At 67.1% G+C, this 57,671-nt stretch carries 40 protein-coding genes and 1 pseudogene (2 of these 41 cut by a window edge); 20 read left to right on the top strand and 21 right to left on the bottom strand.

The features are described 5' to 3' along the window. On the bottom strand, nt 1–598 hold the 5' portion of the coding sequence (locus ABE571_RS00430; protein WP_346493114.1) for an alpha/beta hydrolase fold domain-containing protein. 455 nt of this gene lie to the left of the window's left edge; only the first 598 of its 1,053 coding nucleotides appear in the window; it begins with the start codon at nt 596–598; its stop codon lies off the left edge, out of view. A gap of 234 nt (nt 599–832) precedes the next feature. On the opposite strand from ABE571_RS00430, the gene ABE571_RS00425 reads away from it, so the two are divergent. From ABE571_RS00425 to ABE571_RS00400, 6 genes are all read left to right on the top strand, one after another. Beyond that, on the top strand, nt 833–1,825 hold the full coding sequence (locus ABE571_RS00425; protein ID WP_313212150.1) for an aldo/keto reductase: 993 nt from the start codon (nt 833–835) through the stop codon (nt 1,823–1,825). A gap of 75 nt (nt 1,826–1,900) precedes the next feature. Further along, nucleotides 1,901–3,085: a hypothetical protein gene (locus ABE571_RS00420; RefSeq protein ID WP_346492978.1), complete on the top strand. Its 1,185-nt coding sequence runs from the start codon at nt 1,901–1,903 to the stop codon at nt 3,083–3,085. A gap of 78 nt (nt 3,086–3,163) precedes the next feature. Then, entirely contained in the window at nt 3,164–3,841 is a 678-nt protein-coding gene (locus tag ABE571_RS00415) for a DUF3348 domain-containing protein (protein ID WP_346492977.1), read from the top strand. 10 nt (nt 3,842–3,851) lie between these two features. Continuing rightward, nucleotides 3,852–6,257 (top strand): DUF802 domain-containing protein, encoded by a 2,406-nt coding sequence (locus tag ABE571_RS00410; RefSeq protein ID WP_346492976.1) that lies wholly within the window; start codon nt 3,852–3,854, stop codon nt 6,255–6,257. Then, nucleotides 6,254–6,901, top strand: a complete 648-nt coding sequence (locus ABE571_RS00405) for an OmpA family protein (protein WP_346492975.1) — start codon at nt 6,254–6,256, stop codon at nt 6,899–6,901. The genes ABE571_RS00410 and ABE571_RS00405 overlap by 4 nt, the downstream gene beginning before the upstream one ends. Continuing rightward, nucleotides 6,822–7,496, top strand: a complete 675-nt coding sequence (locus tag ABE571_RS00400) for a DUF2894 domain-containing protein (protein ID WP_346492974.1) — start codon at nt 6,822–6,824, stop codon at nt 7,494–7,496. The genes ABE571_RS00405 and ABE571_RS00400 overlap by 80 nt, the downstream gene beginning before the upstream one ends. Before the next feature lie 75 nt (nt 7,497–7,571). Here ABE571_RS00400 and ABE571_RS00395 read toward each other — a convergent pair whose 3' ends face one another. From ABE571_RS00395 to ABE571_RS00385, 3 genes are all read right to left on the bottom strand, one after another. Next, the gene (locus tag ABE571_RS00395; protein WP_313212158.1) at nt 7,572–7,931 is read right to left on the bottom strand and encodes a hypothetical protein; all 360 of its coding nucleotides are present in this window, start codon (nt 7,929–7,931) and stop codon (nt 7,572–7,574) included. A gap of 128 nt (nt 7,932–8,059) precedes the next feature. Continuing rightward, complete coding sequence (locus ABE571_RS00390; RefSeq protein ID WP_313212159.1) at nt 8,060–8,446, bottom strand: hypothetical protein; 387 nt, start codon at nt 8,444–8,446, stop codon at nt 8,060–8,062. A 160-nt stretch (nt 8,447–8,606) separates the two neighbouring features. Further along, nucleotides 8,607–8,909: an addiction module antidote protein gene (locus ABE571_RS00385; protein WP_313212182.1), complete on the bottom strand. Its 303-nt coding sequence runs from the start codon at nt 8,907–8,909 to the stop codon at nt 8,607–8,609. 384 nt (nt 8,910–9,293) lie between these two features. Here ABE571_RS00385 and mdcA point away from each other — a divergent pair, with 384 nt between their 5' ends. The 9 genes from mdcA (at nt 9,294) to ABE571_RS00340 (ending at nt 17,501) form a co-directional block, all read left to right on the top strand. Then, nucleotides 9,294–10,937: a malonate decarboxylase subunit alpha gene (mdcA, locus tag ABE571_RS00380; protein WP_346492973.1), complete on the top strand. Its 1,644-nt coding sequence runs from the start codon at nt 9,294–9,296 to the stop codon at nt 10,935–10,937. A 10-nt stretch (nt 10,938–10,947) separates the two neighbouring features. Continuing rightward, nucleotides 10,948–11,268, top strand: coding sequence for a malonate decarboxylase acyl carrier protein (gene mdcC, locus ABE571_RS00375; RefSeq protein ID WP_121036901.1), 321 nt, complete (start codon nt 10,948–10,950; stop codon nt 11,266–11,268). Next, entirely contained in the window at nt 11,265–12,161 is an 897-nt protein-coding gene (locus ABE571_RS00370) for a biotin-independent malonate decarboxylase subunit beta (protein ID WP_346492972.1), read from the top strand. The genes mdcC and ABE571_RS00370 overlap by 4 nt, the downstream gene beginning before the upstream one ends. Continuing rightward, nucleotides 12,152–12,856 (top strand): biotin-independent malonate decarboxylase subunit gamma, encoded by a 705-nt coding sequence (gene mdcE / locus ABE571_RS00365; protein ID WP_346492971.1) that lies wholly within the window; start codon nt 12,152–12,154, stop codon nt 12,854–12,856. Before ABE571_RS00370 ends, mdcE begins: the two co-directional genes overlap by 10 nt. Before the next feature lie 3 nt (nt 12,857–12,859). Then, nucleotides 12,860–13,498, top strand: a complete 639-nt coding sequence (gene mdcG, locus ABE571_RS00360) for a malonate decarboxylase holo-[acyl-carrier-protein] synthase (protein WP_346492970.1) — start codon at nt 12,860–12,862, stop codon at nt 13,496–13,498. Then, nucleotides 13,495–14,361: a triphosphoribosyl-dephospho-CoA synthase MdcB gene (gene mdcB / locus ABE571_RS00355; protein ID WP_313212165.1), complete on the top strand. Its 867-nt coding sequence runs from the start codon at nt 13,495–13,497 to the stop codon at nt 14,359–14,361. Before mdcG ends, mdcB begins: the two co-directional genes overlap by 4 nt. After that, nucleotides 14,358–15,275: a malonate decarboxylase subunit epsilon gene (mdcH, locus tag ABE571_RS00350; RefSeq protein ID WP_346492969.1), complete on the top strand. Its 918-nt coding sequence runs from the start codon at nt 14,358–14,360 to the stop codon at nt 15,273–15,275. The genes mdcB and mdcH overlap by 4 nt, the downstream gene beginning before the upstream one ends. Nucleotides 15,276–15,362: 87 nt before the next feature. Continuing rightward, nucleotides 15,363–16,706: an SLC13 family permease gene (locus tag ABE571_RS00345; protein ID WP_123729373.1), complete on the top strand. Its 1,344-nt coding sequence runs from the start codon at nt 15,363–15,365 to the stop codon at nt 16,704–16,706. A gap of 75 nt (nt 16,707–16,781) precedes the next feature. Then, nucleotides 16,782–17,501, top strand: a complete 720-nt coding sequence (locus ABE571_RS00340) for a GntR family transcriptional regulator (RefSeq protein WP_346480935.1) — start codon at nt 16,782–16,784, stop codon at nt 17,499–17,501. Nucleotides 17,502–17,530: 29 nt separating this feature from the next. Here the strand turns inward: ABE571_RS00340 and ABE571_RS00335 are convergent, their stop codons facing one another. Continuing rightward, nucleotides 17,531–17,776, bottom strand: a complete 246-nt coding sequence (locus ABE571_RS00335) for a hypothetical protein (protein ID WP_346492968.1) — start codon at nt 17,774–17,776, stop codon at nt 17,531–17,533. Between the two features lie 430 nt (nt 17,777–18,206). On the opposite strand from ABE571_RS00335, the gene ABE571_RS00330 reads away from it, so the two are divergent. Further along, entirely contained in the window at nt 18,207–20,561 is a 2,355-nt protein-coding gene (locus ABE571_RS00330) for an ATP-binding protein (RefSeq protein WP_346492967.1), read from the top strand. A gap of 241 nt (nt 20,562–20,802) precedes the next feature. Here the strand turns inward: ABE571_RS00330 and ABE571_RS00325 are convergent, their stop codons facing one another. The 13 genes from ABE571_RS00325 to ABE571_RS00265 all read right to left on the bottom strand — a co-directional run bounded on the left by ABE571_RS00325 (nt 20,803) and on the right by ABE571_RS00265 (nt 42,082). Further along, a complete protein-coding gene (locus ABE571_RS00325) occupies nt 20,803–25,956 on the bottom strand; it encodes an ESPR-type extended signal peptide-containing protein (RefSeq protein WP_346492966.1) in 5,154 nt (1,717 codons plus the stop codon). 68 nt (nt 25,957–26,024) lie between these two features. Then, nucleotides 26,025–26,720 (bottom strand): pilus assembly protein, encoded by a 696-nt coding sequence (locus ABE571_RS00320; RefSeq protein WP_346492965.1) that lies wholly within the window; start codon nt 26,718–26,720, stop codon nt 26,025–26,027. 16 nt (nt 26,721–26,736) lie between these two features. Next, complete coding sequence (locus ABE571_RS00315) at nt 26,737–27,870, bottom strand: CfaE/CblD family pilus tip adhesin (protein WP_346480930.1); 1,134 nt, start codon at nt 27,868–27,870, stop codon at nt 26,737–26,739. Continuing rightward, complete coding sequence (locus tag ABE571_RS00310) at nt 27,867–30,590, bottom strand: TcfC E-set like domain-containing protein (protein WP_346492964.1); 2,724 nt, start codon at nt 30,588–30,590, stop codon at nt 27,867–27,869. The genes ABE571_RS00315 and ABE571_RS00310 overlap by 4 nt, the downstream gene beginning before the upstream one ends. Before the next feature lie 51 nt (nt 30,591–30,641). Then, nucleotides 30,642–31,145 carry a CS1 type fimbrial major subunit gene (locus ABE571_RS00305; protein ID WP_346480928.1) on the bottom strand — a complete coding sequence of 168 codons (504 nt, stop codon included), beginning with the start codon at nt 31,143–31,145 and terminating at the stop codon, nt 30,642–30,644. A gap of 226 nt (nt 31,146–31,371) precedes the next feature. Continuing rightward, the gene (locus ABE571_RS00300; RefSeq protein WP_346480927.1) at nt 31,372–32,004 is read right to left on the bottom strand and encodes a response regulator transcription factor; all 633 of its coding nucleotides are present in this window, start codon (nt 32,002–32,004) and stop codon (nt 31,372–31,374) included. 476 nt (nt 32,005–32,480) lie between these two features. Beyond that, nucleotides 32,481–33,251 carry a 2,3-dihydro-2,3-dihydroxybenzoate dehydrogenase gene (locus tag ABE571_RS00295; protein ID WP_346492963.1) on the bottom strand — a complete coding sequence of 257 codons (771 nt, stop codon included), beginning with the start codon at nt 33,249–33,251 and terminating at the stop codon, nt 32,481–32,483. Then, nucleotides 33,248–37,159 (bottom strand): amino acid adenylation domain-containing protein, encoded by a 3,912-nt coding sequence (locus ABE571_RS00290; protein ID WP_346492962.1) that lies wholly within the window; start codon nt 37,157–37,159, stop codon nt 33,248–33,250. The genes ABE571_RS00295 and ABE571_RS00290 overlap by 4 nt, the downstream gene beginning before the upstream one ends. Then, nucleotides 37,156–37,407 carry a phosphopantetheine-binding protein gene (locus ABE571_RS00285; protein WP_346470985.1) on the bottom strand — a complete coding sequence of 84 codons (252 nt, stop codon included), beginning with the start codon at nt 37,405–37,407 and terminating at the stop codon, nt 37,156–37,158. The genes ABE571_RS00290 and ABE571_RS00285 overlap by 4 nt, the downstream gene beginning before the upstream one ends. Then, complete coding sequence (locus ABE571_RS00280) at nt 37,404–38,039, bottom strand: isochorismatase family protein (RefSeq protein WP_313212179.1); 636 nt, start codon at nt 38,037–38,039, stop codon at nt 37,404–37,406. Before ABE571_RS00280 ends, ABE571_RS00285 begins: the two co-directional genes overlap by 4 nt. After that, nucleotides 38,039–39,691 (bottom strand): AMP-binding protein, encoded by a 1,653-nt coding sequence (locus tag ABE571_RS00275; protein WP_346492961.1) that lies wholly within the window; start codon nt 39,689–39,691, stop codon nt 38,039–38,041. The genes ABE571_RS00280 and ABE571_RS00275 overlap by 1 nt, the downstream gene beginning before the upstream one ends. A gap of 16 nt (nt 39,692–39,707) precedes the next feature. Further along, complete coding sequence (locus ABE571_RS00270; protein ID WP_346492960.1) at nt 39,708–40,886, bottom strand: isochorismate synthase; 1,179 nt, start codon at nt 40,884–40,886, stop codon at nt 39,708–39,710. Continuing rightward, nucleotides 40,883–42,082: an MFS transporter gene (locus ABE571_RS00265; protein WP_346492959.1), complete on the bottom strand. Its 1,200-nt coding sequence runs from the start codon at nt 42,080–42,082 to the stop codon at nt 40,883–40,885. Before ABE571_RS00265 ends, ABE571_RS00270 begins: the two co-directional genes overlap by 4 nt. 548 nt (nt 42,083–42,630) lie before the next feature. Here ABE571_RS00265 and ABE571_RS00260 point away from each other — a divergent pair. From ABE571_RS00260 to ABE571_RS00245, 4 genes and pseudogenes are all read left to right on the top strand, one after another. After that, nucleotides 42,631–44,934, top strand: a pseudogene (locus tag ABE571_RS00260) (ribonucleoside-diphosphate reductase subunit alpha); the annotation flags it as partial. A gap of 81 nt (nt 44,935–45,015) precedes the next feature. Next, a complete protein-coding gene (locus ABE571_RS00255; RefSeq protein ID WP_346492958.1) occupies nt 45,016–46,056 on the top strand; it encodes a ribonucleotide-diphosphate reductase subunit beta in 1,041 nt (346 codons plus the stop codon). A gap of 12 nt (nt 46,057–46,068) precedes the next feature. Beyond that, nucleotides 46,069–46,533 (top strand): flavodoxin, encoded by a 465-nt coding sequence (locus tag ABE571_RS00250; protein WP_346480920.1) that lies wholly within the window; start codon nt 46,069–46,071, stop codon nt 46,531–46,533. Next, entirely contained in the window at nt 46,527–46,850 is a 324-nt protein-coding gene (locus tag ABE571_RS00245) for a thioredoxin family protein (protein WP_346492957.1), read from the top strand. The genes ABE571_RS00250 and ABE571_RS00245 overlap by 7 nt, the downstream gene beginning before the upstream one ends. Before the next feature lie 52 nt (nt 46,851–46,902). On the opposite strand, the gene ABE571_RS00240 is transcribed toward ABE571_RS00245, so the two are convergent. From ABE571_RS00240 to ABE571_RS00230, 3 genes are all read right to left on the bottom strand, one after another. Next, nucleotides 46,903–47,214, bottom strand: coding sequence for a DUF3817 domain-containing protein (locus ABE571_RS00240; protein ID WP_346493113.1), 312 nt, complete (start codon nt 47,212–47,214; stop codon nt 46,903–46,905). Nucleotides 47,215–47,327: 113 nt separating this feature from the next. Continuing rightward, nucleotides 47,328–48,938, bottom strand: coding sequence for a ShlB/FhaC/HecB family hemolysin secretion/activation protein (locus ABE571_RS00235; protein WP_346492956.1), 1,611 nt, complete (start codon nt 48,936–48,938; stop codon nt 47,328–47,330). A 20-nt stretch (nt 48,939–48,958) separates the two neighbouring features. After that, nucleotides 48,959–57,671 carry the 3' portion of a leukotoxin LktA family filamentous adhesin gene (locus ABE571_RS00230; RefSeq protein WP_346492955.1) on the bottom strand. The gene runs 8,684 nt beyond the window's last position, so 8,713 of the gene's 17,397 nt are visible here — the last part of the coding sequence; its start codon lies beyond the right edge, outside the window — the gene reads right to left on this strand; it ends in the stop codon at nt 48,959–48,961.

Genomic DNA, 57,671 nt, shown 5'->3' with positions numbered 1-57,671 from the left:
TGTCGAACCACGCCAGCGATTCACCGGTCAGCACGCCGCCGGCCGAGCAGCCGAACAGGCCGATGTGCTGTGCGGGCATTTTCTCCAACGCGGCGCGATATACCGCCGCAACATCCTCGCTGGCGGCCGGGAAGTGGTGCTCGGGCCCCTGCCGATATTCCACCGCCACCACCGTGGCACCGGTCATTGCCGCCACCGGGATCGCCTCGAGCAGGCCGAGACTGTCGGCACGCCCGAAGACGAAGGCGCCGCCATGCAGCTCGATCAGCAGCCGCCGCTGCGCCGGGTCGGCGGGTGCACTGTGCGGCTCGACCCGCACCACCGGCACGCCGTTCCAGCGTTCATGGTGCAGCTCAACCGGATAGCGCTCGCGCAGCGCCTGGATTTCTCCGTAGGCCCACGCGTCCGCGCCCTTGCGGATCGCTGCCAATTCCTTGAGCACGGTGGCGTTGTCCATCTTTGCGACGGGATCACCGTTGACCACCGCGCTGCGCATCGCCGCCTGTGCTTCAGGGCTCAGATAGGGCGAGAGCGGTAAGGCAAAACCGGGGACGTTCCGCACGCCCTCCGCGGCTGAAGGTGCGGGCGTGGCCGCCATGACGGTCCCGCTGGCGGCCAACCACAGCGCCATCGGCGCGATCTTCCCGGTCCAACCCATCTTCCGCACTCCCCTGTGAGATCGGGTCACAGAGTAATCGTTGCCTCACCGCAGACGCTACGCAGCCGGGCCGGGATCCTTGCGCCCAGGGCAACTGTCTTTCGCCGCTGGACGGGTGTTTGCGGACCAACGCCGCGCGCAGACTGCCTGGCCTGCAACCTCGGACCCCACCGCATGCGCATTGATCTCCCCGGCCGCGTCGGCTTCGGCACCGCCCCTCTGGGCAACATGTACCGCGCCATCCCCGAACAGGAGGCACTGGACACCGTGCACGCCGCCTGGGACCACGGCATCCGCTACTTCGACGCCGCCCCTATGTACGGCGCCGGCCTGGCCGAACTGCGCCTAGGCGAAGCGCTGCAACACTATCCGCGCGATGCCTATGTGCTCAGCACCAAGGTCGGCCGTCGCCTGCTGGATGAAACCGAAGACACCGCCCAGCGTGATCTGGGTGAGAAAGGAGGCCTGTTCGAGCACGGACTGCCCAACAGAATCGTCTACGACTACAGCGCCGACGGCACGCTGCGCGCGATCGAAGAGAGCCTGAAGCGCCTGAAGACCGACCGCCTCGACATCGTCTGGATCCATGACCCGGCCAAGGATTTCCATGGCGATGACTGGCGCGCCGTGTTCCACCAGGCCATGTCCGGTGCCGCGACCGCGCTGACCCGGCTGCGCGAGGAAGGTGTCATCAAGGGTTGGGGCCTGGGCGTCAACCGCGTCGAGCCCTGCGTGATGGCGCTGCAGCAGGCCGACCCGGATGGCTTCGTGCTCGCCGGGCGCTACACCCTGCTGGATCACCACGAAGCGCTGGCCAATCTGATGCCGGCGGCCGAAGCGCGTGGTGCCAGCGTCGTGGTCGGCGGTCCCTACAACTCCGGCATTCTCGCCGGCGGCGCGCACTATGAGTACCAGAAAGCCGGCGCCGAGGTGCTGCATCGCGTGGGGCGCCTGCAGCAGGTGTGCGCGCAGTTCGGCGTGGATATCCGTGCCGCAGCGCTGCAGTTCTCGCTCGCCCATCCGGCGGTCGCGGCGGTGATCCCGGGCGCCAGCCAGCCCAGCCGTATCGCGGAGAATCTGGCGTTGGCCGAGGTCGCGATTCCGCCGGCATTCTGGAGCGCGCTGCGCGAGCAGGGCTTGGTCTCCCCGCACGCGCCGTTGCCGTGACTACAACTTCTGGCACCCGCATTCGGTCCTGCAGCCTGCCACCCTGCGCTACACACCGTGTGCGCAGGAGCCGTAATGAACAGGATGTTGGTCGTGGGTGTGGTAGTGGCAATGCTGTCGTTGCCTGCAAAGAGCGCGCCGCCTGAAACAGCAACACAGGTGATCGTGCTGGGCGTGGACCATGCCGCGCAGCTCGTGGCGCGTGAGGATCGGCCCGCGGTGCTGGCGGCGTTCCTCGATCGCGCTGCGCCCGATGCCATCTGCATAGAGCGATCGCCGGAGGCATTTGCACGTAACGATTTCTATGAGTTCACCTACGAAGTGCAGGACGTGGTGGTGCCGTTCGCCCGGGAGCGCAACATTGACGTGTGCCCCTTCGACTGGCATCCCTCGACGGAAGACGCCCAACTGGGCTTCGGCATGGATCTGGAGGCGATTCCTGAAATCCGGCCGATCCGGGGCTTCCAACAGTTCCTGACCTTCCCCGAGCCGGCGCAACTGCACCGAACGCTTTTCCATGCCGACGATCCCCACAATGTGACGCGCTCCACGCAATGGAGCCTCACCCCAGCGGCACGTACCGCACAGGACCTGCCACGTCGCCTGTTCCTGTATCGCACCTTCCTGCAGGCCAAGCGCATCGCGGCCGCCGCGCGGGCGCATCCAGGCGGCACCGTGGTCGTGGTGGTCGGTGAGTTCCACAAGCGCGACATCGATGCTGTGCTGGCCGATGAGCCCGGCATCGTGGTGGTGCAACCGTCGAGCCTGGGTGCCCCGAACGATGCGGATGTCCACCAACGGGAACTGCCGGCGTACCGCTTCGCGGTCGCCAGCTTCAACCTGCTCGGCAGACAGGCAGAAACAGGCAACCGCGACGACGCATTCCTGCGCGAAACGGTGGACGCCCTGTCCGGGAGTGGTGCTGCCGCTGAGGTGCAGTTGCTGGCGACACGACTGGACCTGCTGCAGGGCCGCATCAGTCGCGCCGAGGCGATCGGGCGTTACAGACAGATTGCGGCCATCGCCGGCGAGGCACGATTCACCTGGACCGGGGTGAAGGATATCCGCCGTCTGGATTCCTGGTTCGACCCCTTCGGTAACCTCAGCGTGCGCCAACGCGCCCACCTGGAGCTGGCGCGTGAATCGATTCGGGCCGACCGCCGCGCTGAAGCAGACCGGCTCAGGACGGCGCTGGGCGGTGAACTCACCGCCCGCCAGCGCAGGCAACTGGACGGTTACTGGCCCCTGCTGGCGAAGTGAGGGCCGGCCGAGCCTGAACCCCGGCGCCGGGCGGCTACCGGTCATTACGGTGTAAAATTCATCGTTTTAACCGGAACAATGGCCAAAACCGCGCAACGGACGCCTGTCCCGGGCCCGGCCTTCATCCGGCTGCTGGCCCGCCTCGCTGAGAGCAACCTGTCCTCGACGGGCCCTGCCCTGTCAGACCGGCTCAGCGAGTGGGTGGACTGGACGCGGGCGGTAACGTTGTCCAAGGCACTCGATGGCCGGCTGCCGGCCGCGGTCGAGGGGCCGGACTTCGATGCCGACGAGGACGCCGAGTGCCAACGCCTTCGCGCGGCGCTGGAGGCGAGTATTGTTCAGGAACCTGAGACCACCAAGTCGCCTCGCCGGGTGGTTGACGCCGACGGTGCCGCCGCCGCTGTCGAATACACCGTGTACGGCGAGCGTTATCTCACCCTCCAGCGCGCCATGCTCAGCGCCACCAGCCGTCTGCGCGGGCGCCTGCGCGACATGTTGACCCGCCGCTCGCCCGAGATGGCGCGGCTGGCCGAGGTGGACGCGCTGATGGAGCAGACCCTGAGCGCGCGGGAGTACAGCCTGCTGGCCAAGGTGCCGGTGCTGCTGAGGGTCCATTTCGAGCGCCTGCGCGATGCCGGCACCGACGATGCCTGGCGCGAGGTGTTCCGCCGCGACATGCAGAGCCTGCTGTTGGCCGAGCTGGATATCCGTTTTCAACCGATCGAAGGCCTGCTTGCAGCGCTTCGCACCCACTAACCGGGACGTCATGTTCAGAACCAGTCTTCACTACGTTGTTTTCCTGCTTGGCCTTGTGGCGGTGTGCTGGATCGGGGCGGGCTATGCCAGCACCAATCCGGTCGGTTTCGCTGTCGCCGCGCTGATCGCCGTCTGCTACCTCGCCGGTGGCCTCGAGCTGTATCGCTACCGGCAGGCGACCGCCTCGCTGGCGGCGGCCAGCGCCAGTGCGGGCGCCGCCAGCGCCGGGCTCGCCACCTGGTTGGGCCAGCTGCATCCCAGCCTGCGCAATGCCGTGCGCCTGCGCGTGGAAGGCGAGCGCGTCGCCCTGCCCGGCCCGGTACTGACTCCGTACCTGGTCGGCCTGCTGGTGCTGCTGGGCATGCTCGGCACGCTGCTCGGCATGATGGCGACGCTGCGCGGCACCGGGCTGGCGCTGGAAAGCGCGACCGACCTGCAGGCGATCCGCGGCTCGCTGGGTGCGCCGGTGGAAGGCCTTGCGGTCGCCTTCGGCACCTCGATTGCCGGTGTCGCCACCTCCGCCATGCTCGGCCTGCTCTCGGCCCTGTGCCGGCGTGAGCGCCTGGAGGCGGTGCAGCGGCTGGACGTGGAGATCGCGACCACCCTGCACACGCACTCTCAGTCCTGGCAGCGCAATGAAGCCTTCCGGCTGCTGCAGCAGCAGGCCGAGCTCATGCCCGCGCTGGTGGATCGGCTGCAGGCCATGACCACGGCGATCGAGCAGCAGAGCAGCGCCTCGGGCGAGCGGCTGCTGACCAACCAGCAGAACTTCCATGCCAAGGCCGACGAAGAATACGCGCGCCTGACCGCCGCGATCGAGCAGTCACTCAAGGACAGCGTCGCCGAAAGCGCACGCGCGGTTGGCGCGGCCTTGCAGCCGGTGATGGACACCACCCTGGCCGGCATCGCCCGCGCCAACGCCGCCATGCACGAGACGGTGACCGAGGCAGTACAGCGCCAGCTGGCCGGCCTGACCGAGGGCTTCGACGCCAGCCGCGTCGCGACCGCCGCGACCTGGCAGGCCGCACTGGACAGCCAGCAGCAGACCAACACCGCATTGACCGCCGACCTGCGCGTCGCGCTGGACGGATTCGCCGCGCAGCACGATCAACGCGCGCTTGGCCTGCTCGATGCGGTCTCCGCGAAGCTGGTCAGCACCGCTGACGGTTGGCAGGCGGCCCAGTCCGCACAGCAGCAGACCAATGAAGCCATGGCGACCGAGCTGCGCAATGCGCTGGCCACGTTCGCCGAGCAGCATGGCGAGCGCTCCGCCGCCTTGCTTGAGGCGGTCTCGGCCGAGCTCAACACGACCGCGACGCGCTGGCAGGATGCCCAGGCCGCGCAGCAGCAGACCCATGCTGCGCTGACTGCCGACCTGCGCAGCGCGCTGTCCAGCTTCACCGAAACACATGACGCCCAGGCCACCGGCCTGATCGACGCGGTCGGCAACCGCATTGACGCCACCACCGCGCAGATTGCCGATGCTTGGCAGCAGGCGCTGGCCCGCCAGGAAGCCGCTGCGACCGCAGTGAGCGCGCGTCACCAGCACGCGCTGGATGCTGCCGCCGCGACGCTGCAGGCCCAGGCGGTGTCGCTCGGCGACGCGATGCAGCAGTCCCATGCCCAGCTCCAGGACGCACTGGAAGCGCGCGATCAGCAGCGTCTGAACGCGTGGACCGAGGCCTTCACCGGCATGAGCGCCAGTCTCGGCGAGCGCTGGGAGCAGACCGGCGACAGCGTGGCCCGCCGCCAGCAGGACATCTGCGACACCCTCGCCCGCACCGCCAACGACATCACCCAGCAGGCACAGGCCCACGCCAGCGAGACGATCAGCGAGATCTCGCGCCTGGTCCAGGCGGCTTCGGAAGCGCCCAAGGCCGCGGCCGATGTGGTCGCCGAACTCCGCAGCAAACTGTCCGACAGCCTGGTCCGCGACACCGCCACGCTGGAAGAACGCAGCCGTCTGCTGGCGACCGTGGAGACCCTGCTGGATGCGGTCAACCACGCCGCCAACGAGCAGCGCGTCGCCGTGGATGCCCTGGTCTCGACCTCGGCCGAGCTGATGGACCGCGTTGGCACGCGCTTCACCGACCACATCGAAGCCGAGACCGGCAAACTCGGCAGCGTGGCCGCGCAGGTCACCGGCAGTGCGGTGGAAGTAGCGAGCCTGGCCGATGCGCTCGGCAGCGCCGTGCAGTCCTTCGGCACTGCCAGCGACGGCCTCAACGAGCGTCTGGCCCAGATCGCCGCCTCGCTGGATGGTTCGCTGGCCCGCAGTGACGAGCAGCTGGCCTATTACGTGGCCCAGGCGCGTGAGGTGATCGACCTCAGCGTGCTGTCGCAGAAGCAGATCATCGATGAACTGCAGCAGCTGGCGGGCCGCCGCAGCAGCAAGGCCGGGGCCGCCTCGGCATGAGCGACGAGATCGAAGTCGAGGCCGACGGAGGCGCGCCGATCTGGGCCGCCTTCGGCGACCTGATGTCGGTGCTGCTCGGCGCGTTCGTACTGATCCTGGTCGGCGTGGTCGCGCTGCAGTTGGAGCTGACCCACCGGCTGGATGAAGAGGTCAAGCAGCGCCAGGCCGAAGTGCAGCGCCGCCAGACGCTGGAGCAGGCCTTGGCCGGCCCGCTCGCGGCCGGGCGTGTGACGCTGGTGGATGGCCGCATCGGCATCCGCGGCAATGTGCTGTTCGCGTTGAACTCGGATCAGCTGCAGCCGGAAGGTGCCGACGTCCTCAAGAGTCTGGCCGGGCCGTTGAAAGGCTACCTGGCCGCGCGCGAGGAGATCCTGATGGTCAGTGGCTTCACCGACGACCAGCAGGTGCGCGATGGCAACTGGCGCTTCGCCGACAACTGGGAACTCTCCGCTGAGCGTGCATTGACCGTGACCCGCACCCTGATCGCCGAAGGCGTGCCGTCGGATGCGGTGTTTGCCGCAGCGTTTGGCTCGGAGCAGCCGGTGAGTTCCAACGCCGACGAGGATGGCCGCGCCAAGAACCGCCGCGTCGAAATCGCCCCGATCCCGAAACCCAAGGCGAGCAAGGCCGCGGATGCCCCGTAACCCTGTCGCAACCGCTGAGATTCTCGAGAACTGGCGAGTGGACAAGCTCGACGGGCTGGACCGCACGCGTTTTGCGATGATCGAGGCGTTGCATGCCCGCATGCAAGCGCATGACGGTGAGGTGCGGGCGCTGTTGCAACGGAAGCTGGATGCGTTGGTCGCGGGTTACGCCGAGCGGGTTGCCGAGGCGTCGGCATCGGTAGTGACCGCGCCGGGCCTGTCATCGGGACGCATCGGTCTGCAGGCGCTGGTCACGGAATTAACGGGGCAGCACAATGCTGCGTATCCGGATTTGCCGGTGCTGGGTGAGGTCCGGGCGACGTGGGCCAGGCTTCGCAATGCCAGCCAGCTCAGGGAATCGCTGGCCCAGATGCCCACCAATGGTGGGCCGTTGAACTCCGGTGTACTGGTCCATCGCGCCCTGACGCTGATGAAAGAGACCTCGCCCGGCTACCTGACGCATTTCATGGCGTACCTGGATGCGCTGTCGGGCATGGAGCACCTGCATCAGTGGGGCGTGCTGGTGGCGACGCCGAAAGTGGTGCCGCGGGGGGCGAAGCCGCGGCGGCCGCGTGCGGGCAAGGTGCCGGGCTGATCGAAGCGTCGACAACGCCCTATGTACTTCTACGCCTCCACGCGCGACGGGACAGGATCAGCGCTACTGCGAAGCTCATGGTCGTCGAACCACGCCGCCGTCGCGACGCCAGACAAGCGTCTCCGCGTCGCCGAATGTAACCCGATCCACCTTGTCATCCAGGGGGAGCGCGTAAGTGAAACTGCCCGACATGCCCGCTTTCGCGGGCACCAGCATCACGTTGACTTGAATCGCGTCCTCCTGACGCACGCTATCGATCCGCTCAACGGCGAGCGCGCTATGAAAGGCAAGGCCCGACAGCAACAGCTCCCCTGGTCGGCTCTGTTGGGCCTTGAAGAACTGGACGTCCTCGAGCTTCAGTGTCAGCGCATTATCTGCGCCACACGCTGCCAACAACGCTCCTGAAACCAACACGACGTACCTGAGTGCAATCATCTCAAATCACCGTCCCGGAGGAAGTCCTTCGGTTTGGCGCCCAGGCGAATCACGTTCCTCAGATCGCTCAATGATCAATTCTGCGTACATTGGCATATGTGGCGTTTTTGTCCGTCGAACGATCAACGCTAAGCGGCGCTTTCTTCAGAGCGGCGTTGACCACGTCGAACAAACACGCCAACGCATGCGCCCGCCATGCCACTCAGGACGGACACCACGATGTTCGGCGCATTGATGCGGAAGATTGGCAGGAAGCCTGCCTGGGTTCCCGCGTTGACGAAGTAAGTCGCCATTCCCCAGAGACAGACGTACAGCACGCCGACGATGATCGCGAACCGGTACTGCCTTGCGATTAGCCCGCCAAACAGCGCGAACCACATGCCGGCAGCCGAGGACAGCACGTCGCTCGTGTCGAATGCAAAATTACTTCGAGCCACTACTGAGATGCCCAGGAAGTACGTGGCCCCGAATACCAATGCCAGCACCAGAAGCAAAGCCCCAAGTTGTCGCCACATGGATTGAAACCCCCGTTCATCCCGATCTCGCGCCACTCTACCTGAATACGTCTGCCCAGCGATAAACCCCGGACACTGCCCTAGAGCGCTCTTCGCGTGCGGGGAAGGCGGCCAGCTGATCGCCTCCTCGCTTGCGCCCGTAAGTCTCATGGATTCAACATCACGCCGCGCTGGCATGCAGGGTCACGCCCAGTGCACGGGTCACTTTGAGGATTGTGGCAAAGTCCGGGCTGCGTTCACCGGACAATGCCCGGTACAAGCTTTCGCGCGACAGACCCGCATCACGCGCCACTTTACTCATGCCCTGCGCGCGCGCGATATCGCCCAGCGCCTTGGCGATGAAAGCCGCATCGCCGTCGCTTTCAATGATGCAAGCATCGAGATACGCCGCCATCTCGTGCGGTGTACGCAGGTGCTCGGCCACATCGAAGGTCTCCAAGCGCGTTTTCTTGTTCATTGCCATGGCATCTTTACTCCGAACCATTCGGGGCTGAAGAATCACCACTTCGCCTCCACGCTGTGTGTAATACAGGTTTCGATGATCGCCTGGATTGCCATCTGCGAGGCGGCGAATCCGGGCAAGGATCCGCATCCGTCCGACCACGTCTTTCAGGTCGTCGATCCAGTCTTTGAATTCCTGGGTGCGTTTCACATCCACGCGGACAACTGTTGCCCACCGACTACAGTTCATCAAAGCGCTTTGGGGCCGATCCGCTTTACGCGCGCGGTCAACACTGTTCGTGACGCTGAATACGCACCCCTGCTGCTCGCCTGAAGGCCCCCCTCTTGCCGCCCAGAATCCACGGTGGTAGCTTGTAATTACAGCGTAATTATGAAGAGACGGCAGATGGCTCGAGACTGGAACACGCTGGCGAACCGCCGCCAGGCAAGGCTGCAGCGGGCCACGGATGGCGGGCTCGGGCGCCTGGTGCCGCATGCCGAGGTGCCGCGGCTCCTGCATACCGTGCTCGAACCGGGCGACCGGGTCTGCCTGGAGGGCAACAACCAGAAGCAGGCCGATTTCCTCGCCGAGTGCCTGGCCCAGCTCGATCCCGCGCAGGTCCACGGCCTGCACATGGTCCAATCCGTGCTCTCCCTGGCCTCGCACCTGGACGTCTTCGAGCGCGGCATCGCCCAGCGCCTGGACTTCTCCTTCTCGGGTCCGCAGAGCGGCCGGCTGGCCAATCTCGTCGCCGAGGGCCGGATCGAGATCGGGGCGATCCACACCTATCTCGAACTGTTCGGCCGCTACTTCATCGATCTCACCCCGCAGGTCGCGCTGATCGCTGCCCAGGCCGCCGACCGCCACGGCAATCTCTATACCGGCCCCAACACTGAAGACACCCCGGTGATCGTGGAGGCCACCGCGTTCCGGGGCGGCATCGTGATCGCCCAGGTCAACGAGATCGTCGACACCCTCCCCCGCGTCGATATTCCGGCCGATTGGGTCAACTTCGTCACCGAGGCGCCGCGCCCGAACTACATCGAGCCGTTGTTCACCCGCGACCCGGCCCAGATCTCCGAGATCCAGGTGTTGATGGCGATGATGGCCATCAAGGGCATCTACGCCGAGTACGGCGTGCAGCGCCTCAACCACGGCATCGGTTTCGATACCGCGGCGATTGAGCTGCTGCTGCCCACGTATGCCGAATCACTGGGGTTGAAGGGCAAGATAGGCACGCACTGGGCACTCAATCCGCATCCGGCACTGATCCCGGCGATCGAATCAGGCTTCGTGCAGTCCGTGCATTCGTTCGGCTCGGAGCTGGGCATGGAGCGCTACATCGAAGCGCGCTCGGATGTGTTCTTCACCGGCAGCGACGGCAGCATGCGCTCCAACCGCGCCTTCTCGCAGACCGCCGGTCTGTACGCCTGCGACATGTTCATCGGTTCCACGCTGCAGATCGATCTGCAGGGCAACAGTTCCACCGCCACCCGTGATCGCATCGCCGGCTTCGGCGGCGCGCCCAACATGGGCTCGGATGCCCGCGGCCGCCGCCATGCCAGCCCGGCCTGGCTCAAGGCCGGCCAAGAGGCGGCGCTGCCCGGGCAGATGCCACGCGGGCGCAAGCTGGTCGTGCAGATGGTGGAAACCTTCCGCGAGCACATGGCGCCGGCCTTCGTCGACCGCCTCGATGCCTGGGAGCTGGCCGAGCGCGCGCAGATGCCGCTGCCGCCGGTGATGATCTACGGCGATGACGTCACCCACGTACTGACCGAAGAAGGCATCGCCAATCTGCTGCTGTGCCGCAGCCCGGAGGAACGCGAACAGGCGATCCGCGGCGTGGCCGGCTACACCGCGGTCGGCCTGGGCCGTGACCGCGCGATGGTCGAGAACCTGCGCGACCGCGGCATCATCCGCCGCCCGGAAGACCTCGGCATCCGCACCCGCGACGCCAGCCGAGACCTGCTTGCCGCGCGCTCGGTCAAGGATCTCGTGCGTTGGTCCGGTGGGTTGTACAACCCGCCCAAACGCTTCCGCAACTGGTAAGGGGCACGCCATGGAAACCCTGCGTTATCGCTTCCCCGGGCAGCACGATCTCACCGAGCGCGACCATCACGCGCTGGTCGGCGTGGTCGCCTCGGGCAATCTGGAAGTGCTGATCGAACCCACCCCGCTGGACGGTGCGATGGAGATCGAGGTGATCACCTCGGCCACCGGCTTCGACACCATCTGGCAGGCCGTGCTGGCCGACTTTGCCGCGCGCCACCCGCTGCGCAACGTGCGGTTGTCGATCAACGATGCCGGCGCGACACCGGCGGTGGTCAGCCTGCGGCTGCAGCAGGCGCTGGAAACCCTGCAGGAAGGAGACGCCGCGTGAGCAGTCACAGCTTTTACGAGGCCGATGCCCGCGAGCGTATCCACGGACTGCTCGATGCCGGCAGCTTCAGCGAGTTCGTGGGCCCGGCCCGCCGCATCATCAGCCCACACCTGGCCCAGCTGGATCAGCCCGGTGCCTTCGATGACGGCATCGTGGTCGGCACGGGCGGCTTGAGCGGTCGTCATGTCCTGATCGCTGCGCAGCAGGGCCAGTTCATGGGGGGTGGCGTCGGCGAAGTGCACGGCGCCAAGCTCACCGGGCTGCTGGAGCGTGCCGTTGCGGTGCGCCCGGAGGCGGTGCTGCTGCTGCTCGACAGTGGCGGCGTGCGGCTGCATGAAGCCAACGCCGGCCTGGTCGCCATCTCCGAGATCATGCGGGCGGTATTGGCCACCCGTGCCGCCGGGATTCCCGTGTTCGCCCTGATCGGCAGCGGCAACGGGGCATTCGGTGGGATGGGCATCGTTGCCCGCTGCTGCACGGCGGTGGTGATGTCCGAAGAAGGCCGTCTCTCGTTGTCCGGCCCGGAAGTGATCGAGACCGTACGCGGCGTGGAAGAGTTCGACTCGCGCGACCGTGCCCTGGTGTGGCGCGTGACCGGCGGCAAACACCGCTATCTGATCGGCGACGCCGTGCAGTTGGTTCCGGATCGCATCGAGGCGTTTACCGAGGCGGCACTGTCACTCATCGACGCCCACACAGAGACCGAAGACCCGTTGCAGGCCCTCGATCAGGCACACGCCCAGCTGGGCGCGCGGCTGCAGGCCTATGGCGGCTGCCGCGATGGCCTGGAGGTCTGGACGCTGCAGGGCATCGCCGATGCCGGGCGGCTGCCCCTGCTGGACACCGCTGACTTCCTTGATGCCGTCAAGGATAGGAGCCTGCCATGGAACTGACCCCGCTGCTGGATGCGCTGTTCCCGCTCGGCCATGCGGTCACCCGCGATGACGATGTACTGGGCGGTACGGCCACCACCGCTGCCGGCGACGTCACCGTCATCGGCACCGCCAACAAGCTGGAGGTGGGTGTCGACCACGCACTCGCGCTGGCAGCCACCGTGCTCGCCAGCACCCGCGCGCACCCGCAGCGGCCGATCGTGATGCTCGTCGATACCGCCGGTCAGCGTTTGGCGCGCCGCGATGAAATGCTCGGCATCAACAGCTACTTCGCGCACCTGGCGCGTACGCTGGATCTGGCCCGCCGCCGCGGTGCGCCGCTGGTCAGCCTGGTCTACGGTGAATCCGTCAGCGGCGGTTTCCTGTCGTTCGGGCTGATGGCCGACCGCATCTATGCCCTGCCCGAAGCGCAGGTGCGCGTGATGGATCTGCGCGCGATGGCGCGCGTCACCAAACAGCCGCTTGAGAAACTGCAGGCGCTGAGCCAGAGCTCGCCGGTGTTCGCGCCGGGCGTGGAGAACTACGTACGCATGGGCGCGGTGGAGGCCGTCTGGGAGGGCGATCTGGCGCAGGCCCTGGTCGATGCGCTCCACGCGCCTGTCTCCGGCGATCAGCGTCGCGCCCGTGGCGCCGAGCGTGGTGGCCGCCTGTTGGCGCGCGATGTCGCCGCTGCCGTGGCCGCAGGCGAGGCCTGAACCATGCGCCGTCACGACCTGGTCTGGCTCGCTCCGCAGGCACCGTGGCAGGTGCTGACCCCGGGCGCGGATGCGCGCCTGCGGGCGTGGGCCCAAGCGCGCCTGCCCTTTGTCGTGGCGCGACGCGATCCGGTCACTGATGGCGATCAGCTGCGGCTGGGCGTGCCGTTGCCCTTGGCCGAGCGGCGCCAGCGGCTGTCTCTGCGGGTCGAACGCATCCACGTGCAGCGCACCGCACCGCCGCCGTTGCTGGCCGAGGTCGCCAAAGCACTGTCCGCCCCCTGGCGCGATGCACTGCGCCCTTTGCTGGCCGACCTGCTCGAACCCACCCGACCGCCCCGCGTGTTCGGCAGCTTCGCCTGGCAGGGCCTGACCGGCCTGCCGTATCTGCACGCCGGCTCCGATCTGGACCTGCTCTGGGAGATCACCGATCACGCGCATGCCGCGGCGCTCACCGAACGCATGCGGCGCTGGGAACGCGAGCACGGCCTGCGCATCGATGGCGAGCTGCGCTTCCCCGCCGGGCGTTCCGTGAGCTGGCGCGAGTACACCGGCGATGCCGCCCGCCTCCTCGTCAAATCGGATGACGCCTGCTGGTTGTCCACACGCGATGCCCTGCTCACGCAGCCGGTGGCCGCATGAACGCCGTGCCCCGCCCCGCCCCGTTGCCACCGCCCTCCCCCACGGCGGCTGCGCATCGGCTGGCCCGGATGGCGATCACCAGCCTGCATGCCGAACTGGCCTGCGCCCCCAAACCCGGGCTGGTCACGCCATGGAGCCGCGGCAGCCACGATGACATGGACGCGGCCACCTTCCTGCGCAGCCTGTTCGCGCTGCGTGGCTACTTCGTGGCGGTCGCCGCCGCCGGTGCGCACAACGCGCCGTTCGATCATCTGCGCATGCTCGGCATCGAGGCGGAAACCGCAATGCTGCGGGCGACGGGTGGCATCAACACCCATCGCGGCGCGATTTTCAGTCTCGGCCTGCTGGTCGCCGCGTCCGCGCGTCTGCGTCATGTCGAGCATGCTGCGCCTCGAGGCACTGCGGTCTGTCATGCGGTACGCGGGTACTGGGCGCCCGCGCTGCTCGCCGCACCGTTGAACAGCGCCAGCCCTGGCCAGCGCGCCCGCCAGCGGCATGGCGTGCCCGGCGTGCGCGAACAGGCGGCGCAGGGATTCCCGCTGCTGCGCGAGGTCGCCCTGCCCACCCTGCAGGCCACCCTGCGCGCCACCGCTGACCGGCAGGCCGCGATGGTGCAGACACTGATGTCGCTCGTCGCGGTCACTACCGATCTCAACCTCCTGCATCGCGGCGGTGAACGCGGGCTGGCCTTTGCACAGCAGCAGGCACGTCGCTTCCTCGCCGAGGGCGGCGCGCTGGAATCCGGCTGGCGGGCACGGCTGGGGCCGGTGTGCGACGCATTCCAAGCACGTCGGCTCAGCCCGGGCGGCAGTGCCGATCTGCTGGCCTGCGCGTGGTTCCTGCACCTGCAGGAGCGCGCATGAGCCTGGTCCTGCTCTGTCCCGGTCAAGGCGGCCAGCATCCGGATATGTTCAAGCGGGTGCGCGGGAATCCGCAGGCGCAGCCGGTGCTCGATCTGGCCAGCGCGCTCCTCGGCGCACCGGTCGAACCATTGGCGGCCGACCCATCGCGCTTCCACAACGCAGTGGCCCAGCCGCTGGTCTGCGCCGCGGCGCTGGCACATTGGGCGGCGCTGCAGACGCAGCTGCCGCCCATCACCGCCGTCGCCGGCTACAGCGCCGGCGAGCTGGCCGCGCACGCGGTGGCGGGCAGCGTCGACACGGCCACCTGTCTGGCCCTGTCGCGCGAGCGTGCCCGGTTGATGGACGCTGCAGCGCCGGCCGATGCCGGTCTGCTGGCGGTGATCGGGCTGGACGAACGTCGCATCGCACGTCTGTGCGTGACGCACGGGGTGTTCCTGGCCATCGTCAATGGGCCCGATCACGTGGTCCTCGGCGGCCTGCGGCCTGCGCTGGAGGCCGTCGCCGCTGACGTGGCTGCCCACGGTGCCCGGACCGTCCCGCTGCCGGTGGACGTGCCCGCGCATACCCCGTTGCTGGCCGCAGCGGCGCTGGGCTTTGAGAAGCCGTTGCGCGCACTCCCACTGCACGCACCCCTGCTGCGCCTGCTGGCCGGCATCGATGGCCGCCTGGTCAGTGACGTCAGCCGTGTCGTGGCGACGTTGTCGGCGCAGATCGCCCAGCCGGTGCAATGGCAGGACGTGCTGCAGCAGGCGGTCGAGCGCGGTGGGCGCGTCTTCCTGGAGCTGGGCCCGGGCGCGGCGCTCAGCCGCCGGGTTCGCGACCTGCACCCGCAGCAGGAGGCGCGTTCCGTCGAGGATTTCCAGACGCTGGAGGGCGTCCTGGAGTGGGTGGACCGCGCATGCGCACGCGCATGAGGGTCCGCCGGTAACCGTTGCACCCCGTAACCCTCGATGGCGGGTCGCCATCATGCTGCACGCGTATCAAGTGTCTCGGGAGGGCGCATGAGTCCGCAAATCGCAACGATCATCGGCTTGGTGATCATGTTCATCGTGGCCACGGCCCTGCCCATCAACATGGGTGCCGTGGCATTCGCGCTGGCCTTCATCATCGGCGGCCTGTTCGTCGGGATGGAGGGCAAGGAGGTGTTGGCCGGCTTCCCGGGCGACCTGTTCCTGACCCTGGTCGGCATCACCTACCTGTTCGCCATCGCGCAGAAGAACGGCACCATCGATCTGCTCGTGCACTGGGCGGTCAAGGCGGTGCGCGGGCATATCGTCGCCATTCCGTGGGTGATGTTCGTCGTCACCGCGGTGCTGACCGCCTTCGGTGCGCTCGGCCCGGCCGCAGTGGCCATTATCGGCCCGGTCGCGCTGCGCTTTGCCAAGCAGTACAAGATCAACCCGCTGATGATGGGCCTGCTGGTGATCCACGGCGCGCAGGCAGGTGGCTTCTCGCCGATCAGCGTGTATGGCGGCATCACCAACCAGGTGGTGCAGAAAGCTGGCCTTGAAGTCACGGAAATGGCCGTGTTCCTGACCAGCCTGGGCTTCAACCTGCTGATGGGGATCATCTGCTTCTTCGCCTTTGGCGGGCTGGCCCTGATGCGTCGCGCACCAACCGCGACCGAGCCGTTGATCGCCGGCAGCCAGGCGTCCTCGCGCCAGTTTGCGATCGAAGGCCACGGCGCCCTGGTCTCGGCGGGCGGTGGCACGCTCTCCAATGATCCGGATGCGCTGGATGACGTGCGCATCAACCGCGAGCGCGTGTTCACCCTGATCGGCCTGCTCGGGCTGGGCATCGCGGCCCTGGTCTACAACCTCAACGTCGGCCTGGTCTCGATCACCGTCGCGGTGGTGCTGGCCCTGCTCTCGCCGAACTCGCAGAAGGGCGCGGTGGATGGCATCAGCTGGTCGACCGTGCTGCTGATCAGCGGCGTGGTTACCTACGTGGCCGTACTGCAGCAGGCCGGCGCGGTGGACTACATCGGCCATGGCGTGGGTGCGATCGGCATCCCGCTGCTGGGCGCGCTGCTGGTCTGCTACGTCGGTGGCATCGTCTCGGCGTTCGCCTCCTCGGCGGCGGTGCTGGGCGCCACGATTCCACTGGCGGTGCCGTTCCTGATGCAGGGGCATCTCAGCGCTGCCGGTGTGATCTGCGCACTGGCGATCTCCTCCACCGTGGTGGACGTCAGCCCGTTCTCGACCAACGGCGCACTGGTGGTTGCCTCGGCGGCGAAGGAAGAGCGCGAAGCCCTGTTCCGTCGCTTCCTGGTCTACAGCGGCCTGGTGGTGGCCTTCGGTCCGCTGCTGGCATGGCTGCTGTTCGTCGTGCCGGGCTGGATGTAAGCGCACGGCGGGTCTGCACCGGCAGGCCCGCCATGACCCGGTAGAATGCTGCACACCTGCCCATGAAGCCCTGCCATGCCCCTGGCCCCTGGTCCCCGCCTGTCCAAGAAACGCGTGCCGCTTTATGAAGAAGTGGCCGAGCGGCTGCGCCAGAAGATCTACGACTACGAGCTGCCACCGGGTGAATGGATCGACGAGCCGCTGCTCGCCGAAGAACTGGGCATCAGCCGCACCCCGCTGCGCGAGAGCCTGAAGCTACTGGCCGCTGAAGGCCTGGTGCAGCTCGATGCGGGCCGCGGCAGCCGGGTCACCCGGCTGACCCTGGAAGACCTCAACCAGCTTTTTCCGGTGATGGCGATGCTGGAAGGCCGCTGCGTGCATGAGGCGGTCAAGCGCATCGATGAAGCGGGCGTGGTCCAGCTGCAGGCGCTGCACGATGCCATGGAAGTCGCCGCGGCCGCGGGCGACCTGGCCGAGTACTACCGCAACAACTATCTGATCCACGAAAGCCTGCAGACCCATGCCGGCAACCCGTGGCTGATCCGCGTCACCCACGACCTGCATCGCATCCTGAAGATGCATCGCGGCCGCCAGTTGCTCACGCCGGGCCGCATGGCCCAGTCACTGGCCGAGCATCGCGCCTTGATGGCATGCATCCGCAACCGTGATGCCGAAGCCGCCGAGCAGATGATGAACCGCCATCTGCTCAGTCAAGGCGAAGCATTGGCGGCCTATGTGGCAGCCGGTGGCCAGTTGAACGTGCCCGCGCCGCTGCCCCGGCAGGGTGGCCTCTAGTCGCGCAGCAGCGCGCTCGGACGACGCCGCTATGCCAGCTCCACCGTCAGCCGGGTCAGTGATTGGCCCAACAGGTGCAGGCGGATCTGATCCAGGCTGGTGAAGTAACAGACCGTGTCCGTCCCGGCCAGATGATAGATCCCCCGCTCCCCCCCGAGCAGCACGAATTTTTCCTGGTCGACCAGATACTGGGCGACCGGTGGCACGCCCTGTGCCTTGAGCCCGTCGATATCGATCGGCTCAAGTGCGTCGAGATCCTGCAGTGCGGTGGTCATGGTGCGGAAACATCCTTTGGGGTGCCTCGATCTTAGGCAGGTGCGCAGCAGCAGGGCGTGGATTGATCGTGATGGCCACGAGAGCATCGCGCAGGGCCACTCACGCCACCGGCCGCGCGTCCAGGCGCATGGCCTTCCAGCGCGACGCGGTAGCGCGCAATAATCGATGAGAACGGCAACGTCACGGCGATGTGCGGCATCTACCCTGTCCAGCTGATTGAGACGTCCATCCGCGGCACCCGTCGGGGCATCCCCGATAGGCAAGGACTATTTCATAGGCGCGCCATGCGACGCGCTGCAACGCCGTGCGCTACTGCGGCTTTCGTACTCGTTGCATATCGTGACCGGTGCGGGGCGTGTATCTCTGACGAACATGCGCTTGCCCTCGCGTTCTGCGCGCGGTAGTCGCCGGACCCTTAGAGATATCCATGTGACCACCGTCGCCCCATCGCGCGCCCTCGGCGCCCTCCTGTTGTTCAGCGGCATCGCCGCCGTCATTCTTTGCCTGGTCCTGCTGGCGCTGGCCACGCCGTCCCATCGCCGCCCGGTGTTCCGGCTGGCGATCGGCCCGCAGATGGCGACGCCGTATGGTCTCGGTGGGTCGCCATTGAACGGAGGGCCGAGCGCCTACGCAGAAGCGCTGGAGGCCCATGTTGGCATCCGGCTCGAGCTGCACCGCTCGCCCTCCATCGAGCGTGCCATCGACCTGCTTCGGACCGGTGAGGTGGATGGCGTCGCATTCTCGCTGCCGTCGACCCGCGCACTGCTGCCGGCCTCGGCGGTCGTCTCCGCACCGTTCTACACCGGCACTTCCGTGCTGGTCACTCGCCGCAGTTCGGATCACGCTCCGCTCGCCGCATTGGCGGGTCGCCGCTTGGCAGTGATCGACAATGGCGAGTACCGCGCCTTTCTGGCACGCAACCATCCAGGCATCCAGGTCCTGCCCATGGCCTCACCGGGCGACATGCTGGCGGCGCTGGACAGCGGCACGGCCGACGCGGCACTGGGCGGCGATGCCATTCTGGTGCCACTGACCCGGCGCGATCACAATGCCATCCTGCAGGTGCACCCCGCGCCCGATGCGCCACCGGTGGAGCTGCGCGTGGCATCGGTGCCGCGGCGTGCGGCCGATGTTGCCGCAGCCCACGACGCACTGGGTGCGCTGCCCTCGACCATCCACACCGACATCCTCGAGCGTACGCTCGATGCCATCTACCGCGCGCCGCCCACGATCCGCGCGGTCGCCCTCTACTACCGCGTCCCCATCGTGGTCTGCTGCCTGGTGATGCTGACGATCCTGCTGAGCATGCTGCGGGCCTATCGCATGACACGCCGCGCCGCCGCCCGCCAGGCCGAGGCCGCCCGCATCCTGACGCTGGTCAACCATGAGCTCCGCAACAGTGCGTCGTCCGTGATCTCGGCGATCGACCTTGCCGAGGCCGAGCCGGTGCAACCTTTGCGCGAACAGCATTTCGCATCCGCGCGCTCGGCCGCCGATGCCTTGCGGCACACGCTGACCAATGCCCTGGAATTCATGTTTCACGAGGCCACCCATCGTCACAGCGCCGGCGCCTGCCATCGCGCGCATGCCGTGCTGGTGGAGTGCATCTCCGGAATGCGGCCGCTGGCGCTGTCCAAGGGACTGCAGCTGCGCCTGGCCCTGGAAGGGCCCGATGCCACGGTCACGCAGTGCGATGCGCGTGCCCTCCACCACATTGCCAGCAATCTGATCTCCAACGCCATCAAGTTCTCGGACACCGGGGTGATCGGCGTCCGACTGGGCTTCCTGCGCGGCGTCGGCGAGCTCGGCCAGATCAGCATGCGGGTCACTGACACCGGCCCGGGCATTGCCACGGAAGATATCGAACGCATCTTCCTGGCGTTCAGTGGCACCGCCCAGGGCCGGCGCAAGCTGGGCACCGGCATCGGGTTGAGCTTGTGCCGCCGGATCGCCATCAGCCAGGGCGGTGACATCGCCGTGGTCAGCAAGCTCGGCCGCGGCTCGACGTTCATCGCCACGTTGCGCGGGCGGCGCGAGGCAACCACTGCAGCACCGGCGGCAACCCTGGATTGCCCACGGGCGCTGGTGATCGAGGATCAGCCAGCCATTGCCGAGATCATCCGGCGCAGGCTGCACAGTCAGCAGTTCGAGGTCTCGATGGCCCACACCGGCGCCAGTGCCCTGGCCAGCCTCGCTGCGGAGGGTCCGTTCGCGCTGATCACGCTGGACGGCGACCTGATGGACCAGACCGGAAGCGCCATTGCCGTTGCCATCAGGCGCATGGAAAGCCGTCACGGCTGGCCGGCCGCCCGCCTGATCTCCCTGTCCGGCGCAACGGAAGACGGCGATCGCCAAGGTTATGCGGGCACCGATGTGCACCGCTTTCTATCCAAACCGGTGGCGTGGTGCGAGTTCGATGCTGCCGTGCGGCCGGGGCCGTCGCCGGCGCCCCGCGCGGCCCCTGTCGGCGGTGCACACGGGCTGGATGTCATGGCGATCTATGCCACCCAGATGCAGGTGGACCTCACCGATCTGGAAACGGTGATCGCCGCGGGCAACTGGCGGCGCGCACTGGCCATGGCACACCGCATCCAGGGCGCAGCGTCGATGGTCGGCGACAAGAATGCGGTTGCTGCGATATGCGCGCTGCAGACCTGTCTGAAGATCCACGCGATCAATGGCGACCCAGCCGATCAAGACCTGACGCAGTTGGCGATCCTGCTCGCCCGCCTGCGTGATGCTGCCAACGGCGGCGACACGCACCCCCCGACTTCGTCAGGCTGAGCCGCACGCAGGGCCCGCGGGGTCGCGCCCCTGACGGCGGGGCGCGTTCTCTGGAGATCGGCAGCTGCCCACCCGCGAGGGCGCCACGGGGGGCGGTCATCGGTTGTCTCCGACCGGCGAAGACCCGGCCGCAGCAGGGCCAGGCCATTCGCGGAAACCCGCGCAAGCAGGCCCCAAAACGCAGACTCCCCGGCGCGCAGATGCGAACCGGGGAGTGCTGGAACCCGCAATGCCGGGGCGATTACCAACCGATACCAACACCCAGGCCAACGCTCTGCTCACCGCTGTTGGTAAACGCGCCGTTGAGGCTGAAGGTGGCCGAGCCCTTCTCGTTGAGCACCCGCTGGTAACCCACGGCCATGGCCGACTCGCCATCGCTGTAGCCTACGCCGGCACCGAGGCGGTTGTAGGTGGCCAGGCCGGCGGTGTTCATGGCCATCGCGCTCTGCGCGCTGTTCATCGCCGCCAGCCGGTTGAAGCGCTTGTCCATCTTGTCCAGACGCTGTTCGACCCCTTTGATCGCGTCATCGGTGTACTCGTTGGCGCGGGCGAGCATCTTCTCCAGATCGGCGGTGCTGACCTGCGGCGTGGGAGTGGGTGCAGGGGCCGGTGCGTCGGCCTTGGACGGCTTGCCGCCTTCGTCGGCACTGGCGATGCGACCCCCACCATCTCCGGCAGAGGCGGCCTCCGGCGTACCCGATGCCGCGCCACTGCCTTCCTCCTCCGCAGCCACGGGCGGCGTAGGTGCACTGGCGGTCGCCATTGCGCGACCTTGCAGCGGGGTGTCAACGCGCTGTTCCAGACCGTCGATGCGGCCATCCAGGCGCTGCTCCATGGCATGCAACTGGCCGCCGTTGACCGCATCCCGGCTGCCGGGTGCGATCAGACCGTTGGCCACGTTGCCGAGCACCATGCCGTTGGCGCCGGCCAGGTTGAGCTGGTTGAGGCCGTCAGTGCGGGTGGCGGGGCTGTCCTGGAAGACCGAGCGAAGTTGGTGCTCGACGTTGCCGACGCGGGTACTGTTGGATATCACGGCACTGTCTAGCGCGGTCAGAGCGTCGCCCACGGTTTGCTGCAAGCCGCCTTGTACGGCGAACGTCGAACCTACAACATTGCCGACGGAATCAATACTTGCACCGCCGCCCAATGTGGACAGAGCTCTGTCGAGCTGGGAGACAGTGGCTGCATCACTGGGGCTACGCCCATCTGCGACGTTAATCAGCCGCCGTTGCAGATTGCTGTGCCCAAAAGACACGACACCTGCTTCCCTGGCGATCGAGGACGATCCAAGCGCAAGGCTCCCTTCGGCACCCGCTTCGACGCGAGAGTACGCCCCCAATGCAATGCCATCGACGGAGTAGACGTTCGATCCAACTAGAGCAGCAAATCCCCTGTCGCCCGAAGATCCTACATTTGCACCGCGGCCTAAGGCAACCGAGTCTCTCGCCTGCGCTGAGGTATAGCTACCTATTGCTGTCCCCCCCTCTGACGAGGACGTAAACGAGCCATCGCCAATTGCAACGCCCATCTTTCCCGCCTGAGCCGCCTGGCTTTCGCCATCAGCCCACACGGCAACGTAGCGGCTGCCGACTTCGAGTTCTCCAAGGCGTGAATTCGTGGAGTACAGCTGGGAGCCATTAATCACATCACGGCTCCCATTCGCAATTACTCCGTCAGCCACGCCCGTGACTGTCGATCCGCCGAAGTCGACCGCACCAGCTGATGTGCTAGTACGTCCGCTGCCCAGATTGTTCAGAGATGCATCTTCCCCACGGAGTTCATCCAGCGCAGTTCGATTTTCGGCTATATCCTGCTTTACAGCATGTAGCTGACTCCCATTAACTGCATCCCGACTACCGGGCCCCACGCGCCCGTCTGCAAGATTAGTCAGGATTGCACCTCCCGCCCCAGCCAAGACGACGTGATTGATACCGTCAGCTTGGACCGATGGGCTTGATTGGAAAACCGAGCGCAGTTGATATTCAATCGATCCCACTCGCGCGTCACCGTTGACCACCGCGTTGTCCAGAGCAGATAGCGCATCGCCCACGGTCTTTTGAGTATCCCCTTGGACGGTGTAGGTGGGGGAAATGACTTCGCCATTGGCATCAATCCCTGCATTTCCACCAAGAGTTTCCAAAGAATCATGCAACTGCCCGACGGATGCAGCATCACTTGTCGACCTACCTCGCGAAACGTTGACTATTCGCCGCTTGGTAGTCAAATTGCCAACGGAAACGACATTATCTTCAAGAGCTTCAGAGTACGCACCAAGCGCAATCGAACCAGCAGCGTTCGCCCTGACTTTCGCATAAGCGCCGAGAGCCACGCCAAACTCACGTTCGACTTCTGTCCCCGCCCCTAGCGCGAATCCTGCAGTAGCAGCCTCCTTTACCATGGCTCCCCGACCTAAAGCGACGGAGTTAGTTGCCAATGAACTGGAGTAGCTTCCGATTGCAGTGCCGCCCTCAGACGCCATTGACGCCTGTGCGCCATTTCCGATCGCGACGCCGAATATGCCGGCCTCCGCTGCTTCGGAATTGAGTTCTTGGCCGAGGGCAATGAGGCGTGCATCCGACTCCAACCCGCTCAAGCGCTCGTTTGTCGCGAACAACTGTCCACCGTTCACCGCATCCGTACTCGCCGCCGAGCTCACATCGCCCGCAGCCAGTCCACGCACCCGTCCACCATTCATATCGATGCTACCATCCGCAGCAAACTTCACCACACCGTCCAAGTCGGGATCGAAGTTCTCGAATTCGGTACGCAACGCATCCAGGTCACGACGGTTGCCCGTGATGCGCCCATCCTGCCCGGACAGCTGCAAGGCGTGCGTCGCCAGCACCCCTTCCTGGGCCGTCACTTTCTGCTGGGTACCGAACAACTGCTTGCCTGTAACCGCGTCGGTACTGGTCGCACTCAGGGTGCCATCCGCCACACCGCTCAGCTTGCGCGCTGCATTGGACTTGTTGCGCAGGTCCAGCGTGGTGCCGGTGTTTTGAGCACCCAAGCGCAGGTTTCCGCTTGCTGAGACCTGGCTGACCAGGCCTTCCAGCGCCGTCGCACGGCCTACCACACCGTCCGCCGTTCGCTGTGCGGCAGTTGCTGCCGTTTGCGCAGTGGCTGCCGCGTTCTGCGCTGCGGTCACATTGGTGTTGGTGACATTGAGCTGCTTCCCGGTTACCGCTTCGGTGCTGGTGGCACTCACGGTGCCATCAGCCACGCCGCTCAGTTTGCGTGCCGCGTTCGACTTGTTGCGGACGTCCAGAACGGTACCGGTGTTCTGCCCACCCAGGCGAAGGTTGCCCGTCGCCGACACCTGGCTGACCAGGCCCTCCAGCGCCGTCGTACGCGTCACTACTCCGTCCGCCGTTCGCTGTGCATCGGTCGCGGCGGTCTGTGCCGTCGTCGCAGCGCTGTGCGCTGCCGTCACGCTGGTGTTGGTAGCCGCGAGCTGCTTGCCGGTCACCGCCTCGGTGCTGGTGGCGCTCAGCGTTGCATCGGCCACGCCGCTGATCTTGCGGTTGGCGTTGGATTTGTTGCGCACATCCAGCGTCGTGCCCGTGTTCTGCGCGCCAAGACGCACAGGGCCAGCGACTGCCGTCTGGCTGACCAAGCCCTCCAACGCGGTTGCGCGGGTGGTCAGGGCATCGGCCGTGCGCTGGGCGGCACCCGCTGCGGTCTGCGCACTGGTGGCGGTGCTCTGTGCGGTGCCGACGAGGGTGTTGGTCGCGTGCAGCTGGCTGCCGGTGACCGCATCGGTACTGCCCGCGCCGATGGAGCCGTCCGCCACGTACTGGATCTTGCGCTTCCCGCTGGCGTTACCCACAGAAACCGAATTGTCCGAAGCGGTGACAGAGCCGGCGCCCAAGGCCACCGCATTGCCATGGGTGGCACTGCTGCGATCGCCCAGTGCCAGCGCACTGCCCCCGCCTGCCTTGGCCAGGTTCCCCACTGCCGTGGCGTAGCTGCCGGTCGCGACCGCCTCGCGGCCAACCGCCGTGGCCTGGTTGGCGGTCGCCTGCGCACTGAAGCCCAGCGCCGTGGCGTGCGTCCCCTGCGCCTTGGCCGAGGTGCCGCTGGCCAATGCGCCGGTGCCGGTGGCGGTGGCTTTATTGGCCGCCGTCATGGCGGTGCCGGTGGCCGTGGTGTTGGCGGCCACCGTCGCCTTGGCCGCAGCTCCGTCTGCAGCGGTCTTGGCTGCCGTAGCGGTGCTGGTGGCTGTGGTCACGGCCTGGTTGGTGGCGTGCAGCTGTTGGCCGGTCACTGCATCCGTGCTGCTGGCGCTCAACACGCCGTTGTCGATGTTCTGGATGCGGCGTTTGCCCCCGTTGCGGTTGGCCACGTCAACCACGCTGCCGGTATTTGCACCGCCCACCCGGATGGCGCTGCTGGCGGAGGTCTGGGTGACCAGGCCGGTTGCTGCCAGGGCACGGTCCGCCGTGGATTTGGCGGTGTTGGCGGTACCCAGAGCGGTTCTGGCGTCCACACTCACCGCGTTGAGTTGCCGCCCGTTTACTGCGTCGGTGCTGGTGGTGTTGACGTCGCCGTTGGCCACGTTGACGATCCGGCGCTTGCTGGTTGCATTGCCCACCGATACGGTGTTGGCAACGGACGCCACCGAGCCACGTCCCAACGCAACCGTGCCATTGGCACTGGTGCTGGCCTCGTGCCCGATGGCAATTCCGTCGTACTCCGCTCGCGAATTACCGCCAATGGCGATTGCGCCGGTCCAACCACTACTTCCGGCATAGGCATCGCCGCCGATGGCGATTTTGGCAATGCCGGCACCGTCGTGTGTCACGGCGCCGCTGCCCATGGCGACGGAGTTCTCCGAGTGTGCCTGTGCGCCGTTGCCGTAGACCGTTGCCCCTACTCCATTGGCAATCGCGTTGGTACCGACGGCAGTGTTGTAACCCCCATTGGTGGCTTTGACGTTGTAGCCGATGGCAACAATGCTGTCCCCACGTGTCGTGATGAGGTTTCCGTACCCAACCGAAAAGTTGCCGGTCAGGCTGGACCTTGAGCCAAGCACAACGAGATGATTCCCGTTGACCGTAGAGTTGGCATAGGACGTGTCTGTGGTAAGCGCAAGTTGTGAGACAGGCGTAGGTCCCGCGAATGGGGCGATTGCGCGACGTGGCGATATGGTGTCTGCGGAAGGTAAACCCAGGGCCGCCCGGACCGCCCACTCTTGGATAGCTTGCTCATGTTGCGCCTCCTCTTGGCCGGGGGGCTTGGTGGCCATCGCATCTGGCGCGAGCATCGAGAGCAGCACTGTCAAACCTGTGGCGCTCGCTGCTCGCCCCGCCTTGCCTTTGCGTGCGGCCAGCTCACTGGCGACTACCCAGCACTGCAGGGCGGTGGACCAGACACGGCGATAGATTTTGTTCATGAGAACTCCTTGGGGAACGAAACGAGATGGGAACCGCCCGGCATTGCGCAGCAGGCAGGTGTGGGGATTCAGGGCGCGAGGGTCTGCACGTGCTCACGATTGCCATCGCGCGTGAGCCGGTAGCGCAGCTGTACGGTGTGGCCCGGCTGCATGGCGAACGGCAGCGGCAGTGCGCTGCCGGGATACAGGCTGCGCGACAGGTCGTGCGCGGTGCATTGGCTGCCATCGCAGTCGGCGATGCTGGTGATGCCCAGGCGCAACGTGCCGACGTTGCGCAGCTGGTCGCCTTGCACACGAACGTCCACCGTGCCGTCGACGGGCAATACATTCACCAACGCCCCCCACACCAGGTTCACGCCAATGCTGGCCTGGGCGCCCTCGCCCGCGGCCTGGTCGCGTTCGTCCGGACCGCGCACGCCCTCGAAGTAGATGCGGTAAGCGGTCTCGGCCTGCACGGGCTGCAGCGGAATCACGCGGATCAGACGATTGCCACCGCCGGCCAGGGCAAACTTGCCCGGCGTGACCGCGATGGCCGCTTCGCTGGGATCGACGTCGACCTCATGCTCCTGGTCGCCAGCGGCGTCGACGATACGGCGCAAGGAGGTCTGGATGTACTGCGGCTGGGTGGACTGGGAATAGATGCGGATCTGCGTGCTGCGCTTGCCATCGACCGCCGCGCGCATGGGGTGCACGGTGAGATTGGCGTGTGCAGGTGCCGCCAGCAGCAGCGACAGGGACAACAGAACAAGGACTGGCATTTTCATGGAAGCTCCTGGAAGGTCAGGGCGTGACCGTGGGGACGCGCAGCTCCACCTGCAGCTCGCCGAAGTAGGTGCCGGCCTGCTGGGTGGAAATGGGGACGCGCGGAATATCGAAGGTGATCGGTGTGGGCACGCAGAACACCGGTTGGCTCATGCCGGGCAACAGCACCAGCCGCAACTGAGCGGTATCGATGCCATGCAGCTGTTGCTCCACACCGTTGGGCATGGACACCGGGGCGCCGTTATGGTCCAGGGTGACGGTGTAATCCAGGCGACGGGTGTCGTCGCTGCCACCATCGGTATGCCAGAGCGAATAGCCACCGGGACCGGGCGGCTTGCCACTGCGGTCACGCACGGTCACGCCGAGGTACTGGGCCTGGGAGCCGAGTCCGTCGTAGAGGCACATCTCGAGTACGGTGCGTCCGCCGACGGTGCGGCCGATGGGGTCGTATGCGGCGTTTAGCCGAACCAGGGGGGCGATGTGGTGGAAGGCTGGGAAGTAGATTGAGACGGCGTTGCGGTCGGTGATGGTGAAATCGAATGTGAAGGAGTACTTCGCCAGTACTGGACCTGAAATGGTTGCGTGCATGTTCATAACCAGCGTTGCACTCCACTTTCCGGCAACCAAGCGCGCTAACTCTTCGCTTGGTATCAGCAAGCTGGTGCCAATGCCTGCGGACTGGTGACGACCGCAGACCTCCCGGACGGCCGACCAAAGCGGGCGGATAGATATGTCCCAGTAGTCGAAGTAGCACGAAGTTCCGGAGACTGGTCTTTGAAGGCTCCCGATCAGTCGAAACTCCGTCCGCATACCCGAACGCGCTTCAACGGCTTGGAGCCAAATGTCTCCGCTTCCGTTCGCTCCAAGATCCCAGCCGGATTCAGGACACTTTCCTTCGCTTGCGTTTGAACTGGACACACAGACCAGGTGTGCATCCGCGTAAGGAAAAGGAGAGCTTCCGTCATATGCCAACAGGGTTTTCGGTGCCCAGAGCACCACATCCCCCGGCATCGCCGACCGATCCCACGACATCACAATGTTCTGCGTGGCACTCACCGGATGCGTCTCCGGCGGCCGCTGCCCCCACGCCTTCGGCATCACCACCAACAGCGCCATCAGCAGCATCACGACCCACACACCGCGCCGGTTCATGGCGTGCCTCCCGCAGAGGCCGTCTGCGGCGTGGCCGCCAGCAGGGCCTGCTCCTGCAGTAATCGGGTTACCCGCGCCTGCTGGCGGATCTCCGCCGGCAACTGCGCCACGCCGAGCGGCTCGCACTGCACGGTGCCCACCAGCATCACCACGCTGCGTCGCTCACGCACCTGCAGCGGACACTGCAACAGGCGGTCCTCCTGCAGCAGGTACAAGGTGCGTTCGCGACGCGGGAAGTCGGCTACGAAGCCGCCGTTGCTGCCGGTGCCAGGCACCGGTGCATTGAGGATGCGGGCGCCGCCCAACGGCAACCCGGCAATGTCGCGCGCGTTGCCGATGAAGGTGTAGGTCACCTCGATCGGCACCGGCATCTGCACCAGCCGGCCGGGCGACAGGAAGACCGGGCGCGAGCCGCCCACGCCGGTCACGCGGATGGCGGCATCGCTGTTCAGGGCGCTGGCGTCCTGCACTTCGGCGCGGTGGCTCTGGTAGGCCGGCAGCGGCAACAGGCGGCGCTCGCCGAGTGCCAGCCGTTGCCGGCGCAGACCGCCCACCTGCAGCTCGGCGGCGACGCCGGTCAGTTCCAGATCGTCGGTGTCGTCCACCTGCACAGCCAGGCCGGCCTCGGCGCCCAGCCCGCCGCCCCAGTAAAAGCCGTGCCGGCCCAGCGCCAGGCCGGAGCTGTGGGTGGCACTGTAGGCCATCTCGGTGCGGCCGCGCTGCTGGTAGTGGGCCAGCGTGCCGCCGGTGTGGCCGATGCTGTTCTGCAACTGCGCGCTGAGTGCGGCGCTGTAGCGGTCGCTGTTGTTGCCACGCAGGTCCACGGTGGCTTCGCGGTACTGCGCCTCCACGTCCTGGCGCAGGGTCTGCCCGGCGCTGTAGTTGACCTCCGGCCGCGCGTGCTGTGGCTGGCGCACGTCCAGACCGTAGCGGCGCTGCGAAGTGCCGCGGTCACCGCGCTGCAGGCGGGTCAGACTGAGGTTGAGGAAGATGCCGCGGTCCCGGCCGTCGCGCAGGCTGCTGTGGCTCTGCTGCTGCCACACGCCGACGCGGGTGGAGATACTGAACTCCTGCCAGCGCTGCACGCGGTTGTAGCTGGCCTGCCAGGTGCGGGTGAGACTGGGCTCGCGGCTGTAGCGCTGCTCCGACGGCGGCAGCAGCGGGTCCAGTCCGGCCAACGGGTCGTCGATGTCCCCGCCAAGCAGTCGCCCGCGGCTCCAGGTCTGGCGCCGGGTATAGGCCACATACGCACTGCCGCCGGCAAGCGGCAGCGCCATCGAGGCACTGAGTGAATCGGCGCAGCCCAGCCGGTCGCGCGCGTCGTCCTCGAACTGGCAGGCCTTGCCGCGCATGCGCTGCTGGTACAGGTTCCAGGACGCGCGCCGACGGTACGACAACTGATGCTGCTGGCCGGTGCTGCCATCACTGCCCTGCAGGCCACTGAAGGTGGCGCGGATGTCCTGGGTGGCGAAGGCATGGCGCAGGTCCACGCGCAGCTCGCCATAGCTGACCCCGCCAAGGTCGGCGACACCGGCGGTGATGGCGGTAGTCCGCCCCAGCGGCAGGCGCAGTCCGGCCATGGCCGCCATCTCGCCGTCGAAACGGTCACTGCGGCGCTCGCTGCGGCGGCCGCCCTGCAGGAACCACTGCACGCTGCTGTTGGTCCAGTCGCCGCCCTTGTCGAACGGTGCCTCTTCGCTGCGCACCAGCACGCCGTCTTCGTAGATGCGCAGGGTCACGCTGTAGCTGCCGAACGGAAAGCGGCGGGTATCAAGCTGGTTGATGCCCGCCTGGAGGTAGAAGGTCTGCAGCAGGCGCTCGCCGTCGAAGGCATCCACGCGCGCGTCGCGCGCCAGCAGCACGGTCAGCGGCAGCGCCTGCACGGCAGCCTCGGCGTCCACGTAGGCCTGGGTGGTGCCCACGCGCAGGCCGGCGAAGCGGTCCATCGGCAGCAGGCTGAAGCTGAAGGTGCCGCCCTGGGGACTGGACAGGTTGCGGCGGTCCATGCGCCCGGCCTGCAGGTAGTGCTGCTGGCCCAGGTCATGGCGGTAGTAGGCGTTGTCGAACTGGAAATCCTGGCGGCGCCGGCTGCCGCGGTACTGCTGGCTGTTGAAGTTCCAGTCCACCGCGATGTGGCCGCGCTGCAGCACGCCCAGCGCGCCGGCACCTTGTGCGGTCAGCGCCTGGTAGCCACGGCCGCCACTGAAATTGACGGTCTGCTGGTGCAGGAACGCATTCTCGGCGTTGCTGCTGACCTGGTGGAAGCGATCGGCGGCCGGTTCGGCGCTGATCCACTGGCGGGCAACGAACAGACGCACCGCGCCTTCGCCTTCGTCGTAGAGAGCACGCACGGTGTTGGGATCCTCGGGTGGGTCGAGATAGCCACAGCCGGCGCTGCCGCCGCCGTAACGGCAGGCAAGATGGCTGTTCCGCGGGAGTGGCTCGGAGAGGGCCGGCAGCAGTGCTGCCTGGGCCTCGGGAGAGAGGTCGAGCGCCTCAAGTACGCGCGCCGGATCTTCCAGCTGCACGCTCTCAAGAGTGACGCGCACCGGCGACAGGCCCGCCGTGCGCCCGAACAGGCGCACATCAAGCTGCTCGGTCTGGCCGGCAACCAGGTCTTCAAAACCGGCGGGGACGCCGCCCGTGGCGACCAGCGGTGTGGCCAACGACAAGGCGAGCGCCAGCGCCAGCCGGGTAATGGCGGGTGCGTGAGCTTTCATGGGGAGTACGGCCTGAGGCCGCCGGCCCGGGATCCGGGCCGGCGTGGGGTATTACGGCGAAGCGGTCTTCTGCTTCATGGCGATGCTGACGATGCCGTCATAGGTACCGGCGACGGTCAGCGGGGCCTTGGTGGTCTGGGCGATATCCAGATCCATGATGAACGATGCACCCGGCAGTGCACCATCGAAGATATCCGAGGCCCGGAAGTCCTTCGCCGCGACGGTCAGCGGCGTCTTGTTGAGGCTGACGGTCAGTGGCACGGACGGGCCGGTACCGGTCTGCAGCACCAGCACCGGGTCGTGCATCACGTTCACTTCGATGTCCTTGCTTTCATCGTTGGTGAAAACACGAACGCGTTCGGTGACCGTGCGCAGGCCGTCACCGGGCACGTGGACCATCTCCATGGTGTCCGACAGCGGACTACCGTCCGCCTTGAGCAGGGCCAGCGTGAGGTCGACATCGGTGTAGACCTTGATGTGGGATTCGGCGGCGTTGGCCGACAGTGATGCTGTGCTCAGCGCTACAGCGAAAGCGAGCTTCTTGACGATGTTCATTGCGTTCGTTCCTTGGCAAGTGTGTCGTGGAGGTAACTGCCCGCGAGGCGTGGGGTGTCGCAGTGCGACCCTCGCAGACAGGGGGCAACGATAGGCGTGCAGGTTGCGACGCACCATGCAACAACTTGACTAATTCCCATGACGACCCGGAACTGCGAACGCGATGCGCACTGCAACGCAATGCTGTGCGCAACCGCCATGCGTGGATGCACTCGAGCACGTTGTCTCAACTGCTGCTCGGCGACAGCCCGACCGCGCGTGCGTAGTCCATTAGTTCGAACTCGGTCCGCAGCCCGAGGCGTTTCATCGCCGCGCCTTTCTGACGGCTTATGGTGCTCACGGTGCGACGATGGATGTCGGCGATTTCCTTGACCCCGAGGCCGTGCGCCAGCAACCGCACCACCTCGCTTTCGCGCGCGGTGAGCCCGCGCACGCGATGGATCGGCGGCATCAGTCGCTGCGCCAGATCAGCCGGATAATAGACCCCGCCGGCGAGCACGGTGTCCACCGCATCGATCAGCATCTGCAGGGCGCAGGTTTTGGCGAGGATGCCGCAGACGCCCAGCTTGGCGACCGCGCGCAGCACCTCCAGGTTGCCGAACGAGGTCACCACCAGCAAGGCGACGTCCGGATAGTCGCGGCGGATGCCGGCGAGCATGCGCAGGCCATCGGGGCGTCTACCCCAGGGCATGGAAAGATCGGTGATGACCAGATCGCAGCCGCGCGCGGCCAGCAGCGCTTCCAGCTGCTCGGCATCGGCCGCTTCACCGACCACGGAAAATCGGGCGTCGCCACTGAGGACGGAGTGAAGGCCGGTGCGAATGACCGGATGGTCGTCCGCAAGCAGAATGCGTTTCATGACGGGGCCTCAAAGTGTTGTGCGCGGACGGGACACAGGGGCTCGCCACACGCGACGGCGTGCAGGTCAGTTCCCATTTGGTCCATGGCCACCCAGCGCTTGGCTGTCAGCAGGTCGCTCCGGTTGAGCGCGTGCGTATCCCACGTGGTTGGATCGCACGATAGGGGTGCGCTCACGGGTCAGCCATGCATCAACTTGCATAATTTGAAATCTGCGCGCCCGGTTCCAGATGTGCTGATTCCGGCATTGAATCTCTATATCGGGGGCAGATGCGGCATGGGCATTCGTGACGAGACAGGGTCTCGCCACGGCGCGATGCCGGTCACGACAGCACTATCCGGGGACGGTCCGGAGATGGCGCAGAGCCTGTTTCGAAAGCGACACGGCCGGACCGTACTCGACCCCGTTGCGGGGGAGCGCCATGCGCCTTCTGCCGGTTGGCACCGTGCCGGGCAGCGGCACGGGCCGGAGCGCGTTCATCCGCGCAGCGTGGCGCCGCCATCCACGTACAGATCGCTCATCGCGATGTGACCGGCCTGGTCGGAGAGCAGGAACATCACCGATGCGGCAATGTCGTCCGGCGTCGCCAATTTGCGTAGCGGAATGCCCGCCTTATAGATATCGGGATTGCCATCGATCACACCTTGGCCACCCTGAGCGTCGGCCCACATGCCGGTCTGCATCGGGGTCAGCGTCGAGCCGGGGGCCACGATGTTGCAGCGGATCCCCAACGGTGCAAGCTCCAGGCCCAGGCAACGGGTGAACATGGTCGCCGCCGCCTTGGAGGCGGCATAGGCGGCCATCCCGTGGCGCGGGACACCCGCGGCGTTGGAGCTGACCGTGACGATGGCGCCGGCGCGGCGTGGACTCATCACGCGCGCCAACGCCCGGCAGACATGGAACACGCCGTCGGCATTGACTGCAAACACGCGTCGCCACTGCGCGTCATCGGTTGCGGTGACGGTACCGACCTGCAGCACGCCAGCCACGTTGACGCCGAAGCCGATTGGACCGATCTCCGTCTCGATCCAGTCGACCAGCGCCTCGACCGCAGCGGCATCGGTGACATCCAGTGCGCGGGCGTGGACGGGGGGTTGCCCTGCCCGGTGCTCAAGCACGGGCGCGGTGATGTCGGTAGCGACGACGATGCTGCCGCTGTCACTCAACAGAGTGACCAACGCTGCGCCGATGCCGCCGCTGGCACCGGTGACCAGGGCAATGGTGCCGGCAAATCCAGAGAGCTTCATGCAGGTGTCCTGTGTAGGTCGTGCCGCCGAAGGTGCGCGTCAAGCCAGGGCGCGATCTGCGCCACGGCATCGCGGCCGGTCAATTCAGCGTGCAGGTAAGGAAGGTCGATGGCCTCCACGCGGGCGGCATGTGCCTGCCACAACGCGGATTGCAACTGCGGGCGGGCAACATGATCGTGGCCTGCGCGCACGTGCAGCAGCAGGCCATCGTAGTGCGTGTGGTGATGGGCGCGGATCAGACGATTGGTGCCGGTGACGGCCCTGACCACGCCGTCCAGAACGACATCGGGAAGGTTGCCCAGCGCACTGTCGCCGCGGCGCAGGAAGGCCAGGATGGCTGCGCGGCTGTCCAGCTCGGGATGCGCTTCCGGGTCGTGCCCGGCGATGGCGAGCAAGGCGCGCAGCGCGGCGATCGGATCCGGCTCCGGCTCGGCCCGCCAGCACTCGCTGGGATAGGCGTCGAGCAACGCCAGCACACCGACCTGGTGACCGCGCCCACGCAGATGCACCGCCATCGCCTGGGCGAGGATGCCACCGACCGACCAGCCCAGCAGATGCACCGGGCCGGACCGACCCAACGCGAGAATGCGGTCGGCGTAGTCAGCCGCCAGTGCCTCGATGCTGCTGGGCAGCGGCTGGGTGGGGTCGAGCACGGGCGACTGCAGGCCGTGGACCTCGCGCGCCGGCGATAGCGTCCGGGCAAGATCACGATAGTTCCACGCGATGCCGCCGGCGGGATGGATCACATACAGCGGCGCGAGCGCAGCGTCGCCGCTCGCCAGCCGGATCATCGGCGCCAGGCCGTGATCGGTCGCCGTCGGCGGCGCATCGATGCGCGCCGCCAGCCCGGCCACGGTCGGGGCCGCAAACACCGCGCCCAGGCCGAGGTCGCAGCGCCACCGCTGCTGGATGGCCAGCAGCAGGTGCACGGCACTGAGCGAGTCGCCGCCCAGCGCGAAGAAATCGGCATCAGCGCAGACCGGTGCGCTCAGCGACAGCGTTTCGGCAAACAGCGTGGCCAGCGCCTGCTCGGTCGCGGTCACCGGTGCCACTCCCGTGGAGACCACCAGGGCGGGCGCCGGCAGCGCGGCACGATCCAGCTTGCCATTGGCGGTAACCGGCCACTGTTCCAGGGCCACCAAGGCGCTGGGCACCATGTAATCGGGCAGGCGCGCGCCCAGATGGGCGCGCAGCGTGTCCTGGTCTGGCCCATCGGCATTGACGTAGGCCACCAGCCGCGGCTCACCGGGTCGATCCTCGCGCAGCACTACCTCGGCGCGGATGACGCCGGGCGCCGAGCGCAGCGCGGCATCGATCTCGCCTAGTTCGATGCGCAGGCCGCGCAGCTTGATCTGATGGTCGTTGCGACCGAGGTACTCCACTGCCCCATCCTCACGCCAGCGCGCTACGTCACCGGTGCGGTACAGGCGGCCGCCGGGGACAAATGGATCGGCAAGGAAACGTTCATCGGTGAGGTCATCGCGGCCCAGATAGCCGCGCGCCAGCTGCACCCCGCCGAGATACAGATCGCCGGCGACACCCGGCGGCAGCGGCTGCATCCGGGCGTCGAGCACGTACAGGCGCGTGTTCCAGACCGGATGTCCGATCGGCACCGACGCGGAAGTGTCCTGCTGACTGGCCGGCCAGAAACTGACATCCACGGCGGCCTCGGTGGGCCCGTAGAGGTTGTGCAGCTCGGCCTGGACGGTGGCATGGAAGCGGTCACGCAGCGCGGCATCCAGCGCTTCGCCACTGGTGAACACGCGCCGCAGCTGCAGCCCGCGCGCGGCTGGCGCGGTCAGGAACGTCGCGAGCATCGACGGCACGAAATGCACCGTGGTGATGGCGTGCTCACGGATCAGCGCGGCCAGTGCCAGCGGATCGCGATGCGCCTCGGGCGGGGCGACCACCAGCGTCGCGCCGCTGATCAGGGGCAGGAAGAACTCCCATACCGAGACATCGAAGGTGGCCGGGGTTTTCTGCAGGATGCGGTCGTCGGCCTGGAAGGCATAGTGCTCACGCATCCATTCCAGGCGGTTGACGATGGCGCGGTGCTCGATCAGCACACCCTTGGGCTCGCCGGTGGAGCCGGAGGTGTAGATGACGTACGCGGCGTCGGCCGGCTGCGGCGTGGCGGTCAGGGCGGCATCCCGGTGGGTGTCCCACTGCGCCGGCGCGAGCACCGGTGTGCCCGCGAAACGCTCGCGATCCTGCGCCAGCGCCAGCACGCACACCGGTTGCGCCGAACGCAGGATCCGGGCCAGGCGCTCATCCGGGTGGGCCAGATCCACCGGCAGATACGCGCCGCCCGCGCGCAGCACCGCCACCAGGGCGATGATCAGCTCCAGCGAGCGCGGCAGTGCGACCAGCACCCTTGCCTCTCGGCCGACGCCATGGGCCTGCAGTTGCAGCCCCAAGGCACGGCTGCGCTGCTCCAGCTCGGCGTAGGTAAGGTGCTGCGTGCCAACGACCACGGCGATGGCCGTCGGCGTCGCCTCCATCCGTGCGGTGATCAGCGCGGCCAGGCTGAGATCGGGCACTGGATGCGCCGTGGCATTGATGCCATGCAGATAGCGCTGCGCTTCGGCGGGCGTGCACAGCGGCACCGAGGTGATCGTGCCGCCGGTGGCCTGGACGTCCAGCGCCGCCGACACGAAATGCAGCAGGCGCGCGGCATGCGCCTGCACCTGTGTCGGGGTGTACAGGGTGGGATTGGCCTCGATCTCCAGATCGAGCACGGCCGTGCCATCGCCACGGAAGCCGAGCGTCACGTCATCGACTGGACCGGTGGAGAGCACGTCCAGGGTAGCGGTGACGCCGGCCAGCTGCACCGGCCGATAGAACGGCTGCACGTTGACCAGCGGCCCATGCAGGCGACGCTGGCCGCCGATCAGGCCAAGGTCACGGCGCAGCTGCTCACCGCGGTAACGCCCGTGGCGGCGGCCGCGCATCAGGCGCAGGGCGACGTCACGCACGAAGGCATCCACGCTGCCCTCCCCGGCCGTGACCCGAAGCGGCAACACGTTCATCACCATCGCCGGCACACGGGCCGAGACGCTGCCGAGGCGGCCCATGAAGGGCACGCCGATGATGGCCTCGGCTTCGCCGCTGATCCGGCGGCAGTATTCGGCACCGAGCGCCGTCAGCAGGTCCGGCCACGGCTGGCCGATCGCGGCCGCGGCACGGTGCAGACGCTCGCGCAGGCCCGGATCAACGGGGTGTACGTGGCGCAGGGCATCCGGCGCGGCGGCAGCGAGACCGGCCTGCAGACCGGTGGCGGCCGGCGCGTCGGCCATGTGCTCATGCCAGTACGCTGCGTCGCGCGTGCGGCGCTCGCCGTCACGGTAGGCGGTGTCTTCATCAAGCGCGGGGGCCAGTGGTGCCAGTGCGGCATGTTGCGGGGTGCCTGCATACAGCGCGCAGACCCGCTCGGTGAGCAGACCCATGCCGTAGCCATCGGTGGCCAGGTGATGCACACGCAGATACCAGACGCTGCGCGCCGGGCCGAGCAGGAACAGGCGCTGCTGACTGAGCCGGTCGCGGGCGGGATCGACGGGGGTGAGCCGGTCACGCCGCATTGCCTCGCACGCGGCGGCGGCCGGGTCCGGCTGATCGCGCAGATCCACCACCTGCACGGTCGGCGCGTGCTGCGGGTCAACCCACTGCTCGGGCAGACCTTGTGCGCTCTCGACGATGCGCAGCGCCAGCGCGTCGGCTTCGCGCGCGGCCTGATCGGCCGCGCGGACGAACGCAGCGACCTCAAGCGCACCCTCGATCCACACCGCATGGGCGGTGTTGAACGCCGGATTGTCCGGCGCCACGCGCTGCGCATACCACAGCCCCGCCTGCGCCTCGCTCAGCCCGCGCATGATGGGCTCGGCCGCACCCGGCACCGCACGGGCATTCATGCGCTGGCCGCAGCCTGTGCCTGCAGGCGTTGCACCACCGTCCACCAGCCGCCCAGCGTGGCGTGCTCGGCCAGGTGGCTGAACTCCAGTGCGATGCCGGTGTTGCCCCACGCCAATACCAGTCCCAGCACCCGCATCGAATCCAGCCCGAGGTCCATCAGATTCTCATCGGTGCTGATGTCCTCGGGCGCTTCGCCGATCATCTCGGCGACATCGGCGCGCATGCGCTCCAGGGTAAGTACGGTCATGCCAGTGTCTCCAGCAGGTGATCGGTGGTCATCGCAACGCCGCAGGTACGGGCGATCCAGTGCAGGGCCAGGTCATGATCGGCACGCGAGAAGTCGGCGACGGCATCGGCGGCGATGAAGCTCTCGATGTCGCGCTGGAAGCCCTCGGCGACGGTGGCCGTGCAGCCGATGTGCGCGTACACGCCAGTGACCAGCAGCTGGTCGCGGCCACGGGCGCGCATCATCGTCTCCAGATTGCTGCGCTGGAACGCGCTGTAACGGTGCTTGACCAGCACATGGTCGCCTGGCGCCGGGGCCACGGCCTCGACGATGGCTTCGTGGTCCTCGGTGGCGGACATGCCCGGGCCCCACAGATCGGCCTGCAGGCCACGGTCGCGGCGATCCTGGTTGCCCCGCTGGGCGGTGTAGAACACCGGAATGCCACGGGCGCGGCAATGCACGAGCAGGCGGGCGATGTTGGCCACGGCCGGTGCCAGCGGCGCGGCATCCGGCGCGAAGGCGGCCAGGAAGTAGCGCTGCATGTCATGCACCAGCAGCGCCAGGCGCTCGGTCCGGGGCTGCCAGGCGCCGCGCGGCGTGGGCAGTTCGGCGTGGGTCGGCAGCGGGTACGGTTGGATCCTGGGCAGCGCCATCAGCGCGTTTCTCCTGTCTGTTGCATGAAACGTTCGCGCAGCTGCGCACGCAGCTCGCGGCGGCTGATCTTGCCGACCGCCGTGGTGCCGAAGGCATCGACGAACACGATCTGGTCCGGCACTTTGAACGCGGCCAGGCCGCGGCTGCGCACCCAGGCCTTGAGGCTGGCAGCCTTGGTCGGCTCGCCCTGGGCAATGATGAAGGCGCAGCTGCGCTCGCCAAGGTAGGCGTCGGGAATGGAGACCACCGCCGCATCGAACACGCTCGGGTGCGCCAGCAGATGGTCTTCGATCTCTTCGGCGGAGATCTTTTCACCCGCACGGTTGATGTGGTCGGTGGCCCTGCCCTGCACCACCAGATAGCCACCGGGGAGGCGCTGCACCCTGTCGCCAGTGCGGTAGAAGCCGTCCTCGGTGAAGGCACGCGCGTTCGCGGCGGGATCGTTGTGATAGCCGCGGATGGTGTACGGGCCGCGGGTAAGCAGGTGGCCGGTCTCACCGTCTGCAACCGGGTTGCCGTGGTCGTCGACCACCAGCACTTCGTCGTCTTCGCTGATCGGGCGGCCCTGGGTGGAGACGATGATCTCCTCGCTGTCGTGCAGGCGGGTGTAGTTGACCAGGCCCTCGGCCATGCCGAATACCTGCTGCAGGGTGCAGCCCAGCCCTGCGATCACCCGGCGCGCAGCCTCTGGCACCAGCTTGGCGCCGCCGACCTGCACCACCTGCAGGCTGGAGAGGTCGTGCGTGGTGGATGCTGCGGCCTGCGCCCACAGCAGCGCCAGCGGCGGTACCAGGCCGACACAGGTCACCCGCTCGCGCGCGATCAGGCCGAACGCGGTCTCCGGGCCGGCGCCCGGGCTCAGCACCACGCGGCCACCGGCGTACAGCGTGCCGAAGAACCCCGGCGAGCTCATCGGGAAGTTGTGCGCGGCAGGCAGCGCCACCAGATAGACGCTGTCCTGGGTGATGCCGCAGATCGCGTTGCTGGCGCGGAAGGAATACAGGTAGTCGTCGTGCGTGCGCGGAATCAGCTTGGACAGACCGGTGCTGCCCCCGGAGATCTGCAGGAACGCAACGGATTGCGGGTCAGGATCGGGCGGCAGCTGTTCGAGATCGCCCGCCAGCACCTCCAGCGCGGTGAACCCGGCCGCGTCACCGGCGATGATGACGTGCTGCACGTCGGGTACCTGCGCCTGCAGTTCGCGCGCAAGGGTGCGGTAATCGAACCCCTCGTAGCTGGAGGCAGCGATATAGGCATTGGCCTCGGCCTTGCGCGCGAAGTGCGCAACCTCGGTGAGGCGATGCGCGGGCAATGCATACACGGGAATCAAACCAGCGCGGAACAACCCGCAGACCACGGTCACGAATTCCGGCACGTTACCGAGCTGCACCACCACCCGGTCACCCGGGATCAAGCCCTGCGCGAGCAGGCCGGCGCCGATGCGACCGGCCTCCTGCCACAGCTGGCCATAGGTGAGGCGCGTATCGCCGCCGACCACCGCGATATCACCGGCGAAGCGCTCGGCGCGTTCGCGCAGGAAGCCCGGAAAGGTCTCGCCGCGCCAATGGCCGGCCGCGCGATAGCGCGAGACCAGGGCCGGCGGCCATACCTGGCGCAGCGGCACCCGGGAAGAAGAGAGGGATGTGTTCATGGACAGCTCCCGCACATCAGAAAGGACGAACGTCATGGACGCCGAGCGCGGTCAGCAGGGCCATGAACTTGGCAGCCGTTTCGGCCACCTCGAGATCGGGTTGGGACTCGGCGACGATGCCGGCACCGGCATACAGGCGCACCTGCGTGCCCTGCACGCGTGCGCAGCGGATCGCCACGTACCAGTCACCATCGCCCTGCGCCTCGGTCCAGCCGACGGCGCCGGCGTAGAAGCCCCGTGCGACCGGTTCGGCCTGACGGATCAGCGCCAGTGCCTGCGGACGCGGCGTGCCGCAGACCGCCGGGGTGGGATGCAGCAGCGCGACCAGGGCGGCCGAGGACACCGAGGCATCCTTCAGCGTGCCGTGGATGCGGGTCCCGAGATGCCACATGGTGGCGGTGGCGTGCAGCGTCGGGCGCGGCTGTGCCTCGACGTGATGGCACAGCGGGGCCAACGCGGCCACGATGGCCTCGACCACATGGCGGTGCTCGTCATGGTCCTTGGCCGACGCCAGCAGCGTCTGCGCGGCGCGTGCATCCTCGGCGGGATCAGCCGAACGACGCGCTGAGCCGGCCAGTGGGTGCGAGAGCACACGATCACCGCGCTTGGAGACCAGCAGCTCCGGGGTGGCGCCGACCAGCCAGGCCGGATCGGCGGCGCCCGCTGCGGGTACCGGCACCACGTAAGTCGCCACGCTGGGGTCTTTCCCCAGGCGCGCGGCCAGCACGCGCGGATGCAGCGGCTGCGCGGTGGTGACCCGCAGGCTGCGTGCAAGCACGACTTTTTCCAACGGGCTGTCGGTGCGCTGCAGTTCCGTGACTGCGGTCGCCACCGCCTCTGCATAGGCCTCCGCGGATGGCTCGGCGAGCACATCCCCGACCAGCGTCGGTGTTTCCACGTGGACCACCGTGGGGTGGCCAGTCACTTGATCCGGCTGATAGAGCGCATCGCCCTGCTCGGGATCAAACGGCACCGCCCCCACCAACAGGCGCGGGCCGGAGCGCGGCGCGGCGAAGAACGCGGCGACGCGCTCGGCCAAGGTGGCGGTGGCACCGGACGGCAGCCGCGCACGCAAACCGTGCGCTTCCATCGCCTGCTGCGGGCTGCGCAGCAGGAAGTACGGGGCGTCGGCCGCATCAACGGTGGCGGTCTCGGCCAGCGCATCGACCACGCCGCTGGCGAGCATCTCGTTCATGCCGCACCCCGCGCGCGATGCAGCGCGGCAGAGAGCGCCAGGATCAGCAGCACCACGCCCACCAGCAGGTACGGTGCGCTCGGCGACCACCGATACAGCAGCGTGCCGATCATCGGCCCGACCACCATGCCCATTCCCTGCACCGAGGCGACCGTACCTGCGGCAGCGCCCTGCTCGTGCGCCTCCACCGAATCGGCCGCCAGCGCCTGGAAATTGGGGAACACGAAACCCATGCCGAACGCGGCGATCGCATAACCGGCCAGCAGCTGCCACGGCACGCTGACCAGCGCGACCGACGCAAAGCCCAGCCCGGAGATCAGCGCGCCGACCAGGATCCAGCGCGTCGGGCGGATGTCCTTGAGCTTCATCACCAGGCCCTGCGCGAAGATCAGGCCGACGCCGACGGCGGTCAGGGCCAGCCCGGCCATGCGTGCGCCGTCTGCCGGGGAGAGCTGCAGGCGATCAATCGCGAAGAAGCCGACCGTCACCTGCGCGATGGTGACCGAGATCATCGCGGCGAAGACCGCCAGCAACGGCAGGCGCAGGCGCGCATCGCCCAGGCCCAGCGTCGGTTTGGGGCCGGTGTGCGTCGGCGCGACGGGCGGCGTGTTCGGTAGTCGCCACCAGATCATCAACAGCGACAGCAGCGGCAGCAACGCGGCGACATACAGCGTGAGCGAGAGATTCTGGTAGGCGATCCAACCGGCAGCGGCCGGACCCAGCACCATGCCCAGCGCATTGGCCGTGCCGAGCTTGGCCATCACGCTGCCACGCTGCCCCGGGGCGGCCTGGTCGGCGATGATGGCCGCAGCGGTTGGCGGGACGGCGGCGTAGAACAGCCCGACCAGGGCACGCGTGCCGACCAGTGCCAGCACGGAGATCCAGACCGCCGGCGGCGAGGTCAGCGCCACATCCACGAACACCGCCAGCGCTACATAGATCACGGCATAGGCCGCCAGTGCGATCAGCAGCACGCGCTTGCGCCCGACGCGATCGCTGAGTGCACCCCAGCGACGTGCCGACAGCATCCACAACACACCCGCCGCGGTGACCGAGAGGCCAGCGTGCCACTCGGCCAGGCCCAACACCCGCACCACCGGGCCGATCACGGACACGAACGCCATCATTGCCATGGTGCCGAGCAGCGCGGCGGAAACGAGGGCGGGCAAACCGGAAACGACAGGACGTGAAGACATTGAACACCACAGCCAATAAGAAGTTGAACCACGCGGTGCGCTGACGCGCCCGCGGTTCCGCCATCCGGTTGCGAACGCATCACCGCCCTGTGATCCATCAAATGATAACGGCTCGCATTTGCGTTTGATAGTGCAATCTGTATGGGATGTTCATGTGTACAGGAGAGCCCCCTGCGACAAAAAAGCACTACATATCCGGTTGACGATCCAACTTAACCCCACTATGTTGTGTCCATCGGCTCCCCGCTTCCGCCAGGCCCGGTGCATCGTCGCAACGCCGCGTTGCTGTTTGACGCCCCGTTGCGCCCACCTGACCGGCGCCTGGAAGCATGGCCCGTCGCCACCGATGTGAGCCTGCGGCGACGTATTCCTGCACACGCAGGGCCTGCCCACCAATCACGCCTTCTGTCCGGCTGCCGCACGGCGCTGCCGCGCTGCCTGCCGGGCTCTGCGCCATGCATGGAGAACGCATGAACACCGACGACACCGTCGCTTCGACCCTCACCCCGCCCACGGACACCCCCGTTGATGCGGCCCCCGGCAGTGACACGCTGTGGATCACCAAGGAGGGCGGCAATCGACGCATGCCGTTCGACCAGGCGCGGCTGCAGCGCACGGTGCACAGCGTGCATGCCGAGTTCCCCCAGCTGGACGTGGCCGATTACCTGCGCAGCGTGCTGGGGCAGATCGCGCGGCGGCAGCAGCTCAGCGCCGATGAGATGGTGGACCTGCTGATCCGCGAGGCCGAATCGCGCATCGACCTGACCGCACCGGACTGGGAGCACTTCGCCGCCCGCCTCTACCTGCGGCGGCTGTACAAGCGCGCCAGCAAGAACAGGTTCTACGATGCCACGCTGAAGTACGGCTCGTATGTGGGGCTGCAGGAGAGCCTGGCCGACCGCAACGTCTACTCGATCGACATCCTCAAGGCGTATTCCAAGGACGAACTGGACGAGGCCGGGCAGATGATCGAGCCCGAGCGCGACACCTTGTTCGCCTACAACGGCCTGTACCTTCTGGCCACCCGCTACCTCGCCACCGATCACTCGCGCGCCGTCTACGAGTTGCCGCAGGAGCGCTGGCTGACCATTGCGCTGTACCTGATGCAGCACGAACACGAGCACGGCGACCGCTCGCGGCGGCGGCGCATGCTGCTGGTGCGTGAGGCCTACTGGGCGCTGTCCAACCTGTACATGACCGTGGCGACGCCTACGCTTGCCAATGCCGGCAAGGTGGGCGGCCAGCTGTCGTCGTGCTTCATCGACACGGTGGACGACAGCCTGCAGGGCATCTACGACTCCAACACCGATGTCGCGCGCGTCTCCAAGCACGGCGGCGGCGTGGGCGCCTATCTGGGCTATGTGCGCTCGGCCGGTTCCTCGATCCGCGGGGTGGCCAATTCCTCAGGCGGCGTGGTGCCGTGGATCAAGCAGCTCAACAACACCGCGGTGAGCGTGGACCAGCTCGGCCAGCGCAAGGGCGCGATCGCGGTGTACCTGGATGTCTGGCATCGCGATATCGAGGCCTTCCTCGATCTACGCCTGAACAACGGCGACCAGCGCCTGCGCGCGCACGATGTGTTCACCTCGGTGTGCCTGCCCGACCTGTTCATGGAAGCGGTGGAGCGCCGTGGCGACTGGTATCTGTTCGACCCGTACGAGGTGAAGCGGATCAAGGGCTGGTACCTGCAGGACTTCCATGATGAGCAGCGCGGCCAGGGCAGCTTCCGCGAGAAGTACGAGGAGGTCGTGGCCGACGAACGGATCAGCCGGCGCACCATCAAGGCCATCGACCTGTTCAAGCGGATCATGGTGAGCCAGCTGGAGACCGGCAATCCCTTCATGTTCTACCGGGATGAAGTGAACCGGAAGAACCCGAACAAGCATGCCGGCAGCATCTACTCCAGCAACCTGTGCACGGAGATCCTGCAGAACATGAGCCCCACCCGCATGATCCAGGAGATGATCAGCGGCGACCAGATCGTGACGACAAAACAGGCCGGCGATTTCGTGGTGTGCAACCTGTCCTCGATCAACCTGGGCCGCGCGGTGACGGCCGCACCGGACCTGCTCACCAGTGACGTGCTGGAGCGCCTGGTGCCGATCCAGGTGCGGATGCTGGACAACGTGATCGACCTCAACCAGCTGCCGGTGCCGCAGGCCACCATCACCAACCGCAAGTACCGCGCGATCGGCCTGGGCACGTTCGGCTGGCATCACCTGCTGGCCCTGCAGCAGATCGAGTGGAACGGAGTCCAGGCCGAGGAGTACGCCGATACCCTCTACGAGCGCATCAACTACCTGACCATCCAGGCCAGTATGACGCTGGCCAAGGAAAAGGGGCGCTACAGCGCCTTCGTCGGCAGCGACTGGCAGAACGGCGAGTACTTCCGCGCCCGTGGTTATGACAGCCCGGCCTGGCGTGAAATGGCGGCGCAGGTGGGCGTCAACGGGCTGCGCAACGGCTGGCTGATGGCGGTGGCACCGAACATGAGCACCGCCCAGATCGCCGGCTCCACGGCCTCGATCGATCCGGTGTACGGCGCTTTCTACTACGAGGAGAAGAAGGACTTCCGCCGCCCGGTCGCTGCGCCTGGCCTGTCGCTGGAGACCTATCCGTATTACGAGAAAGGCGCCTACCGGGTCGACCAGTTCGCCAGCATCCGCCAGAACGCCCGCCGCCAGCGCCACGTGGACCAGTCGATCAGCTTCAACCTGTACGTGCCCAGCACCATCCGCGCCAGCACCCTGCTCGCGCTGCACATGAGTGCCTGGCGCGAGGGACTGAAGACGACCTACTACGTGCGCTCCAACGATATCGACATAAGCGAGTGCGAATGGTGCAGCAGCTGACGCACGTCAGCCCCTTGACCTGTAGTGCCGGCCGCTGGCCGGCAACTCGCATCACCCGAAGAGAAACAAGGACACACCCCGATGGCCATCCCCCTCGAGCGCATCAAGATCCTCGAACCGCGCCACCCCAACCGCTCCACCGGCATCATCAATGGCCGCACCAGCGGCATCCTCAACTGGAACGACATCCCCTACCCGTCCTTCTACCGGGCGTACAAGGAGCTCTCGACCAACTTCTGGATTCCCGACGAAGTCGACATGAAGGGCGACGCGCGCCAGTACGGCGAGCTCAATGCGCGCGAGAAGAACGCGTACGACTCGATCATTGGCCTGCTCGCCACGCTGGACTCGCCGCAGACGCGCTTCATCTACAACGTCGCCGAGTACATCACCGACCCGGCCGCGCACGCCAATGCGGCGATCATCGGCCAGCAGGAAGTGATCCACAACGAAAGCTACAGCTACGTGCTCGCCTCCATCGCCGGCCTGGCCGACCAGAACCGGGTGTTCGAGATCGCCCGCACGCACCCGACCATCCTCGCCCGCAACGCACCGATCATGCAGTCCTACGATGACTTCATGCGCGAGAAGACCGCCGAGACGCTGATCCGGTCGCTGATCCAGTCCTCGATCCTGGAAGGCATCAACTTCTACTCCGGCTTCGCGTTCTTCTACAACCTGGTCCGCCAGAACCGCATGACCGGAACCGGCAAGATCATCAGCTTCATCAACCGCGACGAGCTGGCCCACACCAAGTTCATCAGTGAGCTGATCCGGGCCATCATCGGCGAGAACCCGGCGCTGCAGGGCGAGCAGCTGACCGCCTACGTGCATGAGGCCTTCGAGCACGCCATCCAGCTTGAAACGCGCTGGACCGGAGAAGTGCTCGATGGCATCGACGGCATCGACGTGGACGAGATGATCCGCTACGTGAAGTACCGCGCCAACAAGATGGCCGGCATGCTCGGCATCGAGAAGCTGTACAGCGAGACCAATGTCAACGTGATGCCGTGGATCAAGGCCTACGCCGACAACTTCACCGAAACCAAGACCGACTTCTTCGAAATGCGCAACGCCAGCTACAAGAAGACCAACTCGGACAACGGCTTCGACGACCTGTAAGGAGGCACGTAGATGCACATCCTGCTGGCCTTCGCCTCATTGAGCGGCAACACCCGTGAGGTGGCTGCGCTGATCCGGGCACGCTGCGAGGCCCTGGGGCACCGTGTGGACTGGGTCGACGTGGATGCCGTTGACGTGGCCGTGGCGCTGGCGGGAGAGCCGCCCGCCCTGTGTCTGGTCGGTTCCTGGACGGACAACGCCGGGCGTACCCCGGTGGAAATGAAGGACTGCGTGGCCGCGCTGCGTGATCGCTTCGGGTTGCCTCTGCCCTTCCCGGTGGCGGTGTTCGGCACCGGCGAGACCCAATGGGGCGAGGAGTACTACTGCGGCGCCGCGCATCGGCTGGCGCGGTTCTTCGGCTCCCCGTACCCGGTGCTGGAGATCGAGCAGATGCCGCACGGCGCCGAAGACACCCACACCATCCACCACTGGACCGACACCGTGTTGGCCCATACCGAGAGCCCTACGACATGCTGACCCTGCACGCCCAGACCGCTGAGGATTACCACGCCGCCGTGCGCGAGCACCCGGCCCTGCTGGTGGATTTCCATAAGGACGACTGCCCGGGGTGCCGGATGCTGGAGATGTCGTTGGCCAGTGTCGCTGGCGCCATCGCGGATGCAGGGATGACGGTGTTGAAGGTCAAGCTGGAGACAGTCGGTGAGGGCTTGTTCCGGGAGTTGGGCCTGCGCCAGACGCCGACGCTGCTGGTGGTGCGCGACGGTCACGAAACCACGCGGCTGGCGGGGTTCCAGTCGCCGAAGCAGATTCTGGCGGTGCTGGGGGCTGGGTGATGCCTGAGCCAAGGAGGCCCCCGCAAGGAGCAGAGACCTCATTGCGCGTGCGTTATCGCACCGCTGCCGACAACAGCCCACGACGCTTGAACCACCACTCCAACGGCAGCGTCACCAGCGGTGGCACCGCCGCGGCCAGCGCCAGCAGCGCGGCCCACCACGGCCAACGCAGCCGGATCGCGGCGAGCACCGACACAACCACGTAGACCATGAAGGCCACACCGTGCACCGGGCCGAAGATCTTGACCCCGACCGGGGTCGGATCGGCCGCCTGGTACTTGAAGTACATGCCGATCAACAGGCCGGCCCACGTCAGGGCTTCGACGAAGGCGACCGTGGCGAACACGCGGCCCATGGGGCTGATTGGCAAGGCACGCTTCAAGATGGGCTCGGGGTCGTAACGGAAAGGACCCGCATCATAGCCAGCGAACGGTTTTGATGCGAATCATTCTCAGCATGCAGCGCCGGCCCTGCCGTTCACCAGCGTGCACTGATCCGGAAGTCGGCGCGCAGGCTGTCATCGTCCTGCAGCACTTTGTCCAATGGGTGGCCAAGGTCAAGGCTGTAGCTGTAGCGCGTGGCGAGCTGTCCATTCAGGCCGACGCCGACGCTGCTGATGCTGGCCGAGGTGGGATAGTCGCCACGCACCTCGCCGTGATCGAAGAACACGTAGACATCGTGCGCCTGCCGATAGGGCCGGTGCAGTTCGACGCTACCGAAATAGCCTTTCACCCCGGAGAGGGTGCCGCGAACATAGCCACGCACGCTGCCGATGCCGCCCACCTGGAACAGGTTGCTTGAGGGCAGGAAATCGCCGTTGGTGAACTGCCATCCCAACTGTGCCCGGTACAGCAGGCCGCTGCTGCCGATGCGCTGTGTCCAGCTGGTGGATCCGTTGGCGGTCGTGAAGGCACGCCCCTCGGCCAGCGTCTCATCGGTACGGATGCGCGACACGCCCTGATAGAACGTCCAGTCGTAGCCGTCATTGCGGTAGCCGGTGCTGACACCCAGGGTCACCGTGGTCGAATCGACCTCCGACACCCGCACATCACCGATATCGGACACGGCGTTGCTGCGCGAGACGTTGGCGATGGTGGACAGCAGCCAGTTCGGCGTGGCCACCCATGGCTGGGTGAAGTCCAGACCATAGCTGGTCGACTCGCCAGTGATGTCCAGGGCCCGGTATGCGCCGTCGATGATGTTGATCTGGCTGCGCGACACGCTGGCGCCGACACGGCCGTTGCGCGTGTTGACGATGCCGGAGTAGCCGATGCGCCCTTCCAGGCCACCGCGCGACCACGCCACCGAGCCGGCCAGCAGGTCACTGATACCCGCCAGACCCCAGAACTGGCCATGCGCACCGTAGCGCTCGCGGCCCGTGGTCTCTACGCCGGAATTATCGACGAACACGCCCCAGTTGCTTCGGTCCGGCACCTCCGCCAGCAGCACGATATCGGTCTGGCCGGCGGCCTGGCCGGGCCGCATCAGTGCGCGCACCTGCAGATCGGTGGTGCGGTTGAGGTAGATCAGTTCATCGCGCAGGCGATCGCTGCGCACCACTTCGCCTACCGGCTGCCGCACCCGCCGTTCCACAAAGCGCACCGGCACCTTGCCCTCCCCGGTCACCTCCAGCGTACCCAGCGTGCCTTCCAGCAGGGTGACGTCAACGCGCCCTTCGTTGATCGACTGCTCGCGCAGAAGCGCGCGTGCCGTACTGATCCCGGCGGCCTCGTAAGCCGCATTGACGTCGGCCACCAGTGTTTCCAGCTCGGCCAGGTGCACCTCGCGCCCCTGGTAGCGGGCGGCGATCGCATCGAGCGTGGCCTTCGGCAGCAGCGCCGATGGACTGAAACGCACCTCGCGGAGCACGAAGCTGCCGCGGACGTCGGCCAGCCCGCTTTGCCCCGCCGGCGCAGTCGCCGGCTGCACCGGGTCCACCACCGGGCGCTCCGGCTGCAACGGCTGGCGCTGCTCGTAGTAGCCGTCAATGCGCTGTGCGGTGTCCTTCCCCGCGGTGCCACTACTGTTCTGTGCATGTGCAAGACAGGGCAGCAGCGCGCTGCCGATCAGGAACATCCCTCGGTACATGGTGTGTTTTCCGTCGTTCATCAGTTGGGCGCCCCGAGGTTGACCGCGCCGCCCAGGGCCGGAGCCACCACGTCGCGGGCGTTTGCTTCATCACCTTCCGCGGGCGCACGGGCGGGTACCGCCATCTCCGGCGACCGGAGATTGAGCATGCGGCCCATGTAGCGCACCGCGCTTTCGCCCAGGTAGGCCGGCCCGGCCTCGAGGTGGTCGCGGTTGTAGTTCGGGCTGTTCACCCGGACCCCATCGTTGAACCGCACCACATAGGCGTCGGTATCCAGCAGGCGGCCATCGGCCGCCAGGTGGAAGCGACGGTTCAACTGCAGCAGCTGCGCGTCCGCCGGGCGCAGCAACGGGCTGGTGTTGTCCATCAGCACCTGCAGTGCCGGGGTGGTCAGCCTCATCGTGCGTTCCACCTGGCCATCGGCGATGGCAACGCGCGCCGAGGAGGACGTCAGCTCTGCCTCCATGGCCTGCAGCGCATCGATCAGCCAGGCATCACGCGGCTGAACATCCACCACGATCCGGCTTGCCACACCGTTGCGGTAGCCGGTCAGGGTCGTCGTCAGCAGGCCTGGGCCAGCATCGGACTGGCTTACCTGCGCCTGCACCTCATCGGCGGCCAGGTTCAGGCGGGTATCGACCATCGCCTGTGCCAACGACAAGGTGTCGCGCGCGGCCAGCTGTGCAGACGCCCCCTGCAACTGCCCGCCGGCCAGCGAACCGGCCTGGGCGTCCATGTAGGCCGTGGTACCGGCGCTGGCCCGCCCGAAGCCGATGCTGCCGCCCGCAAGGATCGACTGTGCGGCACCGCTGCGACCGTCATCGAAATGGATATCCCCACCCGCCTGCAGCGCTGCATCGCCGCCGGCCTGGTAGAGACCCCATTGCTGGCTGCCGCCGCTGGTGGCCACCAGGTCGCTGCCGGCGCGGACAGCTTCGATCCGGATATCGCCCGCGGCCTGCACCCGCAGCGCCTTCCCTGCATCCACCTGCCGGCCCTGGACATCCGAGCCGCGCGATGCCAGGGCGATACCGCCGGCCGCCTGCAAGGCGTCGAACCGCAGCGCTTCGCTGGAGGACAGCCCAAGATTGCAGCCCACGTTGAGCGTGCCGATGACCAACGCGACACCGGCATCGCCGCGGAAGTTGCAGCCCACGGTCACCTCATCGGCGGAAAGGTCGGTGCCTGCGATCCAGTCACCATCCACACCGATCACCGCGGTGCCCACATCGATGGACTGGCCGGCGCGCAGCGTCATCGAACCGTCGACCGCCGCGCTGACGAGGGTGATAGCGCCGCCGGCATCCGCCACCAGGTCACCGCGGCCATCGAAATGCTGGAGGCGGGTATCGCCACCGCTGCCGACCTGGGCGTTGCCGCCGATGCGTGCCCTGCCAACATCCACGTTACCGCCAGCGTTCAGCCCCAGTGACTGCGCGACCGTTGCACTGCCAAGCTGCACATCCGTGCCGCCATCCAGGCGTGCCTGCGCGCCCACGGCGGCATCGTCGATGGCCAGCAGACCGCCAGCGTCCGCGATGAGGTCGCCCTTGCTGGTCAGCTGCTGAATCTGCAGCGCACCAGACGCCTCCAGCTGCATCGCCGCCCCGGAAGACAGTGTCTGCGCCACCAGCGCGGCACCGCTGGCCGCGTTCATTGCGCCCTGCGCCTGCAGTTCGCCAATGCCCATCGCCCCGCCGCTGCGAAGCTGCGCATCGCCGCCGACCGTGGCGGTTCGCATATCCAGCGTGCCGGCCGCGGCAACGTCCAGCGACTGACCGATCATCGCCTGGGCCAGGCGTACATCCGCGTCGCCTTCAAGCCGCGCATCGCCATCGGCCACCAGATCGCCGATGGCGAGCAGCCCACCTGCCGTGGCGGCAAGATCGCCCCCGCTGCGCAGCTGCTGCACATCCAACGCACCGGACGCCTGCAGCTGCATCGCCGCACCGGAAGACAGTGTCTGCGCCACCAGCGCGGCACCGCTGGCCGCGTTCATTGCGCCTTGCGCCTGCAGTTCGCCAATGCCCATCGCCCCGCCGCTGCGAAGCTGCGCATCGCCGCCGACCGTGGCGGTACGCATATCCAGCGTGCCGGCCGCGGCAACGTCCAGCGACTGCCCGACCACCGCCTGGCCCAGGCGCACATCGGCGTCACCTTCGAGGCGCGCATCACCCCCGGCCACCGTATCGACGATGGCGAGCAGCCCACCTGCCGTGGCGGCAAGATCGCCCCCGCTGCCCAGCTGCTGCACATCCAACGCATCGGACGCCTCCAGCTGCATCGCCGCACCGGAAGACAGTGTCTGCGCCACCAGCGCGGCACCGCTGGCCGCGTTCATTGCGCCCTGCGCCTGCAGTTCGCCAATGCGCATGGCCCCGGTACTGCGAAGCTGCGCATCGCCACCGATCCTTCCTTGGCCCAGGGCAAGGGTGCCGGCGCTGGTCACCACGGCCTCCGCGCCCGCCTCCAGACGGCCGATGTCCAGCGCTCCTTGCGCCTGCATCGCCACCGAGTGACCGGCGACCCCGTGGCCGACGTCGGCAGAGGCCGTCCCCAGCCGGACATCGGTTGCCGCATCCAGCAGCTCTACCTGCAGGTGCGCGTCACTGTGCAGCGACAGCGCTCCCGATGCGGCAACCACGTCGCCCACAACACCCCCGTTGGGGAGGCGCAGGTGGATGTCGCCGCGATCGCTGCGTGCCAGGACAAGCCGGCCGACATCGATCGTGAGGGCCTGCGCGTCGCTCCCGATTCCCTCGCCGGCCTGCAGGCTGGCCACCACGCGACTGCCGCCACCGACATTGACCGCGGCATCCCCATTGGAGTGAATACGACCGTCCGCCTCGAGCATCACGTTGCCGGTGGCCGAGTTGCCGGTCACGGCCAGCTGGCCCACGCTGATATCCGCACTGGAACGCACCGCGACCACCCGGCCAGCACTCAACTGGCTTCCGGCGCCCATCGCGACGCCGCCCGCGTCGATCTGCACGCTGTCGCCGGCGTTGACCTGCGCGCCTGCCGCCAGCGATGTGGCCTGCAGCGAGAGCAGCTGCAGGACCTGGTCAATGGCCGCATCCCCCAACTGCAGGCCGCCACCGGCGGCGACATTGGCAGATGCTGCGCGCAGGTTGCCGATGCGGATGTCCCCCATCGGGGCGCTGACAATCGCTTCGCCCGCAGCCTGCACCGAAGCCAGGTCGGCACCGCTGTACCCGGTGGCGCCCAGATCGCCACCGGCCAGCAAACGCACTGCGCTCAGCTTGCCCGCTGTGCTCATCAGCTGCAGGTCGCCCCCCGCGGTAAGCGTGCCGATCGGCATGTCCACGTCGCTGGAAAGACGCACCTCGCCCCCTGCCGCGCCATCCAGCCGACCGCCGGCAACGATCCGCAAGGCCAGCGAACCGCCGTCCTCATCGCGGATGTCGTCGCGCACGGCGAGCTGGATGTCGCGCCCGGTCAGCGTGCTCACGCCCTTCAGGTACGACAGCAGGCTGCCGCCGCCGACGTCCAGTACGACGTCCTGGTTCGCCCTCACCAGGCCGATACGCAGGTTCCCGTTCTGCTGCGCCACGCGCACGTGTTCACCGGCGTTGGCCAGCAGCAGGCGACCGTTGATCTGCACGCGCAGCGGCTGACCATCGTGGCCCATGATGCTGCGCAGGGCGCTCAGGCTGAGGTCCCTGCCGACCCTCAGGATCGCACCGCCCGCACTGCCCCCGGCATCGGTGATATCGCCGTCACTGCCGATGCGTGCATCGCCACCGGCGGCGAAGCTGTTCAGCGCCAGCGACGTGTTGCCGTGCAGGTAGGCATCGCCGCCCACATCGGCATCGATCCCGCCCGTGGCTGCCAGTACCACCGGAGCCGTGCTGCGAATGCGCAGCGAGACCACCACCGCACCGCTGCGCACCTGATCGGGCGTGAGCACATGGCCGGCCGCGTCAAGCATCTGCACATCGCCCGGCGTGGTCGCAAGCCGCATGGCCAGCATCGCCTCGGCACTGAGGTTGCCGCTGTTCACGTCGGCCAGGCTGACCGTGTATTCCTTGTCCAGGCGGCCCAGGTCATCGCGGGCACGCAGGCTGACATTGCGCCCGATGATCACCGGTTCGGCATTCAGGGCGGAACCGGTGGAGGGTTCCAGCGCATTGGCGTTGAACACGTAGCGCAGCTGGTCCTGGCTCCACTGTGAGTCAGCCGTCATGCCATCAACAAGTGTGGCCTTGCGTGCCGCGACACTCGCGCTGTCGCCACTGCTGGCGGCCAGCTCATAGCGGTAGCCCGCGTTGAAGGACGCGAAGATCGCTTCCTGCTGCCAGCCGGTGCCGAAGGCATCGGTGAACACCGTCCCCAGACGGTTGAAGCGCTCGGCGAGGTAGTCACTTACCCCTGCATCATCCAGGCTGCCGCCCCGCGCGGCTTCCGCCATGGAGCGGAACAGGTTGATGGCAGTGCCACCGGCCAGGTAGCGCCCATCGACGACACTGCCCAGCGCGCGGAGCTGGAAGTACTCGGCGTAGCTGGCGTCGACCTGGCTCTGGTAGCTGACGATCGACTGCTGGCCGCCGCCCTGGAACAGCTTGAGGTTGTCGCGCAGGCTGGCCAGCTGCGCTTCGCTGAGGAAGCTGGACGAGGCGCGCTGGGCACCGCTGTAGATCGAGCCCGAGGGTGCCTCGATCAGCACGTCACCGGCCAGCGACTCGATGCGCTGTACCCAGAAGTCGCCGCCGAGGTCACGCAGCGCGATGTCGCCGGTCGCCCGAGCCGAGATGAGCCCACCCTCCAGCACGCCGTCGCTGCGGGTACGCTCGCCGGCATCGACCACCAGGGGCCGGGCGAGCGAGCCGATGGCACCGTAGACGCTGTCCAGGGTGATGTCGGCACCGATGATCGAAGCAGCATTGCCGGTGGCGGCACCTTCAATGTCGTACTTGGCGCGCAGCCACACATCGCCACGGCCGGTGCCACTGCCGGCGCTGATCAGCACCTTGGCTGCCGAATCGACATCCAGCGCGATGTCACCGCCCGCACGGGCCACCAGGTTGCCGGCGGCCACGGTGGCGCCGTTGGCGTTGGTGTAGGACACCATCTGGACATCCAGCGGGTTGGCGGCCTCGCCGGCCTGTGCGCCGACAATGCTGCCGATGCTGCCGGCCGCGTCGAGGGTGAGCTGGTTCGTGATGATCCGGGCGTCACGCGATGCGCTGACGATGCTTCCGTTCTCGCTGGTCAGGAAGGTCCGGCCATCGGTGTTCTTCAGCACCCCATTGATGCGGATGGTCTGGCCGGAGTCGACGTCGAGCAGGCCTGCATCGTTGGCGCTGAAGTTGATGCCGATCCGGTTGTCGGCCTTGGCCGTGTTGGTGACGACCAGCGTGCCAGTGCGCGGGGCGCGCTGGTACCAGCTCGTGCGCCACGTGCCGCCGTCATCGAATTGATTGCTGCCGGGGAAGCCGTAATTGTAGCGGCAGCCACTTTCGTTCTTCTTTTCGCAGCGGTAGTTGACGCGTGAATTGAGGTTGCTGCCGAAGTCGCCGGTCAGCTGCGACTCGAACACCGCCACGCCGCCGGCCTTGTTGCCGTACGTGACGCCCGAGGTTTCCCACTGCTGGCCGTTGAAGACGGTGTTGTTGTTCCTGTCCACCCAGCGCCAGTTCTCAGCAGTAAGCACGCCGTTATCGGACTGGATGTTGCGCGCGATGCGGGCCGTCTGTGTCCAACGCGCAAACATGCCGGCGCGCGGGTCATACCCGGTCGTGTTGCTGATGGCCGATACCCCCGGGGCATCCCAGCTCAGGGCATTGACTCCGCCCTGATAACCCTTCACGTTGCCGTTGCCGTCGCGCAGATACCACGACGCGGTATTGAGCTCACGGTCGCGGATGGTGATCTGCCCAGGCGCCCCGTTGCCGACCAGGATGTTGCCGAGCTGCAGGCCCACATCGGCCAGGCCATTGTTGATGACCACCGAGCCCTTGCCACTGACCACATTGAGCGAGCCGGCGGTGGACGTGCTGACGATACGGCCATCGAGGTAGATCGAACCGCCCCCGTTGGCCGAAATGTCCGGCACGATGAACTGGCGGTTGAGCGAATCGTACTTCAGGGCGATGCGGGAAGAATCTGCGCCGGACTTCGCCACGAACATGGCAGGCACATCGAAGATGCCCTTGCTGGCCTGGTTGTCCTTGCCGTCGATCCAGGCGCGCAACGCGCTGCTTTCGACCAGGATTGCCGAGTAATCCACCGGCCGGCCCGCCTTCAGCGCGACGTTGACGTCGATGTAGTTGGCCGTGATCTTGATGCCACTGCCGGCGTTCACACCGCTGCCCGTGCTGGGCACCTGGCCAAGGCTGGCGTTGCTGACGTCGTCGGGCTGCGTGTTGAGCACGGTGCGCAGATTCCGGGCATTCACCTTTGGCAGGTAATTGGTGTCCTTGTGGCTGTACCGCGATACCACGCCACCGTCGTAATACTGCCCACCCAGCGCTGAAGCGGTGCAGTCCTTGTCGCCGATGCGATAGCGGCATGCCCCAAACACAAGGATGCTGGGGTTGTTGACGTCGTTACCGGTGCCATACAACAGGTAGTCGGTCAAGCTCATGCCCGCGGCGGCGGCCGCTGCGCCGTACTTGGCGTTGGCGATGTACGCCGCGGCGTCATCGGCATTGGTGATGCCCGATGCCACGCTGTGGCGTGCCCACAGCGCGCTCACGACATTGCCGTACCAGTTTGCCGAGCCCAGGTTGTAGCCGACCTCACCGTTGGGCGCATTGATCGTCACGCTTTCGGCGAGCTGCTCGCCCCAGCTCTGGATGTTGCCGAGCGCGTTGTACATGTCCAGGTCGCCACCCGTGACCGAAATCAGCCCGCCCGCACCGATCGCGCCGGTGCCCGTGGCCGCCTCGTTGCGGATGCTCACCAGCGCATTGCTCTGCCCCGGGTTCTGGCTGACGCCGATGCCCACGGCCTGGTTGCTGTTGCCGGTGAACAGCACGTTGCCGCCGCTGTACTCCGGCACCAGGATGTCGCCCGCCAGCAGGAGGTTGTCGGTACTACGGTTGGTGATGGTGATCTTCGGCGCGCCCTTGGCGGTGACGGACCCGCCACCGCGGATGTTGCGGCCATACAGAATCACATCGCCGCCGGCCGCATACAGGTCGCCGATGGTGTGGGTATAGAGCGCATTGCCGGCGATCGCGTCGAAATCGTGGATGCCCGACGCGTTCAGTCGCGCCTTCAGCGCGCTGCTGAGCTCGCGCTGGGTATCGAACGGCAGCACATCGCCGCCCGCGCCGCTGCTGGTCAGCTTGCCATTGGCATCGATCAGGATGTCCAGCACGTTGTAGCGCCCGGCAACGACGCGGCCATCGATCAGCACATCACCGCGGGTGCTGCCACCACTGCGGCTGTCGCGCACGGTGACCGGAATGAACCCCAACTGGTAGCCGGTGGCGGCGCCATCGGCGTTGCGGAAGACATTCTCACCGTAGGCACCGAGCGACACGAATGCGCCGCTGAGCAGCTCACTACCCGCCGCCAGAGCGGTGCTCGCGTTGCTGTCCACCGTGGAGGACGCCGAGGAATCCGGCACCGCGATCAGCCCGCGGCTGTACCCCTGCGAGACCGCATTGGCGGCCAGCCGTGAGGTCCAGCCATTCATGCCATCCTGGCCGGCGGAGACGAAGGCGTTGTGCAGCGATTCCAGCTTCGCGCCGCGGCCGACATTGACCTGCTGGTCCATCGCCAGCGCCACGTCCGCGTCGGAGATGCCGACCGCGGCCAGCACACCCCAGGTGTTCACCAGGGCGGTGGCGCCGATGTCGGTCGCGGCGTAGGTACCGACGTTGAGCATGTAGCTGCTCTGCAGGCGCGCATCATCGCCGATGTTCACGCGGTTGCCGAGCACCGCATCGGTGCGCGCCTTGACCACGGCGGCATTGATCGCCCCGCCGGTGGTCAGCCCCGCCCGGTCATCGGTGTTCGCACGGGTGTTTGCCACGATGTCCAGCGCGCCGCCATCGCCCGGCGTCGGTGCGACGCCGGCGCGCAGCAGGGCGCCCTTGCCGATATCGATGGTGCTGCTGCCATCCAGCCGGGTGACCACCTGTGCGGCACTGCCACTGAGGACACCGCCGCCGGCCGCGCTCGCGGCAAGCTCGCTGCCCAGCGTGCCGGTGTAGTTGTTGTCGGTGCGCAGCACCAGCGATCCGGCCGAGACAATCTGGGCATCCTCGTCCACCAGCAGGCCGACGGTCGCGTCCGCACGGTTCTTCACGTCGGCGCCACTGGCGTTGAGTACGCCGGCGCTGGTGCTGTTCGCGCTGCCCGCGTAGTTGCTGTCGTGCAGCGCACGGGCATCAAGGCGACTGACATCCAGCACCGCGTTGCGGCCAATGGACAATTGCGTGGTGCTGTCGGTGTGCGTCGCTGCCAGCGCCGCGTTGCCCGCAATGAGCCCGCCGGTGCCCGCCGTGGCGTTGGCGCGATTCTCGTCCTTGCCGCTGGCGGCGAGCGTGGTGTTGCCTGCGTACAGCAGGCTCCCTGCCCCCACGGTGACGCCGGTGGTCGCCGAGGCCCGGGCGTTGGCGTCGACGATGCCGGCGGCCAGCAGGCCCGCCACGCTCAGGCCGGTGGCATCGGCACGCTGGTTGCTGTTGTTGACTGCGCGCATCGCGATAGTGCCGCCGCGCGCGTAGTCGATGATGTTGTTGATGGAATAGGCCTCA

Source organism: Stenotrophomonas sp. TWI273, assembly GCF_039674765.1.
Classification (GTDB): Bacteria; Pseudomonadota; Gammaproteobacteria; order Xanthomonadales; family Xanthomonadaceae; genus Stenotrophomonas.
The sequence above is the reverse complement of the archived record's forward strand: the minus strand, read 5'-3'. Positions and strand labels throughout refer to the sequence as shown.

Bases quoted from the DNA above. Each gene is read 5' to 3' on its own strand.
- ABE571_RS00425 (WP_313212150.1), top strand. From the start codon at position 833: ATGCGCATTGATCTCCCCGGCCGCGTCGGCTTCGGCACCGCCCCTCTG.
- ABE571_RS00420 (WP_346492978.1), top strand. From the start codon at position 1,901: ATGAACAGGATGTTGGTCGTGGGTGTGGTAGTGGCAATGCTGTCGTTG.
- ABE571_RS00415 (WP_346492977.1), top strand. From the start codon at position 3,164: ATGGCCAAAACCGCGCAACGGACGCCTGTCCCGGGCCCGGCCTTCATC.
- ABE571_RS00410 (WP_346492976.1), top strand. From the start codon at position 3,852: ATGTTCAGAACCAGTCTTCACTACGTTGTTTTCCTGCTTGGCCTTGTG.
- ABE571_RS00405 (WP_346492975.1), top strand. From the start codon at position 6,254: ATGAGCGACGAGATCGAAGTCGAGGCCGACGGAGGCGCGCCGATCTGG.
- ABE571_RS00400 (WP_346492974.1), top strand. From the start codon at position 6,822: ATGGCCGCGCCAAGAACCGCCGCGTCGAAATCGCCCCGATCCCGAAAC.
- ABE571_RS00395 (WP_313212158.1), bottom strand. From the start codon at position 7,931: ATGATTGCACTCAGGTACGTCGTGTTGGTTTCAGGAGCGTTGTTGGCA.
- ABE571_RS00390 (WP_313212159.1), bottom strand. From the start codon at position 8,446: ATGTGGCGACAACTTGGGGCTTTGCTTCTGGTGCTGGCATTGGTATTC.
- ABE571_RS00385 (WP_313212182.1), bottom strand. From the start codon at position 8,909: ATGGCAATGAACAAGAAAACGCGCTTGGAGACCTTCGATGTGGCCGAG.
- mdcA (WP_346492973.1), top strand. From the start codon at position 9,294: ATGGCTCGAGACTGGAACACGCTGGCGAACCGCCGCCAGGCAAGGCTG.
- mdcC (WP_121036901.1), top strand. From the start codon at position 10,948: ATGGAAACCCTGCGTTATCGCTTCCCCGGGCAGCACGATCTCACCGAG.
- mdcE (WP_346492971.1), top strand. From the start codon at position 12,152: ATGGAACTGACCCCGCTGCTGGATGCGCTGTTCCCGCTCGGCCATGCG.
- mdcG (WP_346492970.1), top strand. From the start codon at position 12,860: ATGCGCCGTCACGACCTGGTCTGGCTCGCTCCGCAGGCACCGTGGCAG.
- mdcB (WP_313212165.1), top strand. From the start codon at position 13,495: ATGAACGCCGTGCCCCGCCCCGCCCCGTTGCCACCGCCCTCCCCCACG.
- mdcH (WP_346492969.1), top strand. From the start codon at position 14,358: ATGAGCCTGGTCCTGCTCTGTCCCGGTCAAGGCGGCCAGCATCCGGAT.
- ABE571_RS00345 (WP_123729373.1), top strand. From the start codon at position 15,363: ATGAGTCCGCAAATCGCAACGATCATCGGCTTGGTGATCATGTTCATC.
- ABE571_RS00340 (WP_346480935.1), top strand. From the start codon at position 16,782: ATGCCCCTGGCCCCTGGTCCCCGCCTGTCCAAGAAACGCGTGCCGCTT.
- ABE571_RS00335 (WP_346492968.1), bottom strand. From the start codon at position 17,776: ATGACCACCGCACTGCAGGATCTCGACGCACTTGAGCCGATCGATATC.
- ABE571_RS00325 (WP_346492966.1), bottom strand. From the start codon at position 25,956: ATGAACAAAATCTATCGCCGTGTCTGGTCCACCGCCCTGCAGTGCTGG.
- ABE571_RS00320 (WP_346492965.1), bottom strand. From the start codon at position 26,720: ATGAAAATGCCAGTCCTTGTTCTGTTGTCCCTGTCGCTGCTGCTGGCG.
- ABE571_RS00315 (WP_346480930.1), bottom strand. From the start codon at position 27,870: ATGAACCGGCGCGGTGTGTGGGTCGTGATGCTGCTGATGGCGCTGTTG.
- ABE571_RS00310 (WP_346492964.1), bottom strand. From the start codon at position 30,590: ATGAAAGCTCACGCACCCGCCATTACCCGGCTGGCGCTGGCGCTCGCC.
- ABE571_RS00305 (WP_346480928.1), bottom strand. From the start codon at position 31,145: ATGAACATCGTCAAGAAGCTCGCTTTCGCTGTAGCGCTGAGCACAGCA.
- ABE571_RS00300 (WP_346480927.1), bottom strand. From the start codon at position 32,004: ATGAAACGCATTCTGCTTGCGGACGACCATCCGGTCATTCGCACCGGC.
- ABE571_RS00295 (WP_346492963.1), bottom strand. From the start codon at position 33,251: ATGAAGCTCTCTGGATTTGCCGGCACCATTGCCCTGGTCACCGGTGCC.
- ABE571_RS00290 (WP_346492962.1), bottom strand. From the start codon at position 37,159: ATGAATGCCCGTGCGGTGCCGGGTGCGGCCGAGCCCATCATGCGCGGG.
- ABE571_RS00285 (WP_346470985.1), bottom strand. From the start codon at position 37,407: ATGACCGTACTTACCCTGGAGCGCATGCGCGCCGATGTCGCCGAGATG.
- ABE571_RS00280 (WP_313212179.1), bottom strand. From the start codon at position 38,039: ATGGCGCTGCCCAGGATCCAACCGTACCCGCTGCCGACCCACGCCGAA.
- ABE571_RS00275 (WP_346492961.1), bottom strand. From the start codon at position 39,691: ATGAACACATCCCTCTCTTCTTCCCGGGTGCCGCTGCGCCAGGTATGG.
- ABE571_RS00270 (WP_346492960.1), bottom strand. From the start codon at position 40,886: ATGAACGAGATGCTCGCCAGCGGCGTGGTCGATGCGCTGGCCGAGACC.
- ABE571_RS00265 (WP_346492959.1), bottom strand. From the start codon at position 42,082: ATGTCTTCACGTCCTGTCGTTTCCGGTTTGCCCGCCCTCGTTTCCGCC.
- ABE571_RS00255 (WP_346492958.1), top strand. From the start codon at position 45,016: ATGGCCATCCCCCTCGAGCGCATCAAGATCCTCGAACCGCGCCACCCC.
- ABE571_RS00250 (WP_346480920.1), top strand. From the start codon at position 46,069: ATGCACATCCTGCTGGCCTTCGCCTCATTGAGCGGCAACACCCGTGAG.
- ABE571_RS00245 (WP_346492957.1), top strand. From the start codon at position 46,527: ATGCTGACCCTGCACGCCCAGACCGCTGAGGATTACCACGCCGCCGTG.
- ABE571_RS00235 (WP_346492956.1), bottom strand. From the start codon at position 48,938: ATGTACCGAGGGATGTTCCTGATCGGCAGCGCGCTGCTGCCCTGTCTT.